The sequence below is a fragment of the Rhodoferax sp. GW822-FHT04A08 genome (genome assembly GCF_058801025.1).
The window spans coordinates 55,105-112,775 of record NZ_JBXAMW010000011.1 but is presented as its reverse complement, the minus strand read 5'-3'; the positions used below and the strand labels follow the sequence as shown (position 1 = coordinate 112,775).

The following is a 57,671-nucleotide window of genomic DNA, read 5'->3' as shown; positions in this document are numbered from 1 at the left end:
CCCTGAACGCATAGCCGCCTTTTGGAGGCGATTGGCGCAAACCGGCGAAGCCAGCGACGAATTCCTGGCGCATAGCCGGTTTGGAGATTCGATTTCCATCGTCACCAACCTTTCCGTGGTGAAAAACGACAGCGCTTCCGTAGTGGGCTATGTGGGCACGCTGACCGACGTCACCGAAAGGAAGCGTCAGCAAGTGCAGCGCGAGGCGGAGCAGGAGGCGCATCGAACCGCTCTGGTGCGCGAAGTACATCACCGGGTCAAGAACAACCTGCAAGGCATGATCGGCATATTGCGGGAGTTCGGTCGCAGCCATCCCGAAACCATGGAGCCGCTGACTCAGGTGATCAGCCAGATCCAGAGCATTTCGGTCATACATGGCTTGCAGGGTGAGACTTCGCTATCGCAGGTTCGGCTGTGTGAGTTGACGGAATCCATTGCCTCCAGCATTGCTGCGGCCCGCCAGGTCAGCATCGCGTTCCACAGGCCGGACCAGTGGCAGCCCTGCATCATTGAATCCAAGGAAGCAGTCCCCATTGCGCTGGTATTGAATGAGCTGATACTCAATGCCGTCAAGCATGGTGATGCAGCAAAGGGCTCGGTGCGTATCGCCATGGAAAAAGGAGAGACCGAAAGCGTGGTTCGCATTGTGATCAGCAACTACGGCGATTGGAGCCAGAACGCAGTCGGCAAACAGGTAGGCTTGCAGCTGGCGGAGACGCTTTTGCCACGGCAGAGCGCAACGCTCACCAGAAACACACAGAATAATCAGGTGGTGACCATACTGGAGTTGGGAGCTCCCGTCATCACACTGGGTCAATGGGAGTAAATAAATTTGATTGATGAAGGTTTGGGTAAACAGCCCTACCTGTTGTTGGTTGACGACGACAGATTGATTCTTGCCACGCTTTCCAGTGGATTGCGTCATGCAGGCTACGAGGTGAGTCTGGCCGATTCGCATGATGAAGCGGTCACGGTGCTTCAAAGCGGCATTCGGCCCGACCTGTGCATTCTGGACGTGCAGATGCCGGAGCAGGGTGGCCTGACCCTGGCCGAGAAGTTGCGTGACTTCTACCATCTGCCATTCATCATGTTCAGTGCCTACAGCGACGATGAAACGGTCAAGAAGGCCTCTGCCGCAGGCGCTCTGGGTTATCTGGTCAAGCCCATGGATATCCAGCAGATGGTGCCGACGATAGAGGCTGCCATGGCGCGCGCCCGGGAGCTGAAAACGCTGCGTGTCAACAGCGTACAACTGCAGAACGCACTGCAGGCGGAGCGCGATGTGAATGTGGCGGTGGGCATCGTCATGATGCAGCACAAGCTCCAGCGCAACGATGCATTCAACCTGCTGCGCAATGCGGCGCGCAAGCGACGCATGAAACTCTCCGAGCTGGCGACCGAACTGATTCAGGCCGGATCTATTCTGAGTCTGTAGCTATGTAATGGTTAGGGTCGATAGACAACTTGCCAAAACTGAGATAACCTGAAATTCAATTCATCTGGAAGTGCCGTAACCCCGCCTACCAGACTTTGAGGCCCTGAACACGCCTTGCCAATCTGATCCATCGCGCTCGCAGCGCATGGCAACAGTGACCAAAGGTACGCGAGGCGGACGTGTTCGATTCATATTTCAAACCAGACTCTCCCTATCTGCAGCTGCGATTGGCAATTGACGCCTGCCTGAACCGTTTGGTACAGGACTAGTGCCATGCGGACCAACCTGCCGGTTTCGCAGCGCGAGTACGCGTTCCTGGTGATGAGACTCTGCTGTCTACCACCGATACCCAAAGCCACATCACGTACGCCAACGCGGCCTTTGTTGCTCTCGGGTGCAGTCATCGTTGCCACCGTGGGCACCATCGGTCTGGGTGTCGGCATGGTACTGGGTGTGGCGACCGTGGTCGTGGCAAGTCTGGCGGTGATGGACGCTGCCATAGAAAACCAGCAGAGCACGCCGTTGAAGCGGGTGCTGAAAGTGGCTGAGCAAGGGGGCAATGCCATGGGCAATGTGGTCTCCACCATGGACCTGATTTCTGAATTGAGCCGCCGCATTGCCGACATCATCAGCGTGATCGACAGGATTGCCTTCCAGACCAATATCCTGGCACTCAATGCAGCGGTGGAAGCCGCGCGCGCGGGTGAGCAGGGGCGCGGGCTTGCATTCTTCGCTCCTGAAGTGCGCAGCCTTGCCGGGCGTTCATCCGCAGCAGCCAAGGAACAGAACCTGGAGATCTCGCAGGTTGGAGATGTCATGGCCTCGCTGGAAGAGGCTGCACGGCAAAACGCCACCATGGTTGAGCAGAGCAGTGCTGCGACCAGCACATGAGTGAACAGGCGCAATTGCTAATGGACGCTGTGAGAGTTTTTTCAGATGCCGCCGTACACGCAAACTGAACCCGTTGACTATGCGCAGGCAACGCATGCGCATCCCTACCAGATGGCTGTTGGCTGGGTCCTGCTGACGTTGGCCATGCCGCTGCTGTGGCGTTTGACGCAAGACGGGCAGTCCGCATGGGGTGATGCCAGGGATTTCAAACTTTGGCAGACGTCGGCAGAAATACTCTGCGTCGTCCTCGCGACACTGGTGTTCATCACTGGGTACCGGGCGATTGCGTCCACGCGACAGGGGGCGGCGACGCTGCTCGGTGTGGGCTTTCTCGGTGTTGCGGTATTCAACCTGATCCATCTGTTGAGCCTCTTTGGCTTGCCAGGGCGCTACGGTCTGGACGCGCCGCTGATGTCCACCGTGTTCTGGCTTGCCACGCGACTGCTGGCGACAGCATCACTGCTGTACTACACGGTGTCGCGCAGGAGCTCGGGAATTGCTCCGAGAACAAGGCGCCTGGCCGTTGTCGCCATGCTGGTGGTGGCCTATTCGCTGGGATACGCGGGCTTGCACTGGTCCGATCAATTGGCAGAGTTTCTGCCCGGGCTACAGAATCAAAATCCGGAGCTTCCCGGATTCGAGTGGGCCGTTGTGGCAATGAGTGCCATAGCCGTGGTCGTGCTCTGGACCCGAAGAAAGGCCTTGCAGAACGAATGCCTGGTCGCGCTGCGGTTCTCTGCCGCGTTCCTGGGCGTATCGGCGTTGTGCTTCATGCAGACCGGGATCAACATCAGCGATGCCTCCAGCGCATCGGGCTACTTCTACATGCTGGTGGCCTTTCTTTACCTGTTTCATGCCACGTTCAACGAATCGATCAGTCGTCCGCTGGTGCGATTGCAGATGCAACTCAATCGGGAGCAGCACATTCTGGAGGCCGCACCCGATGCCGTGATGTGGGTGGATACCAGCGGCGTCATTCTGTTCGGAAACCCCGCTGTAAAGGAGCTGACCGGCTATGTCAGCGAGGAGCTCGTTGGCCGGAATGTGTCGATCTTCCTGCCGGAACCCCTGCGTGAGAAGCACGCGCGCTCTATTCAGGACTACTTCACCAAACCCCATTCCCGCGCCATGGGTCTGATGGATATCCGGCTGCAGCGAAAGGACGGCACTTCCGTGCCGGTGGATATCTCCCTGGGCCATTGGGTCGAGGATGGCGTTCCCTACGCCATCGCCTACATACGCGATCTGACGGAGCGCAAACGCTTTGAAGAGTCATTGCGCCACCGCGCCACCCATGACGAACTTACCGGTCTGGCCAACCGCTGGCTGTTCCGGCTGCAACTCGGTCAAGCCGTGGCACGTGCCGCGCGCAATGGGCAGCAGGTGGCCATTCTGTTCATTGACCTGGATGACTTCAAAAATGTGAATGACAGCTTTGGCCATGCGAGCGGTGATGCGCTCCTGGTGCAGACCGGTGCCAGAATCCGCAGCCAACTCAGGGAGAGTGATACGTTGGCCCGCATGGGGGGCGACGAGTTTGCCATTCTGTTGACGGACCTGTCGGACGTCAGCGAGGCCTTGGGCGTCGCCAGCAAAATCGTGACCCATCTTCAACTGCCCTATCCGTTGCAGGACCAGGAAGTGCATTCCGGGGCCAGCGTGGGTCTGGCCTTCTTCCCCAGCGACGGTCGTGACAGCGAAACCCTGCTGCGCTACGCGGACATGGCCATGTACCAGGCCAAGCGCGCCGGTCGTGGCACCTATGCCTGCTATTCGAAGGACATGGATGCCAAGGTGCGCGAAGACATGCGCATGCATGGCCGCCTCAAGGACGCGATCCTGCAGAAGCGTCTGCAACTGCATTACCAACCGCAGGTGGATGTGTCCACAGGCCTGATCGTGGGTGCAGAGGCGCTGCTGCGCTGGAATGATCCAGTGCTTGGCGATGTGTCACCTTCGCGCTTTATTCCGCTGGCCGAATCCACCGGCCTGATATTGCCGCTTTCAGAGTGGGTGCTGGAAGCCGCCTGCCAGCAGATCGCGCAGTGGGCTGACGCAGGTACGCCACTGTGCGTTGCCGTGAATTTCTCGGCGCAGCAGTTCCGCCAGGCGGATCTGCCGGCAAGAGTCCATCGCCAGCTGCAGGCCGCGGGTGCGCAGGCTGACTTGCTGGTCGTCGAGATTACGGAAACCGTGGCCATGGCGCAGCCCGAGCAGGCCCGCGAGCAACTCAATGCACTGGTGGCCCTGGGTTGCCAGGTCGCGCTGGATGACTTCGGCACCGGCTATTCATCGTTGGCTTACCTCAAGGTGTTGCCGGTCAACAAGCTCAAGATAGACAAGCGCTTTACCGAAGGCGTGCCCGATGACATGAATGATGTGGCCATTGCCAAAGCCATCATCCTGCTGGCTCACAGCCTGGGCATGACACTGGTGGCCGAAGGCGTTGAGACGCCTGAGCAGCTCGGCTTCCTGCACCAGCACGGCTGCGAGCTGTACCAGGGCTGGCTGTATTCCAAGGCCATAGAGGCCAGTTCCATGACCAGTCTGCTGCAAGTGCAGCTGCGCGAGATTTCCCAGTTTTCCGAATTGAAGCGCTGAAAGGAGGCTCCAACCGCGTACGTATTTAAGTAACCACTTTTTTCTCACCTATTAATTTTTACAAGGGTGAAGACGGTCTTTCCAGATACCGCCGTTCATTCGCCCAATATTGGAGCAAACCATGAAAATCTTCCGTGCTTTTCTCGTTGTGATCGTTTCTGCATTCCTGTCCCTGTCTGCCATGGCTGAAGACCATGGCACCAAGGACGAAGCCAAAGCGCTGGTCAATGCAGCCCTGGCCCATATCAAACAGGTGGGCAACACCACTGCCTTCAACGACTTCAATACCGACAAGGCGACCTGGACCAAGAAGGATCTGTATGTAGTCGTGCAGGACACCAAGGGTGTGGTGCTGGCCCACGGTGCCAATGAAAAGCTCGTCGGCAAGAACCTGATCGACTTCAAGGACCAGAACGGCAAGCTCTTCGTGCAGGAACTGATCGCCACCGGCACCAAGGGTGAAGGCTGGGTGGACTACGACTTCAGCAACCCCGTTAGCAAGAAGGTGGAGCCCAAGTCTTCCTACGTCAAGAAGATCCCCGGATTCGACGGCATCGTTCTGGTGGGCGTTTACCGCTAAGCAATACCGGAGGGGTTTGGCTCCAGCCGGAGCCGATCCCCTCCAATTTTTCGCTTGATGCAACGAGAGGGCAATCCCCATGACTTTCAAATTTGACAGGTTGTCTCTGATGACCAAAGTGGCACTGGCACCTTCCATGGTCCTGCTGTGCCTGCTGGTGGTGTCGTCCTTTGGTGTGTGGACTTCGCAGAAGACTTCACAAACGCTGGAATTCCTTACCCAAAAAAGTTTTGTGAACGTGACGCACGTGGCAGACGTGCGCGAGCGCGTGGTTGCCGTGAACGGGATGGTGATGCAAAGCATGGCCTTTGCCGGTGCCGGCCTCAAGGCAGATGTCATCAAGACGTTGGACGGCAAGATTGCCGCCGAACTCAAGGCCACGCAGGCGCAGCTGGACCAGTTGCGCGAGCTGTTCTCCGGTGATACCGACTCCACGGCCAAGCTGGAGCGCCTGAGTGCCGCCTTTCAGAAATACACCAAGGCCGCGCTGGATACCCTGGACATGAAGGACGCCGACCTGAGCACTGCGGCCATCATGATGAGCACCGCCGAGACGGCCTACAGCGAAACCCGCGCCCTATCCAGTGAGCTGTTCAAACACGAGGTTGAACAGGCGGACGCCAGTGGTGACAAAGCCTTGGCCAGTCTGGTTACGGGTAATCGCACGTCGGTTGGTATGGCTGCACTGGCGCTGTTGCTAGGCGTGTTTCTGACCTGGTATATCGCCCGACGCATTGTGCAGCCGCTGCGCGAAGCGGTGGCCATTGCCAGAGATGTGGCATCCGGCAACTTGCGTTTGCGCCAGGCACAGGCTGGTACCGATGAAACCGGCCAGGTACTCAATGCGTTGGGTGAGGTGACGCAACGCCTCAACGGAATGATTGCAGAGATCCGCAATGGTGCCGAGCAGATTGACACCGCCGCCAGCGAAATCTCCACCGGCAACAACGACCTGGCAAGCCGCACCGAGCAGACTGCTTCGGCGCTGCAGGCCACATCGGCATCGGTAGCCGATCTGACCAACACCATACGCGTCAACTCCGACACGGCCAGACGTGCGCGTGACCTTGCTTCCGAATCCGCCCAGATCGCGCAAAAGGGTGGCAGCGATGTGGCCGAGGTGGTGACCACCATGGACGCCATCAGCGTGCAGGCCAAACGCATCAGCGAAATCATAGGCACCATTGACGGCATTGCGTTCCAGACCAACATCCTGGCGCTCAACGCCTCGGTGGAAGCGGCGCGTGCAGGCGAGCAGGGTCGCGGCTTTGCCGTGGTCGCCAGCGAGGTTCGGGAACTGGCCCAACGCAGCAGCAATGCGGCAAAAGAAATCCGCACGCTCATCAGCGCCTCTGCCGATCAGGTGGCCTCCGGCACGACCAAGGTCCATGCCGCGGGCGAGACCATGCGCCAGATCGTGGCTTCCATCGGGCGCGTGAGCACCCTGGTGGCCGAAATTTCTCAAGCTACTGCGGCTCAGGCGGACGAAATCCATGGTGTGAACGAAGCGGTATCGGATATGGATCGCAGCACCCAGCAAAACGCTGCACTGGTGGAGCAAAGCGCTGCCGCAGCGGAGTCTCTGAAGTTGCAGGCCGCTGTTCTGGTGAAGTCCATATCGGTATTCCATGTCTCGGATGCCGGGCACAAAGACAACGCGCCGCTGCATTTGCCCGCAGCAAATACACGTGCGTTGCTTCAGGGCAATTCTGGGCCTTTGCTGCAAGGGGCGTGATAGCATGCATCGCGCCTTGTGGGTTGCCCTTGAACCTCTCAAGTCTTCACTATTACAAACAGGTTGGACATGTCAATTTTTAGCGGAATGAAGGTGTCGAGCCGACTCGCCCTCGGCTTTTGCACCGTTGCATTTATCGGTGTTGGCGTAGCCGCCTACAGTGCCGTCAAAATGCACACACTTGCGGCGAACCTGCAAGAAGTGTCGGGTGACAAGATGGTCAAAGTGGCGAAGTTCACGCTGCTCATGGACAACCTCAATACCAACGCACGGGCCGTGCGCAACATGCTGATATACGATGATCCTGCAGTGCGCGAAGCCGAGCAGAAGAAGCGGGCCGAGACCAAGGAGTCCAACGGCGCACTGCTGAAGGAGCTCAACGAAATCATCGTCAAGCCCAAGGGCGTTGAGCTGATGAAGGCCATCAACGATACGCGTCCGCTCTACAGCAAAGCCATGGACAAAGTTATCGCCGCCATCGAGAAGGGTGACAAGGCTGAAGCCAGCAAGGTGTTGCTGGATGAAGTGCGACCATTGCAGGCTACGTATTTCAAAGCGGTTGATGACTCGCGCACCTTGCAAAAGCAGTTTGCCGATGAAGTGGCGAACGAGGCCATTGCGACTGCAAATTCTGCCACCGTGGTCATGGGTGCGGCAGCCGTGTTCATGCTCATCATCGGTGGCTTGATCGGCTGGCTGGTTTCACGCGACCTGTCGCGCGCCCTGGGTGCCGAACCCGGCGAACTGTCTGAAGTGGCGGGCCAGGTGGCTGAAGGTGATCTGCATGCACCCTTGCAGGTGCGCTCTGGCGACACTGGCAGCGTGATGGCCGCCATGGCACGTATGCAAGCCTCGCTCACCCGCGTGGTCACCACGGTGCGCGCGGGCTCAGAAGGTGTGGCCACGGCCAGCGCCGAGATCGCGCAAGGCAACTCCGATCTCTCGTCCCGCACCGAGAGCCAGGCCAGTGCTCTGGAAGAGACGGCCGCCTCCATGGAGCAGCTCAGCGCACAGGTCAAGCACAACGCCGACAATGCGCGCCAAGCCAATCAGCTGGCCAGCAATGCATCGAGTGTGGCCGTGCGCGGTGGCGAAGTGGTTGCCCGCGTGGTGGAGACCATGAAGGAAATCAACGACTCCTCCAAGAAGATATCCGACATCATCAGCGTGATCGATGGGATTGCCTTCCAGACCAACATCCTGGCGCTCAACGCGGCAGTGGAAGCAGCCCGTGCCGGAGAACAGGGCCGCGGCTTTGCCGTGGTCGCCAGCGAAGTGCGCTCCCTGGCAGGCCGCAGCGCCGAGGCCGCCAAGGAAATCAAGAACCTCATCAACGCCAGTGTGGAGCGCGTGGAGCAGGGCACCGTGCTGGTTGACGAGGCCGGCACCACCATGGCCGAAGTGGTCGGCTCCATCCGCAAGGTGAGCGACTTGGTGGGCGAGATCAGCTCGGCCAGCAACGAACAGGCCGCAGGCGTGGCCCAGGTGGGCGAGGCCGTCACCCAGATGGACCAGGCCACCCAGCAAAACGCCGCACTGGTAGAGCAGATGGCTGCCGCCGCCAGCAGCCTCAGATCACAAGCCGGCGATTTGGTGGAAACCGTGGCCGTCTTCAACCTGGGCGCCAATGCACAAGCCAGCGTGGTGAAGACAACCGTGCGCGCACCTGCATCCAAGGCTGTGCCCTTCAAGGGCACCGAACGACGTCTGGAGAGCAAGCCTGCCGCCACTACTTCTGCCCCCAAGCCTGCTGCGAAGAAGCCGATTTCCTTGCCCAAGCTGGCCGCCAAAGCCAAGGTGGCAGTTGCTGCGGGTGAGGATGATTGGGAAACGTTTTAGGCTGGGCAATGCCATAGTGCCCAGCTTCACTCAATCTTCACACATTCGTGTAGACGGCATATCAGCAAGAGCGTTGTAGGTGTAGGGTTTCAAGTGTTTTGAAGCCCGCTGCAAACTGCAAAGGAATTTCAAATGCGTTCACAAGTTCGTGCTCTTACCATCGCTCTCGGCCTGCTCTGCGCTGCCTCGGCATTTGCGCAAACAGCTGCACCTGTAGCCGCCAAAGCAAGTGCACCTGCCGCTGTAACGGCCCCTGCAACCGCTACCCCGGCTGCCAAGCCAGCCACGACTGCCGCCACAAAGGGTGCTGCGCCTGCGGCGGCTGTCGCTGCTACGGGTGGAGACAGCAAGGTTTGGGTGAACACCAAGTCCAAGGTCTACCACTGTGAAGGTTCCAAGTCTTATGGCAAGACCAAGGCCGGTGAGTACATGGCGGAAGCGGACGCCAAGGCAAAGGGCTATCACGGTGACCACGGCAAGACCTGCGGCAAGTAAGACTGCGGCAACGGCAACAACCAAGGGTGCTTCGGCACCCTTTTTTGCTGGTCGATTTGCGGGCAACATTCCTGTCCCGGTGAGCGACTCAGCCAATCGATTGGGGTACATTGGTGGCGAGTGGGGGAGGAATAAATGAGAACAATTGGAAACGTTTTGTGGTTTGTCTTCGGCGGCTTCTGGATGGGCCTTGGATGGTGGCTCGCCGGCATCATTTGTGCGCTCAGCATCGTGGGGCTGCCCTGGGCCAAGGCCTGCTTTGTCATAGGTCGGTTTGCCTTCCTGCCCTTCGGCAAGGAGGCAATCAGTCGCGCTGAGCTGACTGGTGCCGAAGACGTTGGAACAGGCGCCTTGGGCATGGTTGGCAACATCCTGTGGTTTCTGGTCGCCGGCGTATGGCTTGCGATTGGGCACGTAATCACAGCATGCGCTTGCTTTATCACCATCATCGGCATTCCGTTCGGAATTCAACACTTGAAGTTGGCTGGGTTGGCCCTGGCGCCTGTTGGCAAAACGATTGTCAGCAGCGAAGAGGCCCTGTCCGCCCGGCTGTACGCTGCACAAATGCATGTGACACGTCAACGTCCTTATTGAAGGTGGGGGCTGAGTGCGACGCTGTCGCCCAGTCAGCACCCATGCGCATTTGTAAATACCGGTAACAGACTGTTCAGACGAGGAGATGGGGTAGGCGAATGGTCGTCGGCCTGCGTTCTTGGAGCAAGGGCATGCGCCAATATCTTGAACGCACGGCCTGAATGGCGAACCACCTGGTTCAACTCAAGAAAGATCCCTATGTCTGCAATCAAACAATTGGCGATTCTCTCAGTGGCCCTGGTTTCCTCGGGTGTCGCTCTTGCTGACGACTTCGGGCGCGTGCTGTCGTCCCAGCCCATACTTCAGCAAGTCGCTGTGCCACGGCAGGTTTGCTCAACGCAACAGGTTGAAGTTCAACAGCAGAAGTCTGGAGCAGGCGCCGCCATGGGCGCTATTGCCGGTGGCGCCATTGGCAACTCCATTGGTCGGGGTTCTGGCAATGTCGCCGCGACAATGCTTGGCATTGTGGGCGGCGCGGTCCTGGGCGACCGTATTGAGGGGGCTCCTGCGAGTCACCTCGAGAACGTTCAGCATTGCTCAACCCAAAACTTCTACGAGAACCGGACTGTCGGTTACAACGTGACCTACTTGTTTGGGGGGCGCCGTTACTCGGTTCAAATGCCTAACGACCCGGGTCCCACCATCCGCGTTCAAGTGTCTCCCGCTAGCGCCCAAGTGCAGCCTGAATACCCAGTGGAAGAGGTGGTGACTGCGCCGATTTACCCATATCAGCAGCCCACAATCATTGAGTCACGCACCATTTACCAGCCGTACTACGAGTATCCGGTCCACCTGGGAGAGCGTTTTCATCATCGCCATGACTGGCGGGATGAGCATCACGACGAACATGGTGATTGGCATAGGGACTAAGTCGCGCTACTCGTTGCGTATGCCAGCGCACAGCCATTTCAGCATTTGCTGGTTAGCCTGAAGAGCGGATCGAATGGTGCCCGTGTAGGCACGGACTTCTGCAAAGGAAAACACCATGAATACAGCAATCATTGGCATGGGGCTCAAAGCGTTCGTCAGCGTCGTCTTGCTCTCGGTGTGCGCGATAGCCACGGCCGAACCTCCCGCTCGAGTTGCCCGCCTTGGCTATGTCAGCGGCACGGTGAGCTTTGCCCCAGCGGGTCAAACCGATTGGATACAGGCCGCACTGAATCGCCCGGTAACCACGGGTGACCGTCTATGGGTAGAGGACCGTTCACGCGCAGAAGTGCAGATTGGCGGAGCGGATATTCGATTGGGTGTAGCCACCAGTGTGACTGTTCTCAATCTGGATGATCAGATGGCGCAGGTGCAGATCTCGCAGGGGTCACTTAAGCTGAGAGTGCGACGCATGGCGCAAAACCAGACTTTTGAGATAGACACGCCCAATTTGGCATTCGTGCTGCATCATCCGGGCGAGTACCGCGTCGACGTAGACCCGAATGGCGCTTCGACAGCAGTAATGGTTCAAAACGGCGAAGCCGAAGTGTATGGGGATGGCGCTTCTTATGCCGTCACGTCGCACCGGGGGTACCGCTTCTATGGCAACGATCTGTCAGATTACGACATCCTTGCAACACCTTATGGTGATGATCTGGAGCTTTGGTCGCGTGAACGGGACGGCCGCGCAGACAACTCGCCATCCGCTCGTTATGTGTCGAGTGAAGTTGTAGGCTATGAAGATCTTGACTCGAACGGAACCTGGCGGGCCGATCCAAACTACGGATACGTGTGGACACCATCGCACGTACCCGCAGGCTGGACACCTTATCGCGATGGCCGCTGGGCCTGGATCGACCCTTGGGGTTGGACTTGGGTGGATGATGCGCCGTGGGGCTATGCAGTGTCGCACTATGGCCGCTGGGCCAATATGGGGAACTCTTGGTGCTGGGTTCCCGGCCCACCCCGCGAACAGGCGGTATATGCACCAGCACTGGTGGTGTTTGTCGGGGGGGCCAATTTTCAGGGTGTGTTCGCCGTAGGCGCCGTGGCTGCATCGGTAGGTTGGTTCCCGCTGGCACCGCGTGAGGTCTACAGACCAACATACCAGGTCAGCCGTAGCTATTTCGAAAATATCAACCGCAGTAACGCGGTCATTGCGCCAGCAAATATCGTCAACGTCTACAACACCATCAATGTCACGAAAAATACAACGGTAGTGAACAACAACACCAACGTGACGCAGACCTATGCCAACCAGCAGGTACCGGGTGCGGTGGTGGCGGTTCCCCAGCGCGTGTTTGCGCAATCCCAACCGGTGGCCAAGGCTGTGTTGCCGGTATCGAAGACGGTAGCTCTGGCGGCACCAATCGTCCTGACGGCGCCGGTGGCTCCCGTGCTGCAAAGCGTGCACGGAGGCTCTTCTGGCGCAGATGTGAAACCTCCGGTACATGCCCAGGCAGCAGTCACTCACACTGCACCTCCACCGCCCCCAGTGCCATTCGTGGCTCAGCAAGCATTGCTGGCTGCAAAGCCTGGCGCGCCCATTGACGATACGCACCGCGGACAATTGAAACCGGCCGCGGCCACAGCCAATGCGCCCGTCGTCAGCGTTCTGGCGCCTTCCAAGACGCTCGCGTCAGTAGCTTTGCCACCGGCGACCCGGCCCTCCGGAAAGACACCTGAAACCCGTAAAGCCGAATTGCCGGCAAACGCGGCAACGCGTGTTGATGCAGCCAGGACCGATAACGCAAAGAGCGACACTGCACCTGCAAATGTTGTCAAGGCTGCGGATGCTGCGAAGTCTGCAAACGCCCCTGTGCCAAAGGCTGAAGTATCCAGGCCTGATGCCACCAGAGTCGATGCTGCAAGGGCCGAAGCTGCCAAAGTCGACGCAGCACGTGCAGCAGAAGCGAGGTCCGCCGCCATGAAGGCTGAGGCAGCAAAGGTCGACGCGGCGCGTGCGAACGCCGCAAAGGCCGATATGGCAAGAGCCGAAGCCCTAAGAGCCGAGGCAGCAAAGGCCGCCAAAGTTCAACAGAATGCTGTAAGACCCATGGCACCGAAAACCGAAGAATCCAGGCCGCCAGCCAAAGAAATGCATGTGCCCGCGCCCCGATCGGCAGCTGAACTGAAATTGGAGGAAGAAAAGAAGCGGGCTGAAGAGGAGGCCGCCCACAAGCGTTGACCGGATTCTGTCCGTTTGAACGCCAAACGGTTGTGGCGAAAAGGCTAATCGCCTTCATGGCGAACGTGTGAGGGTGGCGGAGACTGTGAGATTCGAACTCACGGACGGTTGCCCGTCGGCAGTTTTCAAGACTGCTGGTTTAAACCACTCACCCAAGTCTCCGCAAGGCGCGTATTCTAACCCGCCGCAACCGTGCCTACGGGCACGCGGCAGCTTCCGTCAGGCGCTTTGCAGCATGCCCCGGGTTTCGATGAAGCGCACCACCTCGGTCAGGCCGCTGAGGGTCTTGAGGTTGGTCATTACAAAGGGCTTGAGGCCCTTGGGCGTGGTGCGCATGCGGATGGTGTCGGCTTCCATCACGGCCAGATTGGCGCCCACGTGGGGGGCCAGGTCGGTCTTGTTGATGACAAAGAGGTCGCTCTTGGTGATGCCAGGGCCGCCTTTGCGCGGGATCTTTTCGCCGGCGGCCACGTCGATCACATAGATGGTGAGGTCGCTCAGCTCGGGGCTGAAGGTGGCGGCCAGGTTGTCGCCGCCGCTTTCCACGAACACCACGTCGGCGTCGGGGTACTCCACCAGCATGCGGTCAATGGCTTCGAGGTTGATGGAGCAGTCCTCGCGGATGGCGGTGTGCGGGCAGCCGCCGGTTTCCACGCCCATGATGCGCTCGGCGGGCAGGGCGCCGCTGATGGTGAGCAGGCGCTGGTCTTCCTTGGTGTAGATGTCGTTGGTGATGGCCACCAGGTCGTACTGTTCGCGCATGGTCTTGCACAGCATTTCCAGCAGCGTGGTCTTGCCGGAGCCCACCGGGCCACCTATGCCTACGCGCAGGGGCGGCAGCTTCTTGGTGCGGTTGGGGATGTGGTGCAGTGCGGATGACATGGGGGTGATTTCCTAGGATCGAAACAAACGGGAATACTGAACTTCATGCTGGCTGCTCAGGATGGCCAGCATGGGGCTGAAGGCTTGGCGCGTGCCATCGTCGCGGGTGAGGGCATGGTCCACGGCAGCGGGTATCTCGGCCGCCAGGGCCGACAGAATGCGCTGCCCACTGCTCTGGCCCAGTGGCACCGACTTGATGGCGGCTTGGGCCATGTTCTCGGCCCAGCCGAAGGCGTAGGTCAGCAGGCAATCGCGCACCGGCGCCTGGGTGGCGCTGGCAGCCAGGGCAAAGGCCATGGGGTAGCTGGCGTCCATGGCGGCCAGCGTGGCAATCTGCTCAGCGCTGGCCGTGGTGTGGTTGCGCAGCCACTCCAGCAGGCTACGCCCCATCTGTTCGGTCTGGGCACGCAGCTCGTGGGTCTCGCGGGTCTGCAACACCCAGGCGTTGAGCGTGGCAATGCGGCTGTGGTCATTGCTGCGCCAGGCCGGTATGGTCTGGGCTACAGCGGCCAGGTCTGAGCGGGCCAGACTCAGGTGCAATTGGTCCACCAGCCAGGCGCTGGCTTCCTGCTCCGAAGTCACGTGGCCGGAGTCGACTGCCGCCTCCAGCACTTCGGAATACGAGAAGCTGCCAATAGGCAATGCCGGGGAGGCCAGCCACATCAGCTGCATGAAAGAGGTGTCGTGCATCGTGGCTTCTTTCTTTCAGTGGTCGTGCGGATGGTCGTGATCGTGCCCGTGGGCGTGACCATGGCCGTGGCCGTGCGCTTCCTGCGCGTGGTGATCGTGCCCATGGTGCTTGTGCTCGCCGTGCGCATGACCGCCCGTGGCGTAGGCGCCGTTCTCCGGCTCGAAGGGCGCATCCATCTCGTTCACGATCAGGTGCATGGCACGCAGCATGTCGGCCAGCACATGGTCGGGCTCGATCTGCAGGAAGTCCGGCTTGAGCTCGATCGGCACGTGGCGGTTGCCCAGGTGATAGGCCGCGCGTATCAGGTCAAACGGGGTGCCGTGCTGCTGGCAGTGGGTGATGCGCAGCACGCGCTGCTCCGCCGCCCAGACTTGCACCAACAGTCCGTCGTCACCCACCAGCACGTCGCCACCGCGCAGCACGGTGCCGCGCGGCAAGAACACGCCCAGGGTGCGGCCGGCGGAGTCCTGCGTTTCGAAGCGGCTTTTCTGGCGTGTGTCCCAGTCCAGTTCGACGGTATGCGCGCGCTTGAGCAGCACGCTAGCAAGGCCTTTGCCTTGGGGAATGAGTTTGGATACCTGAATCATGAAAGTCCTCGTTCACCATGGTTCACGGGGAACCATGGTGCCACAGAGCGCCAGAATTGGCTGGTGTGCGTGCTCAGAAAAGGAAGTAGCGCTGTGCCAGCGGCAGCTTGGTGGCCGGCTCGCAGGTCAGCAACTGGCCGTCGGCGCGCACCGCATAGGTCTGCGCGTCAATCTCCATGGTGGGCAGGTAGCTGTTGTGGATCATGTGCTGTTTGCGCACGCCACGGATGTTGCGCACCGCGCTCAGGTGTTTGGCCAGGCCGAAGCGCTCCTTGATGTCGGCGTCGTGCCCGGCTTGGGACACAAAGGTGATCGAGCTGCGCGTGAGCGCACCGCCAAAGGCGCCGAACATGGGGCGGTAGTGCACCGGCTGCGGCGTCGGGATGCTGGCATTGGGGTCACCCATGGCGGCAAAGGCAATGAAGCCGCCCTTGATGATCAGCGCCGGCTTCACGCCAAAGAAGGCGGGCTTGTAGACCACCAGGTCGGCCCATTTGCCAACCTCGACGCTTCCCACCTCATGGCTGATGCCGTGGGCGATGGCCGGGTTGATGGTGTACTTGGCGATATAGCGTTTGACGCGGAAGTTGTCATTGCGTGCCGAGTCCTCGGGCAGGGCGCCGCGCTGCGATTTCATTTTGTCTGCGGTCTGCCAGGTGCGAATGATGACTTCGCCCACCCGGCCCATGGCCTGGCTGTCGCTGCTCATCATGCTGATGGCGCCCAGGTCGTGCAGGATGTCCTCGGCCGCAATGGTTTCCTTGCGGATGCGGCTTTCGGCAAAGGCCAGGTCTTCGGCAATGCCCGCGTCCAGGTGGTGGCACACCATCAGCATGTCCACATGCTCGTCCAGCGTGTTCTGGGTGTAGGGCATGGTGGGGTTGGTGGAGCTGGGCAGGAAGTTGGCCTGGCCCACCACCTTGAGGATGTCGGGCGCATGGCCGCCGCCCGCACCTTCGGTGTGGAAGGCGCACAGGCCGCGGCCCTTGGTGGCGGCGATGGTGTTCTCCACAAAGCCGGACTCATTGAGCGTGTCGGAGTGGATGGCCACCTGCGTGTCGGTGGCTTCGGCTACGTCCAGGCAGTTGCTGATGGCAGCTGGCGTGGTGCCCCAGTCTTCGTGGAGCTTGAGACCGATCACGCCAGCGTTGATCTGCTCATGCAAGGCAGCCGGCAACGAGGCATTGCCCTTGCCCAGAAAGCCCAGGTTCATGGGGAAGGCGTCAGCCGCCTGCAGCATGCGCTCGATGTTCCAGGGGCCGGGCGTGCAGGTGGTGGCAAAGGTGCCGGTGGCCGGACCGGTGCCGCCGCCCATCATGGTGGTGACGCCGCTGGCCAGTGCCTCTTCGATCTGCTGCGGGCAGATGAAGTGGATGTGCGAATCGATGCCGCCTGCGGTGACGATGTTGCCCTCGCAGCTGATGACTTCGGTGCCGGGACCAATGATGATGTCCACGCCCGGCTGGGTGTCGGGGTTGCCGGCCTTGCCAATGGCGACAATGCGCCCGCCCTTGAGGCCGATGTCGGCTTTCACAATGCCCCAGTGGTCGATGATGAGCGCATTGGTCATCACGCAGTCCACTGCGCCGTCATAACGAGTGCGCTGGCTTTGCGCCATGCCGTCGCGTATGGTCTTGCCGCCGCCGAATTTCACCTCTTCGCCGTAGCTGCCGGCTGCCAGGGTGTAGTCCTTTTCCACTTCGACCAGCAAGCCAGTGTCTGCCAGGCGCACGCGGTCTCCGGTGGTGGGGCCAAAAATCTCCGCGTAGGCGCGGCGTCCGATTGTTGCCATGAAAGCGTTCCTTCAGGAGCCCAGCGGCCCGCTGGTTAATCCACGAAATCCGTACACCACGCGGTCACCGGCGTAGTCCACCAGTTCCACCGTGCGTTGTTGCCCCGGCTCAAAGCGCACCGCCGAGCCCGACGGAATATTCAATCGCATGCCTTGCGCCGCCAGCCGATCAAAGCCCAGGGCGCCATTGGTTTCGGCAAAGTGGTAGTGCGAGCCGACCTGGATAGGACGGTCGGCCGTGTTCTGCACCACCAGCGTGAGGGTGCGGCGGTGGGTGTTGAGGGTGTGTTCGCCGTCGTCGGTGAGGATTTCGCCAGGAATCATGAGTGTGTGCCCCGTACCATCAGTTGGAGATTTGCAGCAGCATCAGTACGCCACCAAAGGCCGCCACACAGCCGCCCAGCAGGCGTGCTACCCAGACGTTGGCACCGCGCAGCGACCAGCCCAGCCCCAGGCCCATGGTGTGCAACACCAGGGTGGCAGTCACCATGCCAGCCAAGGTCTGGAAGGCCTGGACGTTGTCCGCCAGTTCATAGCCATGGGCCAGGCCATGGAACATGGCAAACACGCCCACCAGCGCGGCAGCCCAGATGCCTTGCAGCTTGAGGCGGGAAACCACCAGCATGCCGGTCACCACCAGGGAGGCTGCAATCATGGGCTCCACCGCCGGGACTTCGAAGCCCTGCATGCCCAGCGCTGCACCCACCAGCAAAAGGTTGGCAAAGCCCAAGGGGCCCCACAGCATGGCCGCACCCAGCCGGCGCGCCACCAAGGCACTCCACAGGCCTACGGCCACCATCACCGCCATATGGTCCAGGCCGGTAAAGGGGTGCAGAAAGCCGCTCACAAAGCCCACGTGCTGGTGCGGGTCTGTTCCGGGATGCGCCAGGGCCAGGCCGGAGGTGAGTGCGGCAGCGAGCAGGACGGCCAGTGTTTTGACGTGTTTTTGCATGGGGTCGAATCCTTTGCAGAGGTTGAAACTAGACAATGGGTTGGTGAACGGTGACCAATTTGGTGCCGTCGGGGAGGGTGGCTTCCACCTGGATGTCGGGGATCATCTCGGCAATGCCGTCCATGACATCTTCACGCGTCAATACGGTGCGTCCTTCGGACATCAGCTGAGCCACCGATTTGCCGTCGCGCGCGCCCTCCATGACGGCGGCGCTGATCAGGGCAATGGCTTCGGGGTAGTTGAGTTTGAGGCCGCGGGCCTTGCGGCGTTCGGCCAGCAGGGCGGCGGTGAAGATCAGCAGCTTGTCTTTTTCGCGCGGTGTCAATTCCATGGCGTGTTGCTCGTATATATCGATTAAGTTCGTGCGATAGATTAATACACATTTCTAAGCAAGGCCCGTGCCCTGCGGAAATGGCATGGATCGTGCACCCCCGTAATGGTGCACCCAATCCGTGACAATTCCAATGAGGCTCCAGAGGCAAACCCGGCTGCGCGGCAGCGGGTGGTCAAGATTCGCCGCGATTACAACAACTGGGTAGCCAGCGAGACCATGGAAGACTACGCGTTGCGCTTCACGCCGCAGCGTTTTCGCCGCTGGTCCGAGTGGCGGGTGGCCAACACGGCCTTTGGCGCAGCCTCCTTCCTGGTGCTGGAGGCCGTAGGTGCCACCCTGCTGGTGCAGTACGGCTTTGTGAATGCCTTCTGGGCGATTCTGGTCACCGGGCTGGTGATCTTTCTGGCCGGGCTGCCCATCAGCGTGTATGCCGCACGCTACGGCGTGGACATGGACCTGCTCACGCGCGGCGCGGGCTTTGGCTACATCGGCTCCACCATTACCTCGCTGATCTACGCGTCCTTTACCTTCATCTTCTTTGCGCTGGAAGCTGCCGTCATGGCCTACGCGCTGGAGCTGGCGCTGGACATTCCACCCACCTGGGGCTACCTGATTTGCGCGCTGATAGTGATACCGCTGGTGACGCATGGCGTCTCCACCATCAGCCGCCTGCAGCTGTGGACCCAGCCGATCTGGCTGCTGATGCTGCTCGTACCGTTCTGCTATGTTTTGGTGCGCGACCCCACGGCCTTCAAAGGTATTACGCACTACGGCGGTGATGTTGACAAAGGTGGAGTCTTTGATGTGCACCTGTTTGGCGCAGCACTCACGGTGGGCATTGCGCTGATTACCCAGATGGGGGAGCAGGCCGACTACCTGCGCTTCATGCCGCAGCAGACCAGTGCCAACCGCCAGCGCTGGTGGCTGGCGGTGCTGGTGGGTGGGCCGGGCTGGGTCATCCTGGGTGTGGTCAAGATGCTGGGTGGTGCTTTTCTGGCGTATCTGGCCATCACCCATGCAGTGCCGGCTGACCGTGCGGTGGACCCCAACCAGATGTACCTAGCGGCCTACGAGTACGTGTTTCCCACCCTGGGCTGGGCGGTGGCGGCCACGGCCCTGTTTGTGGTGCTGTCGCAGCTCAAGATCAACGTCACCAACGCCTACGCAGGGTCGCTGGCTTGGAGCAACTTCTTCTCGCGCCTGACGCACAGCCACCCGGGGCGGGTGGTGTGGGTGGTGTTCAACAGCCTGATCGCCTTCATGCTGATGGAGATGGACGTGTTCCAGGCGCTGGGCGATGTGCTGGGCCTGTATTCCAACATCGCCATCGCCTGGATCATGGCCGTGGTGGCCGATCTGGTCATCAACAAACCGCTGGGCCTGTCGCCCAAGGGCATCGAATTCAAGCGCGCGCATCTGTACGACATCAACCCGGTGGGTGTGGGTGCCATGGCGCTGGCATCCCTCCTGTCGATTGCCGCCTACCTGGGCATGTTCGGGCCCACGGCGCAGGCGTTCTCGGCGGTGGTAGCGCTGGTGACCGCCATGGTGGCCTCGCCACTGCTGGCGCTGTATACCAAAGGGCGGTACTACATCGCAAGAGAGAGTGGAGCCCCCACGCTCTCCGCTACGCGTGAGTCGCTGCCCCCCGAGGGGGCTAACCCGCCTTGGGGCGGCCCGGCGGCGGGTTGGTCTGCCCATTCGCCCATGCGCTGCGTCATCTGCGAACGTACCTACGAGGGGCCGGACATGGCGCATTGCCCGGCCTACCAGGGACCGATCTGCTCCCTGTGCTGCACGCTGGATGCGCGCTGTGGCGACGTCTGCAAGCCGCACGCCAGCCTGGCGGTGCAGTGGTCGGGCGCTTTGCGCTGGCTGCTGCCGCGCGCCACCTGGCCCTATCTGGACACGGGCCTGAGCCATTTTGTGCTGCTGATGGGTGTGATCGTGCCGCTGCTGATCACTGTGTTTGCCATGTTCTACCGGCAGGAGCTGGCTGCGTTTGCCGATATGGCTGAGAGCCAGGAGGCGCTACGTGCCGCGCTGCAGTCGGGTTTCTCCAAAGCTTTTGCCGCATTGCTATTGCTCTCGGGCATCGTGGCCTGGTGGCTGGTGCTGGCGCACAAGAGCCGCCAGGTGGCGCAGGAGGAGTCCAACCGCCAGACCCATCTGCTCATGCGTGAGATCGAGTTGCACCGCCAAACCGACAAGGCCTTGCAGGACGCCAAGGCAATTGCCGAAAAGGCCAAGCAACTGGCCGAGCAGGCCAATGCGGCCAAGAGCCGCTACATCAGCGCCATCAGCCACGAGCTGCGCACGCCGCTCAACAGCATCCTGGGCTATGCCCAGCTCATGGGGCAGGACGAAGGCATACCGCCGCACCGCAAGCAGGCGGTGAGCGTGATCCTGCGCGGCGGCGAGCATCTGCTCTCGCTCATGGAAGGCACACTGGAGATGGCGCAGATCGAATCCGGCAAGGTGGTGCTGTCGCTCAAACCCGTGCAGTTCGAAGCAGCCATGGCCGACATTGCCAACATGTTCGAGCTGCAGGCTGCGGACAAGGGGCTGTCCTTCCGCTACGTGGTGCAGGGCAGTCTGCCGGCCTGGGTCAAGGCGGACGACAAGCGCCTGCGCCAGATCTGCTTCAACCTGCTGGGCAATGCCATCAAGTTCACCCAGCAGGGCGGTGTGACGCTGCAGGTGCGCTATGCCCGCGAGATGGCCCACATCGAAATCCACGACACCGGGCCGGGCATGACACCTGAAGAGATCGAGCGCGTCTACGAACCCTTTGTGCGCGGTGACAGTGCGGCCAACGCGGCTGCCGCGGGCTCCGGCCTGGGCCTGACCATTGCCAAGATGCTGACCGATCTGATGGGCGGCGAGATGCAGGTGCACAGCGTGCCCGGTGAGGGCTCGGTGTTCTCGGTGCGCTTGTTCCTGCCGCAGCTGCATCTGGCGCCCGAAGGGGTGCAGCAGATGGAGGAGCACCGCCAGCAGCGCGCCAGCCGCAACGGCTATCTGGGCCCGCGGCGCAAGATTCTGGTGGTGGACAACGAAGAGGCGGACCGCGACTTGCTGCTGCATGTGCTGGAGCCGCTGGGCTTTGAATTGCGCCAGGCCGCCAGTGGCCATGATTGCCTGGACCTGCTGGCCGCCGGGCTGAATCCGGATGTGATCCTGCTGGACCTGGCCATGCCGGGCATTGATGGCTGGGAAACCCTGCGCCGCATCCGCGCCCTGGGGGAGCCGCAACCGGCGGTGGCCATCGTCTCCGCCAATGCGTTTGACCGCGCGCTGGACCATGGCCTGGGCATTGCGACCGAAGACTTCATCGTCAAGCCGGTGCGCCACAGCGAACTGCTGGACTGGCTGGAGCGGCGCCTGCAACTCACCTGGGTCAGCACGCCGGTAGCAGCACTGCCGCCTGTGCCAGCGCGCCCGGTGCGCCCGGCAACCCTGGTGCAGCCACCGCGCGAAGAGTTGCTGGCGTTGCAGGCGTTGGTGCAGCTGGGATACTTCCGCGGTATCACCAACAAGCTCAATGCCCTGGCGCAGGCCTACCCCGAATGCCAACCCATGACCTCCATGCTGGAAGCGATGGCGCGCCAGTACCAGTTCGATGCCATGCTCGGCCAATTGAAGAAAGCGCTGGATGAACCCGTCCATTGATATTGCCAGCACGCTGGATCGCGGCAACAGCGACGTGGTGCTGATTGTGGATGACGTGCCCGACAACCTGTCGGTGCTGCATGACGCCCTGGATGAGTCCGGCTACACCGTGCTGATTGCCACCAGCGGCGAGGCGGCCTTGCAGCGCGCGCTGCACGCCTTGCCCGATGTGGTGCTGCTGGATGCCATGATGCCCGGCATGGACGGCTTCGAAGTGGCCAAACGCCTGAAGGCACAAGCTGAGACAGCCCATATCCCCATCATCTTCATGACCGGCCTGACCGAGACCGAGCATCTGGTGGCGGCACTGGACTCCGGCGCGGTGGACTACGTCACCAAACCGATCAAGCCCAAGGAGGTGCTGGCACGCATGACGGTGCATCTGGCCGGTGCGCGCGAGCGGCGCCAGGCCCGCAGCGCGCTGGATGCCTTTGGCTACGCCACTATCACGGTACGGGCCTCGGATGGCGCCTTGCTCTGGCAGACACCGCTGGCGCGTGAGCTGTTGCAGCGCTATTGCGGCACGCAGGCGCCGCAGACACCCGAGCCGGTGGTGGAATGGTTACGCCAATGCCTCTCTCGGCTGGACCAGCCAGGCGAGCCGCCGCGCCTGACCCTGGAGCAGGGCACACGGCGCCTGGGCTTTCGGCTGCACCAGCAGATTGGCGATGTGGATGCGCAGGGCGACTGGCTGATCGTGATGCGCGAAGTGTCCGACACGGCGGTGATTGAGGCCCTGGCGCTGAGCTTCAAGCTCACGCCCAAGGAGGCCGAGGTGCTGTACTGGGTGGTCAAGGGCAAGACCAACAAGGACATAGGCGACATTCTGGGCAGCAGCCCGATGACGGTGAAAAAGCACCTGGAGCGGGTGTTTGTTAAGCTCGGTGTGGAGACCCGCATCGCAGCAGCCGGTATGGCCATGGGGCGCATACGCCTGCTGCAACCCCAGTTTGAAATCTGAACCCCGCCCACCATGTCCGACACCCCGCAAGCGCCCGCACCGGCGCCCCAGGCTCAGCCCCACAATCCGCTGCACGGCAAGACACTGGAATTCATCGTCAAGGCGCTGGTGGAGTGCTACGGCTGGGAAGGGCTGGCGGAACGCATTCCGGTGCGCTGCTTCAGCTTTGAACCCAGCGTACCGTCCAGCCTCAAGTTCCTGCGCAAGACGCCTTGGGCGCGCGACAAGGTGGAAGGGCTTTACCTCTTCATGCTGCGGGAGCAGAAGCGCCGGTCCTGAGCGCAGCTGCAGCGTGCGCGCCGACGCCACTGGGGCAGATGGTTCCGCGAATGTCCTCCGCCCTGCGGGCTCCTCCTTTATTTCGCTGCACCATCCGCCCCAGTGTCATCGGCCACCAGCACTGTTGGCGCGCAATGACTGAATTTCCTTCGCTTGGCAACGATGTTGGATGACTCAGGGCGGTGCGGCATTCAGTGCAGTGAGGTAAAGGAGGAGCCCGCAGGGCGGGGGACACGAACGGAACTGAGTGCCGTGGCGCCCTGAGTCCCGAAGTGCATGCAGGGTAGGTTTGCCAAACTCTTCCGTCATCTTTGACGGAAAGACCCGCAGTCAAGTTCCGGTCTTGAAGATGCTGACCACGTCTTCCAGTTGAGAGGCTTGGTCCTGCAGCGACTGGGCCGCAGCGGCGGCCTGTTCCACCAATGCGGCGTTCTGCTGGGTAGCGTGGTTCATTTCACCGATGGCCTCGTTCACGCGCGAGATGCCCTCGGTCTGCGTGGTGCTGGCCGCTGCGATATTGCCCATGATGTCGGTCACATGGCGGATGCTCTCCACGATCTCGTTCATGGTGACGCCTGCTTGATGCACCAGTGCACCTCCGGCATCCACCTTGGAGACGGAGTCGTCGATCAGCGTCTTGATCTCTTTGGCGGCCACGGCGGAGCGCTGTGCCAAGCTGCGCACTTCGGCTGCCACTACGGCAAAGCCGCGGCCTTGCTCGCCGGCGCGGGCGGCCTCCACGGCGGCATTGAGCGCCAGGATGTTGGTCTGGAATGCAATGCCGTCGATCACGCTGATGATGTCCACAATCTTGCGCGAGGAGTGGTTGATGGACTCCATGGTGTGCACCACTTCCGAGACTACGGTGCCGCCGCGCACCGCCACTTCGGATGCCGACTGGGCGAGCTGGTTGGCGCGGCGCGCATCGTCCGCATTGTTGTTGACCGTTTCCGTCAGCGCCTGCATGGCGATCGAAGTATTTTCCAGCGTGCCGGCCTGTGTCTCGGTGCGCTGGGACAGGTCCATATTGCCTTTGGCAATGTCGCGTGAGGCGCTGAAGATGGTGTCCGTCCCCTGACGGACCTGGCGCACGATGCGGATCAGGCCTTGGTTCATCTCCTGCAGCGCGTGCTGCAGTTCACCCACTTCGTTGGAGGAATCGACGGCAATGTCCTGACTCAGGTCACCTGCGGCAATGCCACGTGCCACCACGACACCCCGACTCAAAGGCCGGGTGACAACGCGGTGGATGAATGGGTAGATCAACATCAGCACCGGAATGCTGGTCACAAAGGCAGCCAGAATGGATTTCCAGCGCTGCTCCACCAGTCCCGCGTTAACCTTGTCGAGCGACACCTTCATGCTGACTGCGCCCAGCACCGTGCCTTCGGGCACCTGGTGGCAACTGGTGCAATCCTTGCCCAGGGAGTTCTTCATGGCGATCACGGGGCGGATGGCGCGCAGGTACTCGCCCGACGCATCACTCTGCACCTCGATGGCTTCCTTGCCGCTTTGCAGCACGGTTGTTTCCTGGCTGTCGGGGGTGGCCTCGTTCTTGGCGTTGCCGGGACCGAACAATTTGCTGACGTTTTCACCGCGCAGCACACGTACGTCGCGTATGGAGCCCAGCTGCTTGACCTGATCTAGAAAGACATCGCGCTGAGCCACCGTGCCTGTCACCATCATGCCGGTCAGGCCGGCCATGGTTGCGTTGTGCATGCTGAGGGAGAAGTCCTGCGCCTGCTCCAGTGCGGCCTGGCGTGACACATAGCCCTGCCAGATGATGACGCCAGTCCAGACCACCAGCAAGGCAGCAGCAATGGTGGCAAGCAGTTGCATCCAGATTCTGGATCGGGTTGTATGTGTCATAAATAGTACGGACTCAAGAGATTCCTCCCAACGCATTGACTTGTTTGGGGCAAGTATCCCACTGTCTCCAGAGGTAAATTGGCAGACATCAAGATGTTACTTGCTCTAGGTCAAGAACGGTGATTTCTGTCGATGTACGCCACTTAGCGTATTTCCCAAGGGGGCCGGTGTTTTTACAGTTGACCCATCGTTTGGTGTTTTGCTTGCTGTCACGCAGGCGCCAGACGACCCTTTTGTTTATCAACCCCGGAGCAAACTACATGCAACGTCGATTTATCCTGAAGGCACTTACCGCTGCCGTCGCCCTCACCACGCTGTCCGCCGTGCCAGCGTTTGCCGCCGACACCATCAAGGTCGGTGTCCTGCACAGCCTCTCAGGCACCATGGCCATCTCGGAAACCGTGTTGAAAGACACCGTGCTGATGGCGATTGACGAAATCAACGCCAAGGGTGGTGTTCTGGGCAAGAAGCTCGAACCCGTGGTGGTGGACCCTGCCTCCAACTGGCCCCTGTTTGCTGAAAAGACCAAGCAACTGCTGACGCAAGACAAGGTTGCCGTGATCTTCGGTTGCTGGACTTCCGTGTCGCGCAAGTCGGTGCTGCCCGTGGTGGAAGAACTCAACGGCCTGCTGTTCTACCCCGTGCAGTATGAAGGTGAAGAGCTGTCCAAGAACGTGTTCTACACCGGTGCTGCTCCCAACCAGCAAGCCATTCCCGCTGTGGACTATCTGATGAGCAAGGAAGGCGGAGCCGCCAAGCGTTGGGTTCTGCTGGGTACCGACTACGTTTACCCCCGCACCACCAACAAGATTCTGCGTGCCTACCTGCACAGCAAGGGTGTGAAGGACACCGACATCGACGAGAAGTACACACCCTTCGGCCACTCCGACTACCAGACCATCGTGGCTGACATCAAGAAGTTCGCTGCCGGTGGCAAGACCGCTGTGGTGTCCACCATCAACGGTGACTCCAACGTGCCTTTCTACAAGGAACTGGGCAATGCCGGCCTGAAGGCCAAGGACGTTCCAGTCGTCGCCTTCTCCGTGGGTGAAGAAGAGCTGCGCGGCGTGGACACCAAGCCTCTGGTGGGTCACCTGGCTGCCTGGAACTACTTCATGTCCATCAAGAACCCGACCAACACCGAGTTCATCAAGAAGTGGTCTGACTACGCCAAGGCCAAGGGCATTGCCGGTCACAAGGACAAGCCTCTGACCAACGACCCGATGGAAGCCACCTACATCGGCATCAACATGTGGAAGCAAGCCGTCGAGAAGGCTGGCACCACCGATGTGGACAAGGTCATTGCCGCCATGGCTGGTCAGAAGTTCAAGGCGCCCAGCGGCATCGTGTCGGAGATGGACGAAAAGAACCACCACCTGCACAAGTCGGTGTTCATCGGCGAAATCAAGGCCGATGGCCAGTTCAACGTGGTGTGGAAGACACCGGGTCCTGTGAAGGCCAAGCCATGGTCTCCGTACATCGAAGGCAACGACAAGAAGCCTGACGAACCTGTGGCGAAGTAAGAAGCTACTGCGCGGGCCGATCTGGACCCCTGCAGTGCTCACCGTACGCAAGTACGGTTGCGCGCTTCAGGGCCCACCTCGGCCCGCTCGCTACGCTTCTTCCAGTCGCCACTACAGGTGGGGCTGGCATTGGTTGGCTCTTACAGATAACAAATACATAACCCATGCGAAATTACCTGTTCATCGCTGCTTTGCTGCTGTCCTCCGGCGTACATGCGCTGACAGCCGATGAAGCAAAAGCCATTGCCGTGGGCGAGGGCGATGCGCGGATTGAGGCGCTGCACGCGGCAGTGGTCAAGCCCGACGAGAAAACGGTGGCGTTCATCCAGGCTTTGTCGGATGACGCAGTCAAGGTGGTGGCGGGCAAGCCCGTCATCGTGAATGGCGACAAAGGACAGGACCCTGTCACCGGTACGGAAGTCGCATTGCCCGACACCGCCGAAGATGTGATGAACAACAACCGCATGCGCGGTGAGCTGGACGCAGCACTGGCTGCACTCAAATTGCTGTCGCCCGACGTGTCGGTACGACGCGCCGCCATCAAGACCCTGCAAGGCTCGGTCGAAGAAAACACCCTGGTGCTGCTGGACAAAGCCTATGCACAGGAGACCGTGGCAGACCTCAAGGATCAGCTGGGCCAGTTGCGCGCGGCTGCACTGTTGGGCAGCAGTGACAAGGCCAAGCGCCTGCAGGCTGCCGGCCTGCTGGGCCAAAGCGCGCAGGCAGCTACCAAGACGCTGCTGGTGGAACGTCTGCAGGTGGAAACCGAAACGGACGTGAAGGCGGCGCTGGAGCTGAGCTTGCGCAAGGTGGAAGCCAACCTGGCCTGGGGCGATCGGCTGGGTGCCATCTTCAGCGGCATCAGCCTGGGTTCCATCCTGCTGCTGGTGGCTTTGGGGCTGGCCATTACCTACGGGCTGATGGGCGTGATCAACATGGCCCATGGCGAACTGATGATGATCGGTGCCTACGCCACCTATGTGGTGCAGGGCGTATTCCAGAAATATTTTCCCGGCGCATTTGACTGGTATCTGCTGGCCTCGGTGCCGGTGTCCTTTCTGGCATCTGCCCTGGTGGGCGCGGCGCTGGAGCGCAGCGTGATCCGCTTTTTGTACGGCCGCCCGCTGGAGACTCTGTTGGCAACCTGGGGTATCAGCCTGATGCTGATGCAGCTGATACGCACCATCTTTGGTGCGCAGAACGTGGGCGTGGAAAACCCGAGCTGGATGAGCGGTGGCGTACAGGTGCTGGGCAATCTGTCGCTGCCCTACAACCGGCTGGTGATCGTGGGCTTTGCCCTGTTCGTGCTGGCTGCCGTGGCGTTCATGATCGGCAAGACGCGCTTGGGTCTGTTTGTGCGGGGCGTGACGCAGAACCGGCCGATTGCCTCCTGCATGGGCGTCAACACGGCGCGCATTGACACCTATGCGTTTGCACTGGGCTCCGGCATTGCCGGCCTGGCCGGTTGCGCGCTCAGCCAGGTGGGCAATGTGGGGCCGGACCTGGGCCAGGGCTACATCGTCGATGCCTTCATGGTGGTGGTGCTGGGCGGTGTGGGCCAGTTGGCCGGTACCGTGTACGCCGCCATGGGCTTGGGCATTCTCAACAAATTTCTGGAGGGCTGGACCGGTGCGGTGCTGGCCAAGATTGCGGTGCTGGTGTTCATCATCGTGTTCATTCAAAAACGTCCGCAGGGCATCTTCGCCATGAAGGGCCGGAGCGCTGAAGCATGACCAAGAACGCACCCGTTATGAATATTGATTTGCCCCAGCCAGCGCCGCTGCTTTCGGGCAAGGGCTGGACCGCCTGGCTGGTCGCACTGATCGTGCTGTGCGCGGTGGTGCCCTTGCTCAACCTGCTGATTCCGGCAGACAGCGTGCTGCACATAAGCGACTTCGCCGTGGCACTGCTGGCCAAGATCATGTGCTACGCCATCTGCGCCCTGGCCATGGACCTGATCTGGGGCTACACCGGCATCCTGTCGCTGGGGCACGGCCTGTTCTTCGCACTGGGCGGCTATGCCATGGGCATGTACCTGATGCGCCAGATCGGGCTGGATGGCAACTACAAGAGCGAGCTGCCGGACTTCATGGTGTTTCTGGACTGGAAGACCTTACCCTGGCACTGGTTTTTCAGCGGCAACTTCCTTGCCACGCTGATTCTGGTGGTGGCGGCACCTGGCATCGTGGCGCTGGTGTTCGGCTACTTTGCCTTCCGCTCGCGCATCAAGGGGGTGTACTTCTCCATCATCACCCAGGCCATGACCTTCGCCGCCATGCTGCTGTTCTTCCGCAACGAGACCGGCTTTGGCGGCAACAACGGCTTCACCGACTTCAAGCGCATCCTGAGCATTCCGATAGCCACACCCAGCATGCGCATGACGCTGTTTGTGTTGACCTCACTCACGCTGCTGCTGTTCTTCCTGCTGGCGCGCTGGCTCATCAAGAGCAAGTTCGGCCGCGTGCTGCAGGCCATACGTGATGCGGAGTCGCGTGTCATGTTCAGCGGCTATTCGCCCCTGGGCTACAAGCTGGGCATCTGGACACTCTCGGCCATGATGTGTGGCGTCGCTGGCGCCCTGTATGTGCCGCAGGTGGGCATCATCAACCCCAGCGAAATGAGCCCGGCCAATTCCATCGAGATTGCCATCTGGGCAGCCGTGGGCGGACGCGCCACCTTGATTGGCCCCATCCTGGGCGCCTTCATCGTCAACGGCGCCAAGAGCTGGCTCACCGTGACCTATCCGGAGTTCTGGTTGTACTTCCTGGGTGCGCTGTTCATCGGTGTCACTTTGTTCCTTCCTGATGGAGTGGTTGGTTTGGTGAAGAAACTGAAGGGAGAGAAAGCATGAGCGACGCCGGGCCGTCCCAAGTCGCGAGGGCCCCCGTGGGGGGCAGCGCAGTACATGAAATGACAAGCGTGGGGGCCATTCAATGACTCCCGAACTATTGGAACAAGGTGCCAAGCGCATCGAGGCGCGGTTGGCCGCGCTGGAGGCTAGCAAGGGCCAGACCGCCTCAGGCGGGCAAAAGGCGGGTTTTTCGCGCGTCAAGGTCAATGATGAAGTGGACGTCACCCACGGCCGCATCCTGTATCTGGAAGGCGTGAACGTCAGCTTCGATGGCTTCAAGGCCATCAACAACCTGTCGCTGGATATTGCTCCGGGTGAGCTGCGCTGCATCATCGGTCCCAACGGTGCGGGCAAGACCACCATGATGGACATCATCACCGGCAAGACCCGGCCCGATTCGGGCACCGTGTTCTTCGGCAGCACCATCGACCTGCTGCGCTACAACGAGCCGCAGATTGCGCAGTTGGGTATTGGCCGCAAGTTCCAGAAACCTACCGTGTTCGAGCACCTGACCGTGTTTGAAAACCTGGAGCTGGCACTCAAGACCAACAAGGGCGTGAAAGCCTCCATCTTCTTCAAGCTGGACTCGGCCCAGCGCGACCGCTTGGCGGAAATCCTGCACACCATCCATCTGGCCGACAGCGTGACACGCCAAGCCGGCAATCTGAGCCACGGGCAGAAGCAATGGCTGGAGATCGGCATGCTGCTGATGCAGGACCCCAAGCTGCTGCTGCTGGACGAGCCGGTGGCGGGCATGACCGATGAAGAAACCGAACGCACTGCCGAACTCTTTTTGACCCTCAAGGGCAAGCATTCGCTGATGGTGGTGGAGCACGACATGAGCTTCATCAACACCATCTCCGACATCGTCACCGTGCTGTGCGACGGCTCGGTGCTGGCACAGGGCACGCTGGCCCAGGTGCAAAGTGATGAGCGGGTGATCGAAGTCTATCTGGGCCGCTGAACATGACAGACTCCATGCCACTTCTCCAAGTCAAGAACGTCAACCAGTACTACGGCGGTTCGCACATCCTGCGCGACGTCAGCCTCACGGCCGAACTCGGCAAGGTCACCGTCATCCTGGGCCGCAACGGTGTGGGCAAGACCACGCTGCTCAAGTCCATGATGGGCCTGGTGCCCATACGTGACGGCTCCATTGAGCTGGGCGGCAAGGACATCCACAAGGCCACGCCGTACGAGCGGGCGCGTGCCGGTATTGGTTTTGTGCCGCAGGGCCGCGAGATCTTTGCGCGCCTGACCGTGCAGGAAAACCTGCAAATGGGCCTGGCCTACAAGAAGGCGGGCACCGCCATCCCGCCCGAGCTGTTTGAACTGTTTCCGGTCCTCAAGCAGATGCTGGGCCGCCGCGGTGGTGACCTCTCCGGCGGGCAGCAGCAGCAGCTCGCCATTGCGCGTGCGCTGGCGGCCAGGCCCAAAGTGCTGATACTGGACGAGCCCACCGAGGGCATACAGCCCAGCATCATCAAGGACATCGGCCGCGTCATCCGCATGCTGGCTGACCGCGGCGACATGGCCATCGTGCTGGTGGAGCAGTACTACGACTTTGCCCAGGAGCTGGCCGACGATTACGTCGTCATGGAGCGCGGTGCCGTGCTGGCACGCGGCAAGGGTGCCAATATGGAAGCGGACGGCGTGCGCCAGCTGGTGGCGATCTGATCCCCGTGACCCTTGATTTCTGCGAGGACAAAAAGAGGCGGGCGCTTTAGACCCGAGGGGCGGTACAGTAGAGGCTTCAATATAAAAATGCCTTGGGCACGTGTGTTCCGGGGCCGTTGCCAGTGTGCTGTCCATGAAACGTTTTCGCAGACGAGTTCTTGCCGTAAACAAGTGCCTTGGCCTCGTGCTGTTGCTGGCCTGCGCCATGGTGCACGCAAATTCCCGCGTGGTTCGAGTCGGCATTTACGAAAACGAACCCAAAATATTCTCCGATGCCAATGGACAACCCAGCGGCATTTTGGGGGAACTACTCATGGAAATAGCCCAGCGCGAGCAGTGGGTATTGATGCCGATCTATTGCGATTGGCAGGTATGTCTGGAGTCCCTCAAGAGCGGCGACCTAGACCTCATGCCCGATGTGGCCTTCAACGACCAGCGCGCGGCAATCTTTGATTTCCACAAGATTCCTGCACTGCTGAGCTGGTCGCAGATCTACAAGCACAGCGGCGTCACCATCAACACCGCGTTGGACCTGCAGGGCAAGCGCATTGCCTTGCTGGACGGCTCCGTGCAGCAGACCTATGTGCAGGACCTGCTCAAGGGCTTTGCCATTCGGGCGGATATCGTTCCGGTCAAGTCATTCAAGCAGGGGTTTGAACTGGTGCAGTCCGGTGGGGCAGAGGCGGTGGCCGCCAACAATTTCTTTGGCGATTTGCAGGCGCAGCGTTTTCAGCTGGACTCCACGCCGATTTTGTTTCAGCCTGCCAAGCTGTTTTATGCGACCGCCAAGGGCAGCAATGCCGATCTGCTGGCCGCCATCGACATCCATCTGGAGCAGTGGGGAAACCAGGCGAGCTCACCCTACCAGAAGATTCTGGGCCGGTGGATGAAAGGGGAGCAGCGTTTCACGATTCCCGGCTATGTCTGGTGGGCGTTGGCCGCATTGGCTGCACTATTGGGCGTTGCGGTGGGCATCAGCTTGCTGCTGCGCTGGGAAGTGTCGCGCAAGACGCACAGCTTGCAAGCCAGCGAAGACAAGCTGGCGGCCATCCTCAACGGGGTGGATGCCTATATCTACATCAAGGACACCGAGCTGCGCTATCAGTACGTCAACCGCAAGGTGGCTGATCTGTTCAACTTGCCGGTGGAAGCCATCGTGGGCAAGACCGACGCGGAGTTTTTCGATGCGGATACCGTAGCCAGACTGCGTGCCAACGACCTGCGTGTAATTGAGGCAGGCGAACGGGTGGATGAGGAAGAGCAGAACCGCAGCGCCGACGGCGACTCGGCGCGGGTCTACCACTCCATCAAGCTGCCGCTGCGCAAGGGCGACGGCAGTATCTACGCGCTGTGCGGCATTTCCACCGACATCACGCGTCACAAGGAGGCCGAGCAGGCCATACACCAGCTCGCCTTCTTTGACCCGCTGACCAAGCTGCCCAACCGTCGCCTGCTGCTGCGCAATATGCAGATCGCGTTGCGGTCCGCGGACCGCCACCAGGAATATGGAGCCCTGCTGTTTGTGGACGTGGACAACTTCAAGGATCTGAACGACACCATGGGCCATCCCATGGGTGACCAACTGCTGCAACACATGGCGCAGCGCCTGTCTCAGTGCACCCGCACCCAGGACAGTCTGGCACGCCTGGGCGGGGATGAATTTGTGCTGATGCTGCAAGGCCTGGGCTCGCAGATGGATGCAGCGGTGCAGCAGGCGCGTCTGGTGGCGCAGAAAGTGTCTTACAAGTTGTCGGAACCCTACCTGCTGGACGGCGGGCAGTTCACCTCCAGTGTCAGCGTCGGCGTTGCCATGTTCACCGGACAGGAATTGAACCAGGATGAACTGCTCAAACAGGCGGATCTGGCGATGTACCGTGCCAAGGCGGAGGGGCGTAACCGCATCTGCTTCTTTGATCCCCAGATGCAGGCACAGGTCAACGAACGCACGGCGCTGGAAGCAGCCATGCGGGAGGGCATCACCAATGGCCAGTTCGTGCTCCATTACCAGCCACAGATACGGGCGGATGGTGAACAGGTGGGCATGGAGGCGCTGGTGCGCTGGCAACACCCCACGCGTGGACTGGTCACGCCGAGTGTGTTCATTCCCGTAGCGGAGAGTTCCGGCCTGATTCTTCCGCTGGGGCAATGGATACTAGAAACTGCTTGCCGGCAGGCCGTGGTCTGGTCGCAGCAGCCGGACAAGGCCCACTGGGTGCTGTCCATCAACGTCAGCGCCCGCCAGTTCCGGCAGGCGGACTTTGTCGAGCAGGTGCGCAGTGCCCTGCGTGTCACGGGCGCACAACCCCACCATATCGAATTGGAGCTGACCGAAAGCCAACTGGTGGACGACGTGGAGGGCGTGGTGCTGCGAATGGAGGCCTTGAAGGCTTTGGGCGTACGCCTGTCGCTGGACGATTTCGGCACGGGATATTCTTCGCTCAGCATGATCAAGCGCCTGCCGCTGGACCAGCTCAAGATCGACCAGTCATTCGTCCGCGACCTGGGCGATGGCGCGCACGATAGCAGCATCGTGCGCGCCATTGTGAACATGGGAGAGAGTCTGGGTTTGCGCGTGATTGCGGAAGGTGTGGAAACCGAAGCGCAGCGCGAGGTGCTGCTGGGTGTGGGTTGCCAGTACTTTCAAGGGTATCTGCTGGGGCGGCCTGCACCTGCGGAATAATCCCTTTCCCATGCTCCCTTCCCATCCTGCTCTTCGCCGTTGGTTGCAGGCCGACGGCTCACTCACCGCACGCCTGCGCCAACACGGTCAAGTCACCGTACAGGTGCTGGCGCAATCCGCCATGCCTCTGTGGCGCGAGGAGCGGCTGGATCTGGGTGTGCCTTGCGGCTATGTACGTGAAGTCGTCTTGCTGCTCGATGGGGTGCCGGTGGTGTGGGCGCGCAGTGCCACTCCGTTGCACGCCATCGAAGGACCCTGGCGCGCCATGCGCGGGCTGGGTACCAGGCCTCTGGCCGAGCTGTTGTTTGCGGGCCGCAGGGTGCAGCGTACGCCTTTGCGTGCGCACTATCTGGTCAAGCGCAGCGCAATGGAGCGCCACCTGCGTATCCAATGGCTGCGTTTGCCGCAGCAGACCGTCGGGGCTGAAGTGCCGCAATGGGCACGCAGCTCGGTGTTCTGGCACAAGGGGCAACCGTTGCGTGTGATGGAGTCGTTTGCGCCCTGGGTTTGCAGGCTGCGCTGAAGCCTCTTACATGCTCCAGATGCGCGGATTGCAGACCGGCAGCTGCCACAACGCCTGACGCCACGCATTGCGCACGTTGCGCAGCAATTGCATGGCAGGCTCCACCAGTGGCGCCAATGCGCGCAGCACGATGACCTGTCCGTGGGGGCTGGTGACACCGGCTGTGGCCGCCAGCTCGCTGGCGCCAATGCATTCACGTGCAATGTCCAGCGCCTGCTGCTTGCGCGCGCGGTGGATGGCGCTACCCGCCACCAAGAAAAGGCTGGCCATGCAGCGCGCACCGGCAAGGCCAGTGGGGCCATCCATCAGCCGGGTATCGGCGGCATCAATACGGCCACGCTCCAGCCAGACCCCGGGCAGTTCGATGTGCTGGGCCAGGCTGCCCTTCACAAAGGGCAGGTTCGCATTGGGCAGGCCAAAGGCGGTCACGTCCCAGCCCAGCATTTCGGCGCCGGGCTCCAGCTCCATCTGCAGCCGGTTCTCGGCCTGGCAATCGCTGTAGCACAGCGCTTCTAGCGGCAGCCATTCCAGACGGCTGTCGGCCTGCAGGTGGATGCGGGTGCGCTGCAAGGCCAGTGGACCGTCCGAGCGGTAGAAGCGCGTGGCGCCCGGCGTGGTGACCAGGCCATGGGTGCCGCTAGCGGCCTGCACCGCGATGTCCAGCGTGTCGCCACCCACCAGACCACCGGGTGGATGCACCAGCACGTTGTGGCAGATGGCATCGCCTTCGGGGTACAGGCTTTGCAGGATGCGCAGCGGTCCGCTGTGCTGGTGGTGTGCCACCACGCGCGCACCGTGGCGCGCGTAGGCGAGATTCAGGTTTGCCTGCCAGGCCATAGGCTGTCCGGGGAAATCAATTGTTGTGCGAGCCGCGGTGTGCCCAGCCGGTGGTGTGGCGCTCCAGCACGCTGAAGACCTCGTACATCACCATGGCCATGGCGCCCACCACCAGGAGGCCGGCAAACGCCAGACCCATCTGCATGGCCGAGCCGGCCGAGATCAGCAGGTAGCCAATGCCCTCGTTGGCCGCGGTCATCTCCGACACGGTGGTGCCTACAAAGGCCAGGGTGATGGCCACCTTGAGCGAGGCATAGAAGTAGGGCAGGGAGCGCGGCAGGCCGACCTTGATCAGCACGTCCCAGCGCTTGGCGCCCAGCACCCGCAGCACGTCTTCCAGCTCGGGCTCCAGCGTGGCCAGGCCGGTGGCAATGTTCACCATGATGGGAAAGAAGCTGATCAGGAAGGCCGTGAGAATCGCCGGCCCCACGCCGATGCCGAACCACACCACCAGAATCGGCACAAAAGCCGCCTTGGGCAGGGCGTTGAACCCGGTCATCAGCGGGTACACCGCGGCGTAGGCCAGGCGCGAGCTGCCGATCACAAAGCCCAGCAGCACACCCACCACGATGGCGATGCCAAAGCCGGTCATGGTGACCCAGAAGGTGCGCCATGCGTGCGCGGCGATGATGGTCTTGAACTCCCACAGCTGCGCAGCGATGCGCAAGGGGCTGGGGAAAATGAACTCCGACACGTCAAAGGCCGAGCAGATGATTTGCCACAGCGCGATGCAGGCGAGCAGCAGAATCCATGGCGACCAGGTTTGTAGTTGCTTGCTGTTCATGGGTTGGGCGTCGGCGTGATGGCGTTGCGCTGTGCGCCGATGTGGCTGCGCAGCTCGTGCACGATGTCAGTAAATGCGGGCGTGTAGGTCAGCTCCAGGTCGCGCGGGCGCGGCAGGTCTATGGGCTTTCTGGCAATGAAGCGGCCCGGGCTCTTGCCCATCACATACACGGTGTCGGCCAGAAACACGCTCTCGCGCAGGTCGTGGGTAACCAGAATGACGTTGAAGCGCTGCTCGGTCCACAGGTCACGCAGGATGCACCACAGGTCTTCGCGCGTGAAAGCGTCCAGCGCGCCAAAGGGCTCGTCCAGCAGCAGCATCTTGGGCTCATGGATCAGGGCGCGGCAGATGCTGGCGCGCTGCTGCATGCCGCCCGAGAGCTGCCAGGGGAACTTGTCTTCATAGCCTGCCAGGCCCACCTTCTGCAGCAGCTTGCGGGCGCGCTCCACATACTCTGCGCGCTTGGCCTTGAACTGGCTGCGGTAGGGCTCCACGATTTCCAGCGGCAGCAGCACGTTGTCCACCGTGGTTCGCCATGGCAGCAGCGAGGGCGCTTGAAACGCCATGCCGGAAATCTTCAAGGGTCCGGTGACCGGCTGGCCATCGATATGGATGGTGCCGCGCGAAGGCATCTTCAGGCCGGTGGCCAGCTTCATGAAGGTGGACTTGCCGCAGCCCGAAGGCCCGACGATGGCGATGAACTCGCCTTGCCGCACCTGCAGATCGATGGCCTCTACCGCATACTGGTTCTGCGCCTGCAGTTCGGCGTTGTAGGCTAGCCAGACGTCCTTGAAGTCGACAAAAGCCCTGTTCTCAACCGCCATGCTATTTCTTGGCTGGCAGCACGTTGAGCTCGGCCGCCGTGGGCAGGAAGCTGCCGTTCCAGACGGCATCCGGGCTGACGCGGGTCTTGGTGCCGAATGCGTCCGATACCTGGCTGGCCATCAGCGCCAGGCGCGGTGCCTTCACCTGGCCAAAGCCTTCGGCGCGCGCGTCGGGGCTGTTGATGGCGGAGTCAATCGCCATCTGCAGGCGGCGCGTTTCCAGTTCGACATTGATGATGCCGTCGCGCTGTTTCACAAACTCGATGGCATCCGCTGGTTTGGCCATGGCGTCCTTCATGCCCTTGGCCGTGGCCACCAGAAATGCCTTGATGACTTCCGGGTGTTCCTTGATCAGCTTGGGTGAGGCGATGATGGCGTTGCCGTACAGCTTCACGCCATATTCGGGGTAGGGCAGCACCAGCACATCGGATGCCTTCACGCCGCGCGCTTCCAGATTCAGCAGGGAGGTGAAGGTGAAGCCGGTGATGGCATCCACATCGCCGCGGGCCAGCATGGTTTCGCGCAGCGGCGGGTCCATAGAGGTCCATTGCACGCCGGTGATGTTGTTGGCCTTGGCAAATACCGGGAAGGCTTTGCGGCCTGCATCAAATACCGGCGCACCCAGCTTCTTGCCGTTGAGGTCCTTGGGCGTCTTGATGCCGGACTTCTTCAGCGCCATGACCGAGGCGGGTGTGTTGTTGTAGACCATCATCACGGCCACCGGTTTGCTCGGTGCGTCCGGGTTGTTGGCGTGGAATTCCATGAGCGCTGCCAGGTCGGCAAAGCCCATGTCATAGGCGCCAGACGCCACACGCGTAACGGCACCGCCGGAGCCATTGCCTGCGTCGATGGTGACGTCGAGCTTGGCGTCCTTGTAGTAGCCCTTGGCGGCAGGCGTGAGGAACAGGGCTGCGGGGCCTTCAAAGCGCCAGTCGAGTTGGAACTTGATGGGGGTCAACTGGGCGGAAGCGGCACCGGCCAGCAGCAGGGAGACGGAGAGGGCGCAGGTGCGCAGGACTTGGCGTTTTTGCATGGTGTTCTGGTTCTGAAAAGCGAATGACCAGTCTAATGCAAGAAGGGTGCCGGTCACGTGGTGAGCCGACCCCATCATGCAACGGTTGTTTGCGGACACAGGCCGCCGTGGCACTCAGCGCCGTCCGTGTCCCCCGCCCACTGCGTGGGCTCCTCCTTTACCTACCGGCGCTGAGTGCCACGGCGGCCTGCGTCAGGCTGCGTTGTTGGCACACGCCAAGCAGACTCACGCCTTGCCCAGCAAATCCAGCAAGGAGCGCGCGATGACCTTGGTTGCGCGGCGCAGGTCTTCCAGCACCAGGTTCTCGTCGGCGCGTTTGGCGTTGGACTCCAGCACCGTGCGGGGGCCGGCGCCGTAGATCACGCCGGGAATGCCTGCCTCGCAGAAGATGCGCACGTCGGTGTAGAGCGGCGTGCCCAGGGCAGGAATGGGTTCTCCGAACAGGTCGCTGGCGTGCTTCTGCAAGGCGTCCACCAGCGGCTTGTTGCCGGGCAGGGGCTTGAGGGCATTGGCTAGCAGGATGCGTTTGACGTCCACCGTGATGCCGGGCGTCTGCGCGGCTGCATCGGCAATCACTTGGCGGATGTTGGCCTCCACTTCTGCCGGGTTCTCTTCGGGGATCATGCGGCGGTCTAGCTTGAAGGTCACGCGGCCGGGGACCACATTGGTATTGGTGCCGCCTTCGATCATGCCGACGTTGAGATAGGGATGGCTGATGCCTTCCACCTGGGAGGTGATCTGCTGGTACAGCGTGTTCTGCGCATACAGCGCGGTGAGGATCTTGTTGGCGCCTTGCAGGGCGTCGATGCCCGACGCAGGAATGGCCGCGTGTGCCATCTTGCCGTGCACCGTGACTTCCATTTGCAGACAGCCGTTGTGCGCGGTGATCACCTGGTAGGAGAAGCCGGCGGCAATCATCAGGTCTGGCTTGGTCAACTTGTTTTGCAGCAGCCAGGCAGGCCCCACTTCACCGCCGAACTCCTCGTCGTAGGTGAACAGCAGCTCCACGTTGCCGTGCAGCGGAATGCCCAGCGCCTCCAGCGCGCGCACTGCAAAGGTATAGGTAGAGAAGTCGCATTTGCTCACGGCAGCGGCACGGCCGTAGATCTTGCCGTCTTCGATTTCGCCGCCGTAGGGGTTGTGCACCCAGCCTTCGCCGGGTGGCACCACGTCACCGTGGGCGTTGAGGGCGATGGTGCGACCCGCGCCGTATTGGCGGCGCACGATCAGGTTGGTGATGGTCTGTAGTCCGGCGGCCTTCACCAGCTCGGCAGGCACGGCGTGGCGTTCGGTGGGCAGGCCCATGGCTTCCAGCAGCTCGGCTGCGCGTTCGGCGTGGGGCGCGTTGTTGCCCGGTGGCGTGTCGGTGGGCACCTGGAGGAGTTGCTGCAGGAAGCGCACCTGTTCGTCAAAGTGCGCATCAATCCATTGGTCGAGTTGGTCGTAGTGGCTCATGGAAATTCCGGTTGGTAATCTTTGAATGGTGTGGGGCTCAGGGCGTCTGCTGCGCTAGGTTGTGCAGCAAGTGGTCAAAGGCCTGCACGGCCAGCTGCATGTCGTCGCTGGTGGTGGACTCCAGCGGGTTGTGGCTGATGCCGGCGTTTTCGCCGCGCACAAACAGCATGGCCTGCGGCAGGATGTCGTGCAGCTTCATGGCGTCGTGGCCGGCACCGCTGGGCATGCGGTACAGGGGCAGGCCCAGCGCGGCGACGGCTTTCTCCCAACGTTGTTGCCAGGCAGGCGCACTGGGCGCCGCGCTGGCACGCATGCTCTGGGTCAGATTGCATTCGAGGCCGCGCTTGCGCGCAATCTGTTGCGCCTGGGCGATCACGTCGCGGTCCAGCGCATCGCGCTGCGCATCGGTGGGCGCGCGCAGGTCCAGCGAAAACTGGCAGCGTCCGGGCACTACATTGATGGAGCCGCCGGGCACCTGCAGGATGCCGACCGTGCCCACCGAGTCGCCGTCGGCTGCGGCACGCTGCTCCGCATACAGTGCCAGCTCGGCTACGCCGGTGGCGGCATCGCGTCGCAGCTGCATGGGCGTGGTGCCGGCGTGGCAGGCCATGCCCAGCATCTCGCCGGTATAGCGCACGCTGGCGTTGATGGAGGTGACGATGCCCAGCGGCAGGTTGCGTTCGTTGAGCACCGGGCCCTGTTCGATATGCACTTCCACAAAGCCCAGGTAGTCGGCAGGCTTGCGTGCCAGGGAGGGGATGGCGACGATGTCCAGACCGGCATGTTGCATGGCGGCACGCATGCTGATGCCATCGGCGTCCACCTGGTCCAGCCATTCGGGCTTGAAGTCGCCGGCCAGGGCGCCGGAGCCCAGAAAGGTGGCCTTGTAGCGCTGGCCTTCCTCTTCGGCAAAGGCCACGATTTCCAGGTCGAACGGCAGGCGTTTGCCCGCTGCCTTGAGCTTTTGCACGCTGGCCAGCGGCACATAGATGCCCAGGCGGCCATCGTATTTGCCGGCGTTGCGTACCGTGTCGTAATGGCTGCCGGTCAGCAGCGCCTGCTGGCTGGCGCCGGTACCCTTGTAGCGGCCCACCACGTTGCCCACGGCGTCGATATGCACCGCATCACAGCCCGCGTCCTGCATAGTGGCCACGATGCGCCTGGCGCAGGCCCTGTGCGCATCGGTCAGGTAGGTGACGGTGAGCTGGCCCTGCTCGGCAAAGCCGGTGTCGCTGTACTGGGCGAGCTCTTCCTGCCAGTCCCACACCTGGTTGCCGCGGGTCAGGGACACGCCGAACTTGTCGTTGAGCCGGATCTCGGCAATGCGGTGCACATTGCGCAGGCACTCCTGCAGCTCGTAGTCGGGGTGACCCTTGAGACGGCGCTCGAAGGTGGCGATGATCTCGGCCTTCTTCAGGCCCACGCCGCGCGGGCCGCGCACCGCCAGGATGAAGGGGAAACCGAAGCGTGCGTTGTATTCCGCGTTGAGCCTCTGGATCTTTTCGAACTCGGCCGGCGTGCATTGCGTGAGCCCGGCCTTGTTCTGCTCGTTGGTGGACTCCGCCGTCAGGCTCTTGTCCACCATGGCCTTGCCCGCCAGCTCCGGGTGGGCGCGCAGCAGTGCGAGCTGGGCGTCTTTGTCGGCGGCGCTGACTACTTGTGTGAGCGTGTGCTTGAGCTGCGCCAGCGACTGGAACGGGCGCTGCTCCAGCGCTGCGCGCATGATCCAAGGCGAGTGCTCGTACAGGCCATCCAGCATGGCACAGGCCGCATCCAGCGACGCGGCGTTGAGCTGTTCCAGCGTGAGGGGTGTAGTGCTCATGGTGCCGCCTGCTCGGTGTAGGGATGCACCGCCTTCCAGTGGCGGGCGATGTCCAGGCGGCGGCAGACCCAGACTTTGTCATGGTTCTGGATGTGGTCCAGGAAGCGTTGCAGCGCGGTGATGCGCCCGGGCCGGCCCAGCAAGCGGCAATGCATGCCGATGCTCATCATGGCCGGCTGGTTCAGGCCCTGCGGGTCGCCTTCGGCGTACAGGGCGTCAAAGGTGTCCTTGAGGTACTGGAAGAACGGATCGGCATGCGAGTAGCCCTGGGGCAAGGCAAAGCGCATGTCGTTGCAGTCCAGGGTGTAGGGCACGATGAGCTGGGGTACCACTTCGCCATTGGACTTGCGCACCTTCATCCAGAAGGGCAGGTCCTCGCCGTAGTAGTCGCTGTCGTACTCAAAGCCACCGTAGTCCGCCACCAGGCGGCGGGTGTTGGGGCTGTCGCGCCCGGTGTACCAGCCCAGGGGACGGTTGCCGGTGAGCTGCTGGATGATTTCCATGCCTTTTTGCATGTGCTCGCGCTCCACCGCCTCGTCGATGTTCTGGTAGTGGATCCAGCGCCAGCCGTGGCAGGCGATTTCGTGGCCCAGTTGCACAAAGGCAGCGGTGAGTTCGGGGTGACGCTGCAGTGCCATGCTCACGCCAAACACGGTGAGCGGCAGGCCACGCTGTTCGAATTCGCGCAGGATGCGCCACACGCCCACGCGCGAGCCGTATTCGTAAATGCCTTCCATGCTGATGTGGCGGTCCGGGTAACTGGCCGGGTTGAACATTTCCGAGAGGAACTGCTCGGAGCCCGCATCGCCATGCAGCACGCTGTTCTCGCCGCCTTCTTCATAGTTCAGCACGAACTGCACGGCGACCCGTGCCTGGCCGGGCCACTGTGCATGGGGCGGTTTGGGGCCATAGCCGATCAGGTCCCGCGGATAGCTTTGGGTGGAGTCGTAATGGGTCATATCGGATTGGGGCGTAAGTTGAAATTCAGGGCTTGTTCGACATTGCGCAGATGCTGGTCCATGAGCGCGGCAGCCTGCTCGGCATCGCGTGCCTTGATGGCCTTGACGATGGCCTCATGCTCGTCATGGGAGTGGGCGGCTGCAGTGGAGGTCTGGTACATCAGGGTGATCAGGGCGCTGCGTGAGATCAGGTCCATCAGCAGATGGGCCAGCACGTCGTTGCCCATGAGCTTGGCCATGTGCACATGGAAGTCGCCCAGCAGCTCGGTGCGGTTGGGCACGTCGTTGTTCTGCACGGCCAGTTTTTCCTGCGTCATGTGCGCCTGCAATGCCTTGATGTCACTCGCTTTCGCGTCCTTGACAAAAGCACGGACCATGCCCGCCTCCAGCATGCGGCGCACCTCGAAGACTTGTTTGGCTTCCTCGCTGCTGGGAGCCGACACAAAGGCACCGCGGGCCGGTTCGATCTTGATCAGGCGGTTTTGCGAAAGGCGGTACAGGGCTTGGCGCACCAGCGTGCGTGACACGCCATACTGGTCGGCCAGCTTCTGCTCCACCAGCTTGGCGCCGGGCTGCAACCGGTGCTCCACGATCGCCTTGGTGAGCGAGTCCACAATGAAACTGGTGGCGGTGATGTCCATGGCCGAATGATAGCGGCAAGTCCAAAAAGTGTATACACTTTGGCGAACCACTTTTTTGATTCAGCAACAAGGAGTTTTCATGGGCCTGAGTACACATGTGCTGGACACCATGCACGGCACGCCGGCTGCGGGCATGCAGGTGGCGCTCTACACCACCGAGGGCGAGCAGGCCACGCTGGTTAAGCGCTTCACGCTCAACAGCGACGGCCGCAACCCAGATGGTTTGCTGTACGACAACGCCAGCTTGAAGGTCGGCACCTACCGGCTGGTGTTTGATGTTGCCGGGTATTTCAAGAAACGGGGAGTGGCTCTGGCGGAGCCGAATTTTCTGAACCAGGTGAGTCTGGACTTTGGCGTGGCCCATGTGCACCAGCACTACCACGTGCCGCTGCTGGTCAGCCCCTGGAGCTATTCCACCTACCGTGGATCCTAGGCCCGCACCAGCAGCGAGGTTGGCCCGGCGGCAGGTCGCCTACGCCGGGCCGCGCGATTTACATCTGGCCTTCGGTCAGGGTGTCGAGCTGAAAGCGTCCGCTCTTGTGCCACAGCCAGGTGTCGGTGTAGGTGACACGGCCCATCTTGACGGGAACCGGGAAGGGGGCTGCGGCGCGCACCGAGCGCTCCACGTCGGCCATCACCTCCGGGGCCTGCGTGGGAGCACGCATCCAGCTCACATGGGTCACGTTGCCACGGCCATCAATTTCCACCTGCAAGACACCCACGGCATACAGCAGCGGGGGCATCTTTCCGGCGTAGATGCGGCCGGCGTTCTTTTCATAGAGGTGGGCTGCTGCGTCACGCCGGTATTCCCTCGGCGTCAGAGCGTTGGAGACTTTGGCATAGACCGGCTCGGGCGCGGGCGGAGGCGCCACGACCACCGGAGGGGCCACGGGAGCCGGGATAGCAGCCGGCTTGGGAGCGGGCGGTGGAGGGGTGGCGCAACCGGCGATCAGCGCGGCAATGCAGACGCCAAGGCGGGAGAGGTTGGCTTTCACCGTGCTGCGCTGGCGACGCTGGGGCATTGGGTTTTCCATGCTTGTTCCTCGAAAAAATTATGCTGGCCCGTACTGTGCACCGAAACGGGCCGTTTTTGACACGCCGGCGCAAGTAAAGGGTATCTGATTGTGATTTCGCAATTATTGAGCAAACTGGCGCAAGAAGGCGCGATTCTGGTGTCCGTCACGGCGACACGGGGTTCGGTACCCCGGGAAACCGGGACATGGATGGCCGTATTTCCGGCCTCCCTGGTGGGAACCATAGGGGGTGGGCGGCTGGAGCGGGATGCCATAGGCCACGCCCAGACCATGCTTGTTGCTTGCAAGGACCAGCCCGCGCGGCAGCCTGAGCGCGTGCTCTATCGCCTGGGCCCCAGCCTGGGGCAATGCTGTGGCGGTGAGGTGGAGCTGCAATACGAATACGTGAACGCCGCGGACGCTTCAGCCCTGCGCACTCGTTTGTCCACCCCATACCAGCCTTTGGCTCTGTTTGGTGGCGGCCACGTAGGGCGGGCGCTGGTCCACGTGCTGTCCACGCTGCCGTTACAAATCACCTGGATCGACAGCCGTGACGAGATCTTTCCACCGACCATGACTGACACGGTGCAGTGTGAGCACTCCGACCCGGTACAGGCCGCCGTGCCACAGCTGACCAGCGGCAGCCGGGTGCTGGTGATGAGCTTCAGCCACGCGGAGGATCTGGACATTGTGGCGGCGTGCCTGGCGCGCCAGCGTGAGCGCGGCGATCTGCCCTACATCGGGCTGATCGGCAGCAAGACCAAATGGGCGTCATTTCGCTCCCGCCTGAAGGCGCGAGGTTTCAGTGAAGCCGAGCTGGCGCATGTAACCTGCCCGATCGGTATCGCTGGCATTGCCGACAAGCGGCCGGAGGCGATTGCCATCGCGGTGGCGGCCCAACTCTTGCTCTTGCAGAATCAGCCATAGTCTGCAAAACTGTATACAATTTTTTGACTGGAGAGACCTTGCATGGAAAGCTACATTCTGGATTGGGCCAATCTGTTGCTGCGTTGGGTGCATGTCATCACGGCCATTGCCTGGGTGGGCTCGTCGTTCTACTTCGTCTTCCTGGATAGCAGCCTCACGGCCCCCGAGGACGAAGACCTGAAGCGCCAGGGCGTCAGCGGAGAGTTGTGGGCCGTGCATGGCGGGGGCTTCTACCACCCGGTCAAGTTTGCGGTGTCCCCACCCAAATTGCCGCATCACCTGCACTGGTTCTTCTGGGAAAGCTACAGCACCTGGCTGACGGGCTTTTCGCTGTTCACCGTGTCCTACCTCTGGAGCGCGGGCACTTATCTGATCGACAAGACGGTGATGGACTGGTCGCCGGCCATGGCGGTAACGGCGGCACTGGGGTTCCTGGTGGCGTTCTGGCTGGCCTACGACACCATCTGCCGCACCCTGGGTGAGCGCAAGGATGGCGATGGCATTGTGGGTGCCCTGGTGCTCATTCTGGTGTGTGCGGCTGCCTGGCTGGCCTGCCACTGGTTTGCGGGGCGTGCCGCTTTCCTGCTGATGGGTGCCATGATTGCCACCACCATGAGTGCCAACGTGTTCTTCTGGATCATCCCCGGCCAGCGCGCCATGGTAGCCAGCATCAAGGCCGGCCAGCCGGTGGACCCCATCCACGGCAAGCGCGGCAAGCAGCGCAGCGTGCACAACACCTACTTCACGCTGCCGGTGCTGTTTGCCATGCTCAGCAACCACTACAGCTTCACCTACACCCATCCGCAGAACTGGCTGGTGCTGGTGCTGATGATGTTTGCGGGTGCTGCCATCCGCCAGTTTTTCGTGATGCGCCACAGCTACAAGCTGGGCCGGAATCCACATCCGTGGAAGTACGCGGCGGTCGGTGTGGTGGCCATCGTGGCAGTGATCGTCTGGCTCAAGCCTGCCCTCGCTGCTCCGGTTGCGCAAGCGGCTGCGCCCACGGCACAAGGCACCGCCGGTGCGCCCGGCGGGCCTATCGGCTACAAGACCTTGCAGCCTATCCTGGCGCAGCGCTGCTACATGTGCCACGGCGAGCAGGTGCAGATGAAGGGCGTGCGCCTGGACTCACCCGAAGGCGTTGCCAAGCATGCGCAAATGGTCTACCAGCAAGCGGTGGTGACGCGCATCATGCCCATGAACAACGCTACCGGCATCAGCGACGCCGAGCGCGGCATGATCAAGCAGTGGTTCGAGTCCGGCGCGCACACCGACTGAAGCGGCTACGGCACATCAGTTGCCGCAAAGCTGAAGCGCCAGCGCGTTGTGCCGCTCCACCAGCGGCCCCAGGTCCACGGTGGCAAGTTGCCCCTGGCGCACCACCACCTTGCCGTTGACCACCGTGTAGTCGGTCTGCGGGCTGCCGCACAGCAGCAGCGCACCTACCGGGTCATGCACGGCGCCGCCTGCAAACGACAGGGTTTGCAGATCAAACAGCACCAGGTCGGCGCACATGCCCACTTGCAGACTGCCGATGTCCTTGCGCCCCAGCACCTCGGCACCGCCACGCGTGGCCATGTGCAGCACGTCACGCGCAGTCATCTCTGCCGGCCCCAGGTCGCAACCGAAGAAGGTCTTGCGTTCGCCTGACGGCAGGGTTCTTTCTTCTGCTGGTTGCATGGCGCGTCCCACACGGGCCAGCAGCAAGGCCTGGCGCGCTTCATTGACCATGTGGGCTGCATCGTTGCTGGCGCAGCCATCCACGCCCAGGCCCACAGGCACGCCGGCATCGAGCATGCGGCGAATGGGTGCAATGCCGCTGGCCAGACGCATGTTGCTGCAGGGGCAATGGGCCACGCCAGTGCGCGTGGCGGCAAACAGGCTGATGCCTTCGTCGTCCAGCTTGACGCAGTGCGCGTGCCAGACATCGTGGCCCAGCCAGCCCAGGTCCTGCGCGTACTGCGCGGGCGTGCAACCGAACTTCTCCCGGGAGTAGGCCAGGTCATGGTCGTTCTCGGCCAGGTGGGTGTGCAGCCGCACCCGATAGCTTCGCGCCAGCTCGGCAGAGAGGCGCATCAGGTCGCGGCTCACGCTGAAGGGGGAGCACGGTGCCACCGCAACGTGGGTCATGGCGCCGAAGCTGCCGTCGTGGTGTGTTTCGATGACGCGCTGCGTGTCCTTCAGGATGAAGTCTTCCTCTTCCACCACGCGGTCCGGCGGCAGGCCGCCCTTGCTCTGGCCCACGCTCATGCTGCCGCGTGTGGCAACAAAACGCATGCCGATGGCGCGCGCGGCTTCGATGCTGTCGTCCAGTCGCACGCCGTTGGGGTAGATGTAGAGGTGGTCGCTGCTGGTGGTGCAGCCGGAGAGCAACAGTTCGGCCATGGCCACCTGGGTGGAGACATGAATCATCTCGGGCGTGAGCCCAGCCCACAGCGGATACAGACCTTGCAGCCAGCCAAACAGCTCGGCGTTCTGAACGGCAGGAATGGCCCTGGTCAGGCTCTGGTACATGTGGTGGTGGGTGTTCACCAGACCGGGGGTCACCAGGTGTTGGCGGGCATCAATCACCTCGTCTGCCTGCAATGCCTCAGGTGGCATGGCAGCCGCGGGGCCTATGGCTTCGATGCGGTTGTCGCGAATATAGATAGACGCGTTTTTCAGCTCAGAGCGGTGGTCGTCTTGCGTTGCAACAGTGTGGGCGTTATGGATCAGGAGCGTGGTCATTGGGGTAATGCTTACAAATAGATTAACCAAGAACCGAGGCCGAATCCCACTGAAAACGGTTGGTTTCCAGAGGCGAGCGCCGCGTTGCCGTGCGTACCGGGCTGTGCCACGCAATCATAGCGCGCTGCCGCTTTTCATTAGATGTTTGATATTTCTCAATGTAGCTCCAGCGCCAACGCGGCACAGTTGCCCCCATGCTAGTTAACCAAAACGATTTTGTTTCTGCGTACCCAACCCAGTTGGTGGCGCCCGGCGCGACCTTGTTGCGGCGCTCGGTCGCGGCAGACAAGGTCATATTTGTTGAGTCTGGCCGTGTGGTGCTAGGCATCGCCGCCCCGGATCAGATCTGTCTTGAAACACAGACTCCCGGCGCAAAGACGATGGAGCACCAGCTGGGCACAGTGGTGGGCCCGTCCTGGCTGGAGGTCAATGCCGCGGTGCTGGGTTTGCCGAGCGCAGTGGACGCACAAGCCGAAACTGAAGTGGTGCTACACAGCGTTCCCTTGGAAGATTTTCGTGCGCTGATCACTGGCGGCTCACCAGCAGCCCATGCCATATTGATCGACGTGGCCCGTGCCCATCGACAGCAAACCGAATTGGCTGTGAGCCGTCTAGCCAAGGATGCAGAAGCGCGTTGTGCCGAATGGCTGTTGCGCCACGCAGAGTCAAGTGACAAGGGTGTGTGCTCTGTGAAGCTGCAGCAACGCAAGCGCCTGATTGCCGCACAACTGGGCATTGCTCCTGAAACACTTTCGCGCGTGCTGCGCCACCTGCGCGAACGGAGCCTGATCAGCGGATCAGGCCGCATCGTCAACCTGGTGGACCCAGGCGGACTGCGCTCGCTGGCCGGCGTCTAAGCGCCCAGCGCTTTCAACACATTTTCCGCAGTGGCAGGTGCCGTGAGATGCACCACGCCACCGTCTGCGCGCGCCTGTTCCACCGCGTGGCGCAGAGCCTCATACACGCTGATGGCCAGCATGAACGGGGGCTCGCCCACGGCCTTGCTGCCAAACACGTTGTCTTCGCGGTTGGGTTCGGGCCAGAGCGCCACCATGAAGTGCTGCGGCACGTCGCCTGCTGTTGGAATCTTGTAGGTGCTGGGGGCGTGGGTGCTGAGGTAGCCCTTGTCGTTCCACACCAGTTGCTCCGTCGTGAGCCAGCCCATGCCTTGCACAAAGCCGCCTTCGATCTGGCCCACATCAATGGCCGGATTGATGCTGTGGCCCACGTCATGCAGGATGTCCACCTTGAGCACCTTGCTCTCGCCGGTGAGCGTGTCGATGGCCACTTCAGTGCAGGCCGCACCATAGGCAAAGTAGTAGAACGGGCGACCAGTGAGGGTGACCTTGTCGTAATGGATTTTGGGTGTGCGGTAGAAGCCATCGCTCCAAAGCTGGATGCGGTTGGCGTAGGCCAGATGCACGACTTCATCAAAGCTGCGCGTGACGGTGGGCGAATGCACTTGTCCGCCCGCAAAGCGGATGGCACCGGCGCCGCAGCCATCCAGGCCGCAGACAAAGGCTGCCAGATTGTCACGCACGTGGCGCGCTGCGAATTGGGCGGCGCGGCCATTCAGGTCCGTGCCGGCCGATGCAGCCGTGGCTGAGGCATTGGCCACCTTGCTGGTATCGCTGGCCGTGGCCATGACACGCTCAAACGGAATGCCCAACTCATCCGCAACGATCTGCGAGACCTTGGTGTGCAGGCCCTGGCCCATTTCGGTCCCACCGTGGTTGACCTGCACGCTGCCGTCCGTGTAGACGTGCACCAGCGCACCGGCCTGATTGAACAGGGTGGCGGTGAAGCTGATGCCGAACTTCACTGGCGTGATGGCAATGCCGCGCTTGAGGACGGGGCTGGCGCTGTTCCAGGCCTCAATGGCGGCGCGGCGCTTGCGGTAGTCGCTGCTTTTTTCCAGGGTAGTGATGAGGGGGAGCAGGATGTTGTCCTCCACCTTCATCTGGTAATGGGTGGTGTCGCGCTTGCCACTGCCGTCGGTCAGTGCCTCGTCACTGTAGAGGTTGCGCAGGCGCACATCCAGCGGGTCCATCTTCAGGTGGCGGGCGATATTGCCCATGATGGTTTCGATCAGGATCACGCCTTGCGGACCACCGAAGCCGCGGAAAGCCGTGTGGCTCTGGATATGGGTCTTGCAGCGGTAGGACGCGATGTCCACATGTTCCAGGTAGTAGGCGTTGTCGCTGTGGAAGATGGCGCGGTCGGCCACCGGGCCGGACAGGTCGGCACTGAAGCCGCAATTGGCCGCCATCATCAGTTGCAAGGCAGTAAGGCGACCACTGTCGTCAAAGCCCGCGGTGTACTCGTATGCAAACGGGTGGCGCTTGCCGGTGACCATGAAGTCGTCGTCGCGGTCCAGCCGCAGCTTGATGGCTTGGCCCACTTTTTTGGCGGCCACTGCGGCCCACACCGCCAGATGGCCGGCCTGGGTTTCCTTGCCGCCAAAGCCGCCACCCATGCGGCGGCATTCCACCCGCACGGCGTGGTTGTCCACACCCAGGGCGTGCGCCACCCAGTGCTGCACTTCGCCCGGATGCTGGGTGCTGCTGTACACCGTCCACTGGTTCTGCTCCATGGGCAGCACATAAGCCACCTGACCCTCCAGGTAGAAGTGTTCCTGGCCGCCCACTTCCAGCGTGCCGCTCAGGGTGTGTTGCGCCTTCTTGAGGCCGGCTGCCGCATCGCCGCGACGCACATGCACCGGTGGCAGCACATAGCTCTTGGCCGCCAACGCCTCATGCACCGTCAGGATGGCAGGCAGGGGCTCGATATCCAGCGTGACCTTGCGGGCGGCGCGGCGCGCCTGCATGGTGGTCTTGGCAATCACCAGACCGACCACCTGGCCGATGAACTGCACGGTGTCGGTGGCAAACACGGGTTCGTCTCCGGCAAAGGCGGCCAGTATGGGGTCACCGGGAATGTCCGCGGCGAGGATGACGTCCACCACGCCTGGCATGGCCAGCGCCGCACTGATATCGACCCCCTTGAGTCGTCCATGGGGCTGGTTGGACAGGATGGGGGCTGCGTGCAGCGTGCCACGCACCTCGGGCAGGTCATCGATGTAATGCACTGCGCCGGCGACCTGCGCAGCCGCACTTTCATGGGGAAGCGAATGCCCGGCGGCAGACTGCGCTGCTTGTGCGGCGACGGAAGGGTTCTTGCTCATGCTGCGGCTCCTTCCAGTGCCAGGGATTCCAGTGAACAGTCCGGCGTGTTCAGGCCCTCCAGCCAGAAACGCTGCAGCAGATTGCCCAGCACTTCGCTGCGGTAGGTGGCCGATGCGCGCATGTCGCTGATCGGATTGAATTCTGCTCGCAGCACGCCCATCGCCTGCTGCACAGTATCCAGGGTCCAGGGTTTTCCAAGCAGGGCGGCCTGTGTCTTGTGGGCGCGTACCGGGGTGGCTGCAACGCCGCCCACGCCGATGGACGCGTGGGTCACCACACCCTTTTCCACGTGCAGGTTGATGGCCAGGCACACGGCAGAGATGTCATCCTCGAAGCGCTTGGAAATCTTGTAGGCCCGGGAGAATTCGGCCTTGCTGCCCTTGGGCACCTTGATCCAGGCCAGCACCTCATCCGGGGTCATCACGTTCTTGCGGTAGCCGATGTACAGGTCTTCCAGCCGCAGCTCGCGGTGGCCCCGTGCGCTCATCAGAACCACGTTGGCACCCAGCGCAATCAGTAGCGGCATGGAGTCGCCAATCGGAGAGCCGTTGGCCACATTGCCGCCCAGGGTTCCGGAATTGCGCACCGGCAGTCCCGCAAATCGGTGCGCAAAGCTGGCCAGTTGGGGGCGGTCAGCCACCAGAGCTGCAAACGCATCCGCCAGGGTGACGGCGGCTCCGATGGCCATGTGGTGCCGGTAGTGCTCCACCCGGCGCAGCTCCTTGACCCGGGTGACGTCCAGGATGCGGGGAAACTGCATGTGCATCTTGTTGATCCACAGCCCCACATCGGTACAACCCGCGACCAGTTGCGCCTCTGGGTGGCGAGCCCGCAGTTGCAGCAAGTCCTGCAGGCGCGTGGGAAGCAGATAGCCGGGGGCCGATTCTGCTTTGGTCGGAGAGGGCTTGGCCTTGGTCTGGGTTGCCATGCGGCGCAAGCCTTGCAGTACCTCGGCTTCATTGACCTTGACCGCAGGCAGCTGTTGCATGGCCTGGGCAGCGTCCAGAATCGGACGGTAGCCGGTGCAGCGGCACAAGTTGCCCGAAAGGGCGCCCTGCGCCTGCTCGCGGCTGATGGGCTGCCCGGCCTTTTGCTCGTACAGACCGAACAGGCTCATCACAAAACCGGGGGTGCAAAAGCCGCATTGCGAGCCGTGGCACTGCACCATGGCCTGCTGCACCGGATGCAGTGCGCCTGGCGCACTGCCAATGTCCTCCACGGTCCAGAGCGCCAATCCGTCCACCGAATGGGCAGTGCGGATGCAGCTGTTGATGGCCTTCATCTCCAGCTTACCGTTCTTTTCTTCACCAATCACCACGGTACAGGCGCCGCAGTCGCCTTCACCGCACCCCTCTTTGGTGCCGGTGCAATGCAAGTCTTCGCGCAACAGATCCAAAAGAGTGCGGTTGGTTTCTGCGTTCAGTTGGACGATCTGGCCGCGGCGCAGAAATCGAATAGGTTGGGGGGTCATGCTAGGTTCCTCGTGCGGGAGGGTAAATCGGGAGATTGCCACAATCCATACGCATTAGCATATGGCACCCATCAGCACGCACGTATGAGAGACCAAAACCTTTTCGACAAGATAGACCTTCATCTGATAAGGATCCTCCATACCGTGTTGACAGAGCGCAGTGTTTCACGAGCCGCCGTCCGCCTGGGCATGCACCAGCCGGCGGTCAGCAGCGCGCTCAAACGACTGCGGGATTTTGCGGGCGACCCACTTTTGGTGCGTTCCGGTTCCGGAATGGTGCCTACCGTTGCGGGTCAGCGCATGCTGGAACCAGCAGCCAGCATTTTGCGTGCCGCCCAGATGCTGTTCTCGGAAGCGCGGGGCTTTGAGGCGGCCCGGGCCCAGGATACCTTTCGCGTAGCGGCTTCGGATTACCTGGACCCGCTGTTCCTGCCGCAACTCGTGGCAGAGATCAAAGGCCAGGCACCTTCCTGCGAAATTGAAATCCATCCGCTCTCACCCGCCGCCGACTACCGGACCCAGTTGGCGCAGGGGGAGGTGGATGTAGTCATTGGAAACTGGCTGTCTCCGCCGCAGGACTTGCACCTGGGCCGCCTGTTCAGCGATGAGGTGGTGTGTCTGGTGTCGGACAAGCATCCGGCAGTACGGCGGGGCTGGGACCAGGAATCCTGGCTGAACGTGGAGCACATCGCACCGGGTGCCACCCATCCGGGCGCCAAAGGATTTGTCGATGGGCATCTGGCCTCGCTGGGCCTGCAGCGGCACATCGTCGCGCGATGCCCTTACTTCGGATTGATCCCTGGTATGGTGGCATCAACCTTGCTGGTGCTGACCACCGGACGGCAGTATTGCGAACGCTTTGTGAACACGCTGCCGGTCCGGATATTGCCCTGCCCGATTGTGTTTCCGACCATGATGTACTACCAGCTTTGGCATGAACGCACCCACGCTTCCGAGTCTGGACGCTGGTTGCGGGAAAGAGTCAAGTCTGCCGCAGCGAAGCTTCGAAAATAAGAAGGAAATAGCACACGATGACGCATCCCCGATTGCAGCTCTTTGGCATCACCAAGGCCTATCCGGGCGTGGTGGCCAACAGCGACGTCTCCCTCACCGTTATGCCCGGCGAAACCCATGCGGTGCTGGGTGAAAACGGTGCCGGCAAATCCACCCTGATGAAGATCATCTACGGTTCAGTCAAACCCGACGCCGGAGAGATCCGCCTGAACGGCCAACCGATCCACATCCGCAATCCCAAGGAAGCGCGGGCCAATGGCATCAGCATGGTGTTCCAGCACTTCAACCTGTTCGACACCATGACGGTGGCAGAGAACGTCTGGCTGGGCCTCACCCGCACTTCGCTGGAGCAGGTGACCGCGGCCATCGTGGCCAAGGCCGAGGAATACGGGCTGGATATTGACCCGGCGCGCCCGGTCCATACCCTGAGCGTGGGTGAAATGCAGCGGGTCGAAATCATTCGCGCTCTGTTGACGCGCCCGGAGCTGCTGATTCTGGATGAACCTACATCGGTGCTGACGCCGCAGGCCGTGGAAAAACTCTTCGTGGTGCTCAAGCAGTTGTCGTCGGAGGGCTGCAGCATCCTTTACATCTCGCATAAGCTGCACGAGATCCGCGAGCTCTGCACGGCCTGCACCGTGTTGCGCGGCGGCAAGGTCACCGGTGTGTGCAATCCGCAGGAGGAAAGCAATGCCTCGCTGTCGCGCCTGATGATTGGAGCGGAGCCGCCGCAACTGCAGCACGTTGCCCAGCCTACGGGTGAGGCCCGCTTGACGGTACGCAACCTGAGTTTGCCGCGTGAAGATCAGTTCGGCGTGGATCTGGAAGGTATCAACCTGGAAGTGCGTGCCGGTGAGGTAGTGGGCATTGCTGGCGTTTCGGGCAACGGCCAGAAGGAATTGCTGTATGTGCTCTCCGGAGAAGATTGCCGCTCTCCCGCGGGCAGCATTCGGATGGGCGACAAGGATGTGTCGTCCGTACATCCGGGCGGGCGGCGCAAGCTGGGCCTGCACTTTGTGCCGGAGGAGCGCCTGGGGCGTGGCGCAGTGCCTACGCTGAGTCTGGCCCACAACCTGCTGCTCACGCGCACGGGTTCCATCAAATACCCCGGCTTTGCCGGTGGCTGGATTCAGGTGAAGAAGCTCGAAGAGCACGCGGCCAGCATCATCAAGTCTTTCAATGTGAAGGCCAACGGGCCCACCGCGGTGGCGCGCTCGCTGTCGGGCGGCAACCTGCAGAAATTCATTGTGGGCCGCGAAATCGATGCCAAGCCCACGCTGTTCATTGTGTCGCAGCCCACCTGGGGTGTAGACGTGGGTGCGGCGGCACAAATTCGCGGTGAAATCCTGGCCATGCGCGATGCCGGATGTGCGGTGCTCGTGGTGAGTGAAGAGCTGGAAGAACTGTTCGAGGTGAGCGACCGCATGCACGTGATAGCGCGTGGCAAGCTGTCGCCTTCGATACCGATTGCAGAGGCGACCGTGGAAAAGATTGGCGAATGGATGAGTGGTTTGTGGTCAACAGAGGAGGGCCCCGACGCCGGGCCGCCCCAAGGCGGGGCAGCCCCCCTCGGGGGGGCTGCGACCCGCGCAGCGGCGGAGCGTGGGGGGCAACATCATCATGCTTAAGCTGGAAGCCCGTCCCCAGCCGTCCAGTTTCTGGAGTTATGGCTCGCCCTTGCTGGCCCTGTTGTGCACCGTGGTGATCGGTGTGATCCTGTTCGTGCTGCTGGGCAAGGACCCGGTGCGCGGTCTGCAGATATTCTTCTGGGATCCGCTCAAGTCCGGCTACGCGCTGGGCGAATTGGTGGTCAAGGCGACACCGCTGCTCCTGATCGCATTGGGGCTGGCAGTCTGCTTTCGCTCCAATGTCTGGAACATCGGTGCCGAAGGCCAGTACCTGATTGGCGCGGTGGCTGCCAGCGGCGTGGCGCTGCTGGCCGACAAGACTAGCAGCACGTTGATCGTCATTCCCATCTTGTTGGCGGGCGTGCTGGGTGGCATGCTGTGGGCCGGAATCGCGGCGCTGCTCAAGGACCGTTTCAATACCAATGAAATCCTGGTCAGCCTGATGCTGGTGTATGTGGCCATCCAGGTGCTGGGCTACCTCGTTTACGGTCCCTGGAAGGACCCCAATGGCTACAACTTCCCACAGACCAAGAACTTTGAGCTGGCAACCCACATTCCGCGGCTGTTCAACGGCTCGCGCATGACGATAGGTGTGCTGTTTGCACTGGTGGGCGTGGCGGGCATGTGGGTGTTCCTGTTTCGCACGCGGGCAGGTTTTGCGCAGCAGGTGGGTGGACTGGCACCGGCGGCATCGCGCTACGCAGGCTTCTCTTCACGTGGCGCCTTGTGGACTGCGTTTCTCATCTCCGGCGGTATGGCCGGGCTGGCCGGTGCGCTGGAAGTTGCAGGCCCGATCGGCCAGCTCACACCCTATGTGCCGGCAGGCTACGGGTTTGCCGCCATCATCGTGGCCTATGTGGGGCGCTTGCACCCGGTAGGCATGATGTTCTCGGCCATTCTGATGAGCATGTTCTATATCGGCGGTGAACTGGCGCAATCGCGACTGGGCCTGCCCAAGTCCTTGACCGGTGTGTTCCAGGGCTTGCTGTTGTTTACCCTGCTGGGGTGCGACACGCTGGTGAATTACCGTCTGGTGTGGAAGCGCACCGTTGGAGCCAAATAATGGATTCTTCCTACGCACTGCTGATTGCGGCCACGCTGAATGCGGGCACCGTGCTGGCGATTGCCTCGCTGGGTCTCTTGATCAATGAAAAGGCCGGTATCGTGAACCTGGGTGCCGAAGGCGTCATGCTTTGCGCGGCGATTGCCGGGTTCGCCACGGTGGTGGCCACGGGCAGTGACCTGATGGGTTTTCTGGCTGGCATTGCCGTGGGCGCCCTGATGGCGGGTGTCTTCGGGGCACTGGTGATCTGGCTCAACACCAACCAATACGCCACCGGACTGGCCCTGAGCCTGTTTGGCTCCGGTTTCTCTGCGTTTGCGGGCATTCGCTACGTGCAGGAAAAAATCCCCGAGCGGCCCCAGTTTGAAATTCCCTTCCTGTCGGACATTCCCTTTGCGGGCCCCGCGCTGTTCAGGCAGCATCCGCTGGTGTACCTCACCGTGGTGTTTGCCGGTGTGCTGATCTGGTTCCTCTACCGCACCCGTGCGGGGTTGATCCTGCGCAGCGTGGGTGAGAGTCCCGAATCGGCCCATGCACTGGGCTATCCGGTACGGCTGATACGCCTGGGCGCAGTGATGGCCGGCGGCGCCCTGTGTGGCCTGGCGGGTGCCTATATCTCCATCATCTATACGCCCCTGTGGGTGGAGGGCATGGTGGCCGGCAAGGGCTGGATTGCGCTGGCGCTCACCACCTTCGCCACCTGGCGTCCGGCACGGGTTTTGCTGGGTGCCTATCTGTTTGGAGGCGTGACCATGTTGCAGTTCCATTTGCAGGGCATTGGGGTGGATATTCCAAGCCAGTTCCTGAGCATGTTGCCGTACCTGTCCACCATCGTGGTGCTGGCACTGATTTCGCGTAACCCACGCTGGATTCGTATTAACATGCCAGCTGCCATTGGCAAGCCGTTCTACCCGGGCTCCTGATTTCCCAACCGTAAGACTCCGTTTTTTAAAGAAGGAATAGACATGACAGATTTGCAGAAACGTTCGTTGCTGAAAATAGCGGCGCTGGGCGCTGTAGCTAGCGCCGTGCTGGTTGGCTGTGGCAAAAAGGAAGAAGCGCCTGCGCCGGCACCAGCCCCCGCTCCGGCCGCTTCTGCTCCTGCTCCCAAGCCCGAGCCACTGAAGATCGCCTTCGCCTACGTCGGCCCTGTGGGCGACGGTGGCTGGACCTTCGCACATGACTCCGCCCGCAAGGCACTCGAAAAGGAATTTGGCGACAAGATCGTCACCTCCTTCGTGGAAAACGTGCCCGAGTCTGCCGATGCTGAACGTGTCATCCGCGACATGGCGACCCAAGGTAACAAGCTGATCTTCGGCACCACCTTTGGCTACATGGAAACCATGCTCAAGGTCGCTCCTGACTTCAAGGACGTGAAGTTCGAGCACGCCACCGGCTACAAGACCGCTGACAACCTGCGCACCTACGACAGCCGCACCTATGAAGGTGCCTACATGGCTGGTGTGATCGCCGGCAAGATGACCAAGAGCAACGTGCTGGGCGTCGTGGCTTCCGTGCCAATTCCTGAAGTGATCCGCAACATCAACAGCTTCACCTTGGGCGCGCAAAGCTCCAATCCCAAGATCAAGACCAAGGTGGTGTGGGTGAACGAATGGTTCAATCCGCCCAAGGAAACCGAAGCCGCTACCTCGCTGATCAATGGCGGTGCGGACATCCTGTTCCAGAACACCGACTCTCCCGCGGTTCTCAAGACTGCACAGGACAAGGGC

49 protein-coding genes, 1 tRNA gene and 1 pseudogene (2 of these 51 only partly in view) are annotated in these 57,671 nt (G+C 61.7%); 30 read left to right on the top strand and 21 right to left on the bottom strand.

Translation table 11 applies throughout. The features are described from left to right. The 11 genes and pseudogenes from AC1RMF_RS19490 to AC1RMF_RS19440 all read left to right on the top strand — a co-directional run. Positions 1-826, top strand: the end of a protein-coding gene (locus tag AC1RMF_RS19490) for a PAS domain-containing protein (RefSeq protein WP_493143672.1). Its footprint begins 1,622 nt before the window's first position; 826 of the gene's 2,448 nt are visible here — the last part of the coding sequence; its start codon lies off the left edge, out of view; the stop codon is at positions 824-826. Positions 827-832: 6 nt separating this feature from the next. Beyond that, complete coding sequence (locus AC1RMF_RS19485) at positions 833-1,435, top strand: ANTAR domain-containing response regulator (protein ID WP_493143671.1); 603 nt, start codon at positions 833-835, stop codon at positions 1,433-1,435. 540 nt (positions 1,436-1,975) lie between these two features. Beyond that, a pseudogene (locus tag AC1RMF_RS19480) lies at positions 1,976-2,326 on the top strand (methyl-accepting chemotaxis protein); the annotation flags it as partial. Positions 2,327-2,371: 45 nt separating this feature from the next. Then, positions 2,372-4,927 (top strand): bifunctional diguanylate cyclase/phosphodiesterase, encoded by a 2,556-nt coding sequence (locus tag AC1RMF_RS19475; RefSeq protein ID WP_493143669.1) that lies wholly within the window; start codon positions 2,372-2,374, stop codon positions 4,925-4,927. A gap of 121 nt (positions 4,928-5,048) precedes the next feature. Then, entirely contained in the window at positions 5,049-5,507 is a 459-nt protein-coding gene (locus tag AC1RMF_RS19470; RefSeq protein ID WP_342616555.1) for a cache domain-containing protein, read from the top strand. Positions 5,508-5,586: 79 nt separating this feature from the next. Next, positions 5,587-7,242: a methyl-accepting chemotaxis protein gene (locus tag AC1RMF_RS19465; RefSeq protein WP_493143667.1), complete on the top strand. Its 1,656-nt coding sequence runs from the start codon at positions 5,587-5,589 to the stop codon at positions 7,240-7,242. 69 nt (positions 7,243-7,311) lie between these two features. Continuing rightward, positions 7,312-9,081, top strand: a complete 1,770-nt coding sequence (locus AC1RMF_RS19460) for a methyl-accepting chemotaxis protein (RefSeq protein WP_493143665.1) — start codon at positions 7,312-7,314, stop codon at positions 9,079-9,081. A gap of 132 nt (positions 9,082-9,213) precedes the next feature. Beyond that, on the top strand, positions 9,214-9,576 hold the full coding sequence (locus tag AC1RMF_RS19455) for a signal protein (RefSeq protein ID WP_493143663.1): 363 nt from the start codon (positions 9,214-9,216) through the stop codon (positions 9,574-9,576). A 135-nt stretch (positions 9,577-9,711) separates the two neighbouring features. Next, positions 9,712-10,170: a YccF domain-containing protein gene (locus tag AC1RMF_RS19450; protein WP_493143662.1), complete on the top strand. Its 459-nt coding sequence runs from the start codon at positions 9,712-9,714 to the stop codon at positions 10,168-10,170. A gap of 198 nt (positions 10,171-10,368) precedes the next feature. Continuing rightward, positions 10,369-11,040: a glycine zipper 2TM domain-containing protein gene (locus AC1RMF_RS19445; protein ID WP_342616559.1), complete on the top strand. Its 672-nt coding sequence runs from the start codon at positions 10,369-10,371 to the stop codon at positions 11,038-11,040. Between the two features lie 136 nt (positions 11,041-11,176). Continuing rightward, on the top strand, positions 11,177-13,285 hold the full coding sequence (locus tag AC1RMF_RS19440; protein WP_493143660.1) for a DUF6600 domain-containing protein: 2,109 nt from the start codon (positions 11,177-11,179) through the stop codon (positions 13,283-13,285). A gap of 74 nt (positions 13,286-13,359) precedes the next feature. On the opposite strand, the gene AC1RMF_RS19435 is transcribed toward AC1RMF_RS19440, so the two are convergent. From AC1RMF_RS19435 to AC1RMF_RS19400, 8 genes are all read right to left on the bottom strand, one after another. Further along, a tRNA-Ser gene (locus tag AC1RMF_RS19435) sits at positions 13,360-13,447 on the bottom strand. 57 nt (positions 13,448-13,504) lie between these two features. Next, positions 13,505-14,167: an urease accessory protein UreG gene (gene ureG, locus AC1RMF_RS19430; protein WP_342616594.1), complete on the bottom strand. Its 663-nt coding sequence runs from the start codon at positions 14,165-14,167 to the stop codon at positions 13,505-13,507. A gap of 12 nt (positions 14,168-14,179) precedes the next feature. Then, complete coding sequence (locus tag AC1RMF_RS19425; protein ID WP_493143659.1) at positions 14,180-14,857, bottom strand: urease accessory protein UreF; 678 nt, start codon at positions 14,855-14,857, stop codon at positions 14,180-14,182. A gap of 15 nt (positions 14,858-14,872) precedes the next feature. Next, complete coding sequence (gene ureE, locus AC1RMF_RS19420) at positions 14,873-15,445, bottom strand: urease accessory protein UreE (protein WP_342616595.1); 573 nt, start codon at positions 15,443-15,445, stop codon at positions 14,873-14,875. A 73-nt stretch (positions 15,446-15,518) separates the two neighbouring features. Further along, complete coding sequence (gene ureC / locus AC1RMF_RS19415; RefSeq protein ID WP_342616596.1) at positions 15,519-17,237, bottom strand: urease subunit alpha; 1,719 nt, start codon at positions 17,235-17,237, stop codon at positions 15,519-15,521. Between the two features lie 12 nt (positions 17,238-17,249). After that, positions 17,250-17,561, bottom strand: coding sequence for an urease subunit beta (locus tag AC1RMF_RS19410; RefSeq protein WP_493143657.1), 312 nt, complete (start codon positions 17,559-17,561; stop codon positions 17,250-17,252). 19 nt (positions 17,562-17,580) lie between these two features. Next, positions 17,581-18,189 (bottom strand): HupE/UreJ family protein, encoded by a 609-nt coding sequence (locus AC1RMF_RS19405; protein ID WP_493143656.1) that lies wholly within the window; start codon positions 18,187-18,189, stop codon positions 17,581-17,583. A 28-nt stretch (positions 18,190-18,217) separates the two neighbouring features. Further along, the gene (locus AC1RMF_RS19400; RefSeq protein ID WP_493143655.1) at positions 18,218-18,520 is read right to left on the bottom strand and encodes an urease subunit gamma; all 303 of its coding nucleotides are present in this window, start codon (positions 18,518-18,520) and stop codon (positions 18,218-18,220) included. A 105-nt stretch (positions 18,521-18,625) separates the two neighbouring features. Between AC1RMF_RS19400 and AC1RMF_RS19395 the strand changes: the two genes are divergently transcribed. The 3 genes from AC1RMF_RS19395 to AC1RMF_RS19385 are packed head-to-tail and all read left to right on the top strand — an operon-like array spanning position 18,626 to position 23,435. Further along, positions 18,626-22,195, top strand: a complete 3,570-nt coding sequence (locus tag AC1RMF_RS19395; protein ID WP_493143653.1) for a hybrid sensor histidine kinase/response regulator — start codon at positions 18,626-18,628, stop codon at positions 22,193-22,195. Next, complete coding sequence (locus AC1RMF_RS19390) at positions 22,179-23,156, top strand: response regulator (protein WP_493143651.1); 978 nt, start codon at positions 22,179-22,181, stop codon at positions 23,154-23,156. Before AC1RMF_RS19395 ends, AC1RMF_RS19390 begins: the two co-directional genes overlap by 17 nt. 12 nt (positions 23,157-23,168) lie before the next feature. Beyond that, complete coding sequence (locus AC1RMF_RS19385) at positions 23,169-23,435, top strand: VF530 family protein (RefSeq protein ID WP_342616601.1); 267 nt, start codon at positions 23,169-23,171, stop codon at positions 23,433-23,435. A 330-nt stretch (positions 23,436-23,765) separates the two neighbouring features. On the opposite strand, the gene AC1RMF_RS19380 is transcribed toward AC1RMF_RS19385, so the two are convergent. After that, complete coding sequence (locus AC1RMF_RS19380) at positions 23,766-25,274, bottom strand: methyl-accepting chemotaxis protein (protein ID WP_493143649.1); 1,509 nt, start codon at positions 25,272-25,274, stop codon at positions 23,766-23,768. A 290-nt stretch (positions 25,275-25,564) separates the two neighbouring features. Here AC1RMF_RS19380 and urtA point away from each other — a divergent pair, with 290 nt between their 5' ends. From urtA to AC1RMF_RS19345, 7 genes are all read left to right on the top strand, one after another. Continuing rightward, positions 25,565-26,827, top strand: coding sequence for an urea ABC transporter substrate-binding protein (urtA, locus tag AC1RMF_RS19375; protein WP_493143647.1), 1,263 nt, complete (start codon positions 25,565-25,567; stop codon positions 26,825-26,827). 164 nt (positions 26,828-26,991) lie between these two features. Beyond that, positions 26,992-28,560: an urea ABC transporter permease subunit UrtB gene (gene urtB / locus AC1RMF_RS19370; RefSeq protein WP_493143646.1), complete on the top strand. Its 1,569-nt coding sequence runs from the start codon at positions 26,992-26,994 to the stop codon at positions 28,558-28,560. Further along, positions 28,557-29,678, top strand: a complete 1,122-nt coding sequence (gene urtC, locus AC1RMF_RS19365; protein ID WP_493143645.1) for an urea ABC transporter permease subunit UrtC — start codon at positions 28,557-28,559, stop codon at positions 29,676-29,678. Before urtB ends, urtC begins: the two co-directional genes overlap by 4 nt. 82 nt (positions 29,679-29,760) lie before the next feature. Beyond that, a complete protein-coding gene (urtD, locus tag AC1RMF_RS19360) occupies positions 29,761-30,642 on the top strand; it encodes an urea ABC transporter ATP-binding protein UrtD (RefSeq protein WP_493143644.1) in 882 nt (293 codons plus the stop codon). A 14-nt stretch (positions 30,643-30,656) separates the two neighbouring features. Then, positions 30,657-31,355: an urea ABC transporter ATP-binding subunit UrtE gene (gene urtE, locus AC1RMF_RS19355; RefSeq protein ID WP_493143643.1), complete on the top strand. Its 699-nt coding sequence runs from the start codon at positions 30,657-30,659 to the stop codon at positions 31,353-31,355. 133 nt (positions 31,356-31,488) lie between these two features. Continuing rightward, a complete protein-coding gene (locus AC1RMF_RS19350; RefSeq protein WP_493143642.1) occupies positions 31,489-34,035 on the top strand; it encodes an EAL domain-containing protein in 2,547 nt (848 codons plus the stop codon). A gap of 10 nt (positions 34,036-34,045) precedes the next feature. Next, positions 34,046-34,558, top strand: coding sequence for a chorismate--pyruvate lyase family protein (locus AC1RMF_RS19345; RefSeq protein WP_493143640.1), 513 nt, complete (start codon positions 34,046-34,048; stop codon positions 34,556-34,558). Between the two features lie 6 nt (positions 34,559-34,564). Here AC1RMF_RS19345 and AC1RMF_RS19340 read toward each other — a convergent pair whose 3' ends face one another. From AC1RMF_RS19340 to AC1RMF_RS19305, 8 genes are all read right to left on the bottom strand, one after another. Then, the gene (locus AC1RMF_RS19340) at positions 34,565-35,395 is read right to left on the bottom strand and encodes an urease accessory protein UreD (RefSeq protein ID WP_493143638.1); all 831 of its coding nucleotides are present in this window, start codon (positions 35,393-35,395) and stop codon (positions 34,565-34,567) included. Between the two features lie 16 nt (positions 35,396-35,411). After that, positions 35,412-36,179 carry an ABC transporter permease gene (locus AC1RMF_RS19335; RefSeq protein ID WP_493143637.1) on the bottom strand — a complete coding sequence of 256 codons (768 nt, stop codon included), beginning with the start codon at positions 36,177-36,179 and terminating at the stop codon, positions 35,412-35,414. Continuing rightward, on the bottom strand, positions 36,176-37,003 hold the full coding sequence (locus tag AC1RMF_RS19330) for an ABC transporter ATP-binding protein (RefSeq protein ID WP_493143635.1): 828 nt from the start codon (positions 37,001-37,003) through the stop codon (positions 36,176-36,178). Before AC1RMF_RS19330 ends, AC1RMF_RS19335 begins: the two co-directional genes overlap by 4 nt. A 1-nt stretch (position 37,004) precedes the next feature. After that, a complete protein-coding gene (locus AC1RMF_RS19325; protein ID WP_493143634.1) occupies positions 37,005-38,036 on the bottom strand; it encodes an ABC transporter substrate-binding protein in 1,032 nt (343 codons plus the stop codon). Between the two features lie 225 nt (positions 38,037-38,261). Next, on the bottom strand, positions 38,262-39,491 hold the full coding sequence (locus AC1RMF_RS19320; RefSeq protein ID WP_493143632.1) for a M20 family metallopeptidase: 1,230 nt from the start codon (positions 39,489-39,491) through the stop codon (positions 38,262-38,264). 37 nt (positions 39,492-39,528) lie between these two features. Next, entirely contained in the window at positions 39,529-41,313 is a 1,785-nt protein-coding gene (gene uraD, locus AC1RMF_RS19315) for a 2-oxo-4-hydroxy-4-carboxy-5-ureidoimidazoline decarboxylase (RefSeq protein WP_493143631.1), read from the bottom strand. Beyond that, positions 41,310-42,272: an allantoinase PuuE gene (gene puuE / locus AC1RMF_RS19310; protein ID WP_493143630.1), complete on the bottom strand. Its 963-nt coding sequence runs from the start codon at positions 42,270-42,272 to the stop codon at positions 41,310-41,312. Before puuE ends, uraD begins: the two co-directional genes overlap by 4 nt. Continuing rightward, on the bottom strand, positions 42,269-42,913 hold the full coding sequence (locus AC1RMF_RS19305) for a GntR family transcriptional regulator (RefSeq protein ID WP_342616617.1): 645 nt from the start codon (positions 42,911-42,913) through the stop codon (positions 42,269-42,271). Before AC1RMF_RS19305 ends, puuE begins: the two co-directional genes overlap by 4 nt. Positions 42,914-42,992: 79 nt before the next feature. Between AC1RMF_RS19305 and uraH the strand changes: the two genes are divergently transcribed. After that, positions 42,993-43,346, top strand: coding sequence for a hydroxyisourate hydrolase (uraH, locus tag AC1RMF_RS19300; RefSeq protein ID WP_493143628.1), 354 nt, complete (start codon positions 42,993-42,995; stop codon positions 43,344-43,346). Positions 43,347-43,404: 58 nt separating this feature from the next. Here the strand turns inward: uraH and AC1RMF_RS19295 are convergent, their stop codons facing one another. Further along, entirely contained in the window at positions 43,405-43,947 is a 543-nt protein-coding gene (locus AC1RMF_RS19295) for a hypothetical protein (RefSeq protein ID WP_342616619.1), read from the bottom strand. 84 nt (positions 43,948-44,031) lie between these two features. On the opposite strand from AC1RMF_RS19295, the gene xdhC reads away from it, so the two are divergent. Continuing rightward, complete coding sequence (gene xdhC, locus AC1RMF_RS19290) at positions 44,032-44,853, top strand: xanthine dehydrogenase accessory protein XdhC (protein ID WP_493143730.1); 822 nt, start codon at positions 44,032-44,034, stop codon at positions 44,851-44,853. A 42-nt stretch (positions 44,854-44,895) separates the two neighbouring features. After that, positions 44,896-46,131 (top strand): urate hydroxylase PuuD, encoded by a 1,236-nt coding sequence (locus AC1RMF_RS19285; RefSeq protein WP_493143626.1) that lies wholly within the window; start codon positions 44,896-44,898, stop codon positions 46,129-46,131. A 15-nt stretch (positions 46,132-46,146) separates the two neighbouring features. Here AC1RMF_RS19285 and AC1RMF_RS19280 read toward each other — a convergent pair whose 3' ends face one another. Further along, entirely contained in the window at positions 46,147-47,580 is a 1,434-nt protein-coding gene (locus AC1RMF_RS19280) for an 8-oxoguanine deaminase (protein ID WP_493143625.1), read from the bottom strand. A gap of 194 nt (positions 47,581-47,774) precedes the next feature. Here AC1RMF_RS19280 and AC1RMF_RS19275 point away from each other — a divergent pair, with 194 nt between their 5' ends. Next, a complete protein-coding gene (locus tag AC1RMF_RS19275) occupies positions 47,775-48,437 on the top strand; it encodes a Crp/Fnr family transcriptional regulator (protein WP_342616622.1) in 663 nt (220 codons plus the stop codon). On the opposite strand, the gene xdhB is transcribed toward AC1RMF_RS19275, so the two are convergent. Together xdhB and xdhA are read right to left on the bottom strand one after the other, a co-directional pair. After that, the gene (gene xdhB / locus AC1RMF_RS19270; RefSeq protein WP_493143624.1) at positions 48,434-50,764 is read right to left on the bottom strand and encodes a xanthine dehydrogenase molybdopterin binding subunit; all 2,331 of its coding nucleotides are present in this window, start codon (positions 50,762-50,764) and stop codon (positions 48,434-48,436) included. The two genes, AC1RMF_RS19275 and xdhB, sit on opposite strands and share 4 nt — an antisense overlap. Continuing rightward, positions 50,761-52,236 carry a xanthine dehydrogenase small subunit gene (gene xdhA, locus AC1RMF_RS19265; protein WP_493143623.1) on the bottom strand — a complete coding sequence of 492 codons (1,476 nt, stop codon included), beginning with the start codon at positions 52,234-52,236 and terminating at the stop codon, positions 50,761-50,763. The genes xdhB and xdhA overlap by 4 nt, the downstream gene beginning before the upstream one ends. An 84-nt stretch (positions 52,237-52,320) precedes the next feature. On the opposite strand from xdhA, the gene AC1RMF_RS19260 reads away from it, so the two are divergent. The 5 genes in view from AC1RMF_RS19260 to AC1RMF_RS19240 are tightly spaced (at most 42 nt apart) and all read left to right on the top strand, a layout consistent with a single transcriptional unit that may run on beyond the window. Beyond that, positions 52,321-53,250, top strand: a complete 930-nt coding sequence (locus AC1RMF_RS19260) for a LysR family transcriptional regulator (protein ID WP_342616625.1) — start codon at positions 52,321-52,323, stop codon at positions 53,248-53,250. A gap of 17 nt (positions 53,251-53,267) precedes the next feature. Beyond that, complete coding sequence (locus AC1RMF_RS19255) at positions 53,268-54,878, top strand: ABC transporter ATP-binding protein (protein WP_493143621.1); 1,611 nt, start codon at positions 53,268-53,270, stop codon at positions 54,876-54,878. Then, positions 54,871-55,941 carry an ABC transporter permease gene (locus tag AC1RMF_RS19250; protein WP_493143619.1) on the top strand — a complete coding sequence of 357 codons (1,071 nt, stop codon included), beginning with the start codon at positions 54,871-54,873 and terminating at the stop codon, positions 55,939-55,941. Before AC1RMF_RS19255 ends, AC1RMF_RS19250 begins: the two co-directional genes overlap by 8 nt. Next, positions 55,941-56,864 carry an ABC transporter permease gene (locus AC1RMF_RS19245; RefSeq protein WP_493143617.1) on the top strand — a complete coding sequence of 308 codons (924 nt, stop codon included), beginning with the start codon at positions 55,941-55,943 and terminating at the stop codon, positions 56,862-56,864. Before AC1RMF_RS19250 ends, AC1RMF_RS19245 begins: the two co-directional genes overlap by 1 nt. Positions 56,865-56,906: 42 nt before the next feature. Continuing rightward, positions 56,907-57,671, top strand: the 5' portion of a protein-coding gene (locus tag AC1RMF_RS19240) for a BMP family ABC transporter substrate-binding protein (RefSeq protein WP_493143615.1). Its footprint extends 393 nt past the window's final position; the window shows 765 of its 1,158 coding nt (coding positions 1-765); it begins with the start codon at positions 56,907-56,909; the stop codon falls past the right edge of the window.

Bases quoted from the DNA above. Each gene is read 5' to 3' on its own strand.
- AC1RMF_RS19445 (WP_342616559.1), top strand. From the start codon at position 10,369: ATGTCTGCAATCAAACAATTGGCGATTCTCTCAGTGGCCCTGGTTTCC.
- AC1RMF_RS19255 (WP_493143621.1), top strand. From the start codon at position 53,268: ATGACGCATCCCCGATTGCAGCTCTTTGGCATCACCAAGGCCTATCCG.
- urtE (WP_493143643.1), top strand. From the start codon at position 30,657: ATGCCACTTCTCCAAGTCAAGAACGTCAACCAGTACTACGGCGGTTCG.
- puuE (WP_493143630.1), bottom strand. From the start codon at position 42,272: ATGACCCATTACGACTCCACCCAAAGCTATCCGCGGGACCTGATCGGC.
- uraD (WP_493143631.1), bottom strand. From the start codon at position 41,313: ATGAGCACTACACCCCTCACGCTGGAACAGCTCAACGCCGCGTCGCTG.
- AC1RMF_RS19395 (WP_493143653.1), top strand. From the start codon at position 18,626: ATGGTGCACCCAATCCGTGACAATTCCAATGAGGCTCCAGAGGCAAAC.
- AC1RMF_RS19455 (WP_493143663.1), top strand. From the start codon at position 9,214: ATGCGTTCACAAGTTCGTGCTCTTACCATCGCTCTCGGCCTGCTCTGC.
- urtD (WP_493143644.1), top strand. From the start codon at position 29,761: ATGACTCCCGAACTATTGGAACAAGGTGCCAAGCGCATCGAGGCGCGG.
- AC1RMF_RS19460 (WP_493143665.1), top strand. From the start codon at position 7,312: ATGTCAATTTTTAGCGGAATGAAGGTGTCGAGCCGACTCGCCCTCGGC.
- AC1RMF_RS19340 (WP_493143638.1), bottom strand. From the start codon at position 35,395: ATGGCCTGGCAGGCAAACCTGAATCTCGCCTACGCGCGCCACGGTGCG.
- AC1RMF_RS19295 (WP_342616619.1), bottom strand. From the start codon at position 43,947: ATGGAAAACCCAATGCCCCAGCGTCGCCAGCGCAGCACGGTGAAAGCC.
- ureC (WP_342616596.1), bottom strand. From the start codon at position 17,237: ATGGCAACAATCGGACGCCGCGCCTACGCGGAGATTTTTGGCCCCACC.
- AC1RMF_RS19450 (WP_493143662.1), top strand. From the start codon at position 9,712: ATGAGAACAATTGGAAACGTTTTGTGGTTTGTCTTCGGCGGCTTCTGG.
- AC1RMF_RS19425 (WP_493143659.1), bottom strand. From the start codon at position 14,857: ATGCACGACACCTCTTTCATGCAGCTGATGTGGCTGGCCTCCCCGGCA.
- AC1RMF_RS19280 (WP_493143625.1), bottom strand. From the start codon at position 47,580: ATGACCACGCTCCTGATCCATAACGCCCACACTGTTGCAACGCAAGAC.
- AC1RMF_RS19245 (WP_493143617.1), top strand. From the start codon at position 55,941: ATGGATTCTTCCTACGCACTGCTGATTGCGGCCACGCTGAATGCGGGC.
- urtC (WP_493143645.1), top strand. From the start codon at position 28,557: ATGACCAAGAACGCACCCGTTATGAATATTGATTTGCCCCAGCCAGCG.
- AC1RMF_RS19250 (WP_493143619.1), top strand. From the start codon at position 54,871: ATGCTTAAGCTGGAAGCCCGTCCCCAGCCGTCCAGTTTCTGGAGTTAT.
- AC1RMF_RS19345 (WP_493143640.1), top strand. From the start codon at position 34,046: ATGCTCCCTTCCCATCCTGCTCTTCGCCGTTGGTTGCAGGCCGACGGC.
- AC1RMF_RS19400 (WP_493143655.1), bottom strand. From the start codon at position 18,520: ATGGAATTGACACCGCGCGAAAAAGACAAGCTGCTGATCTTCACCGCC.
- AC1RMF_RS19305 (WP_342616617.1), bottom strand. From the start codon at position 42,913: ATGGACATCACCGCCACCAGTTTCATTGTGGACTCGCTCACCAAGGCG.
- AC1RMF_RS19475 (WP_493143669.1), top strand. From the start codon at position 2,372: ATGCCGCCGTACACGCAAACTGAACCCGTTGACTATGCGCAGGCAACG.
- xdhA (WP_493143623.1), bottom strand. From the start codon at position 52,236: ATGACCCCCCAACCTATTCGATTTCTGCGCCGCGGCCAGATCGTCCAA.
- AC1RMF_RS19275 (WP_342616622.1), top strand. From the start codon at position 47,775: ATGCTAGTTAACCAAAACGATTTTGTTTCTGCGTACCCAACCCAGTTG.
- AC1RMF_RS19410 (WP_493143657.1), bottom strand. From the start codon at position 17,561: ATGATTCCTGGCGAAATCCTCACCGACGACGGCGAACACACCCTCAAC.
- AC1RMF_RS19380 (WP_493143649.1), bottom strand. From the start codon at position 25,274: ATGCAACTGCTTGCCACCATTGCTGCTGCCTTGCTGGTGGTCTGGACT.
- AC1RMF_RS19285 (WP_493143626.1), top strand. From the start codon at position 44,896: ATGGAAAGCTACATTCTGGATTGGGCCAATCTGTTGCTGCGTTGGGTG.
- AC1RMF_RS19330 (WP_493143635.1), bottom strand. From the start codon at position 37,003: ATGGCGGTTGAGAACAGGGCTTTTGTCGACTTCAAGGACGTCTGGCTA.
- AC1RMF_RS19440 (WP_493143660.1), top strand. From the start codon at position 11,177: ATGGGGCTCAAAGCGTTCGTCAGCGTCGTCTTGCTCTCGGTGTGCGCG.
- urtA (WP_493143647.1), top strand. From the start codon at position 25,565: ATGCAACGTCGATTTATCCTGAAGGCACTTACCGCTGCCGTCGCCCTC.
- AC1RMF_RS19385 (WP_342616601.1), top strand. From the start codon at position 23,169: ATGTCCGACACCCCGCAAGCGCCCGCACCGGCGCCCCAGGCTCAGCCC.
- uraH (WP_493143628.1), top strand. From the start codon at position 42,993: ATGGGCCTGAGTACACATGTGCTGGACACCATGCACGGCACGCCGGCT.
- AC1RMF_RS19470 (WP_342616555.1), top strand. From the start codon at position 5,049: ATGAAAATCTTCCGTGCTTTTCTCGTTGTGATCGTTTCTGCATTCCTG.
- ureE (WP_342616595.1), bottom strand. From the start codon at position 15,445: ATGATTCAGGTATCCAAACTCATTCCCCAAGGCAAAGGCCTTGCTAGC.
- AC1RMF_RS19320 (WP_493143632.1), bottom strand. From the start codon at position 39,491: ATGAGCCACTACGACCAACTCGACCAATGGATTGATGCGCACTTTGAC.
- AC1RMF_RS19335 (WP_493143637.1), bottom strand. From the start codon at position 36,179: ATGAACAGCAAGCAACTACAAACCTGGTCGCCATGGATTCTGCTGCTC.
- ureG (WP_342616594.1), bottom strand. From the start codon at position 14,167: ATGTCATCCGCACTGCACCACATCCCCAACCGCACCAAGAAGCTGCCG.
- AC1RMF_RS19350 (WP_493143642.1), top strand. From the start codon at position 31,489: ATGAAACGTTTTCGCAGACGAGTTCTTGCCGTAAACAAGTGCCTTGGC.
- AC1RMF_RS19405 (WP_493143656.1), bottom strand. From the start codon at position 18,189: ATGCAAAAACACGTCAAAACACTGGCCGTCCTGCTCGCTGCCGCACTC.
- urtB (WP_493143646.1), top strand. From the start codon at position 26,992: ATGCGAAATTACCTGTTCATCGCTGCTTTGCTGCTGTCCTCCGGCGTA.
- AC1RMF_RS19465 (WP_493143667.1), top strand. From the start codon at position 5,587: ATGACTTTCAAATTTGACAGGTTGTCTCTGATGACCAAAGTGGCACTG.
- AC1RMF_RS19325 (WP_493143634.1), bottom strand. From the start codon at position 38,036: ATGCAAAAACGCCAAGTCCTGCGCACCTGCGCCCTCTCCGTCTCCCTG.
- AC1RMF_RS19260 (WP_342616625.1), top strand. From the start codon at position 52,321: ATGAGAGACCAAAACCTTTTCGACAAGATAGACCTTCATCTGATAAGG.
- xdhB (WP_493143624.1), bottom strand. From the start codon at position 50,764: ATGAGCAAGAACCCTTCCGTCGCCGCACAAGCAGCGCAGTCTGCCGCC.
- AC1RMF_RS19390 (WP_493143651.1), top strand. From the start codon at position 22,179: ATGAACCCGTCCATTGATATTGCCAGCACGCTGGATCGCGGCAACAGC.